This is a genomic window from Geodermatophilus sp. SYSU D00691, assembly GCF_054050275.1.
In genome coordinates this window covers 57,672-115,342 of sequence record NZ_JBJGYZ010000004.1, presented here as the reverse complement: position 1 = coordinate 115,342, position 57,671 = coordinate 57,672, and the positions used below count along the sequence as shown (strand labels likewise).

The 57,671-nt window shown below is 71.0% G+C and carries 45 protein-coding genes (2 of these 45 cut by a window edge); 25 read left to right on the top strand and 20 right to left on the bottom strand.

Annotated elements, in window-relative coordinates:
• The 3 genes in view from ACI797_RS04265 to ACI797_RS04255 are tightly spaced (at most 9 nt apart) and all read right to left on the bottom strand, a layout consistent with a single transcriptional unit that may run on beyond the window.
• Nucleotides 1–263, bottom strand: the beginning of a protein-coding gene (locus tag ACI797_RS04265) for an alpha/beta fold hydrolase (protein WP_456857262.1). The gene continues 592 nt to the left of window position 1, outside the view; 263 of the gene's 855 nt are visible here — the first part of the coding sequence; its start codon is at nt 261–263; the stop codon falls past the left edge of the window.
• A gap of 9 nt (nt 264–272) precedes the next feature.
• Nucleotides 273–1,154 (bottom strand): hypothetical protein, encoded by an 882-nt coding sequence (locus ACI797_RS04260; protein ID WP_456857261.1) that lies wholly within the window; start codon nt 1,152–1,154, stop codon nt 273–275.
• Entirely contained in the window at nt 1,151–2,149 is a 999-nt protein-coding gene (locus ACI797_RS04255; RefSeq protein ID WP_456857260.1) for an SPFH domain-containing protein, read from the bottom strand. The genes ACI797_RS04260 and ACI797_RS04255 overlap by 4 nt, the downstream gene beginning before the upstream one ends.
• Nucleotides 2,150–2,239: 90 nt before the next feature.
• On the opposite strand from ACI797_RS04255, the gene ACI797_RS04250 reads away from it, so the two are divergent.
• The gene (locus ACI797_RS04250; protein ID WP_456857259.1) at nt 2,240–2,926 is read left to right on the top strand and encodes an NUDIX hydrolase; all 687 of its coding nucleotides are present in this window, start codon (nt 2,240–2,242) and stop codon (nt 2,924–2,926) included.
• 62 nt (nt 2,927–2,988) lie between these two features.
• A complete protein-coding gene (locus tag ACI797_RS04245) occupies nt 2,989–4,689 on the top strand; it encodes a helicase (RefSeq protein WP_456857258.1) in 1,701 nt (566 codons plus the stop codon).
• Nucleotides 4,690–4,695: 6 nt separating this feature from the next.
• On the opposite strand, the gene ACI797_RS04240 is transcribed toward ACI797_RS04245, so the two are convergent.
• The 4 genes from ACI797_RS04240 to ACI797_RS04225 all read right to left on the bottom strand — a co-directional run bounded on the left by ACI797_RS04240 (nt 4,696) and on the right by ACI797_RS04225 (nt 9,608).
• Complete coding sequence (locus ACI797_RS04240; RefSeq protein ID WP_456539487.1) at nt 4,696–6,249, bottom strand: flotillin family protein; 1,554 nt, start codon at nt 6,247–6,249, stop codon at nt 4,696–4,698.
• Entirely contained in the window at nt 6,246–6,791 is a 546-nt protein-coding gene (locus ACI797_RS04235) for a hypothetical protein (protein WP_456857257.1), read from the bottom strand. The genes ACI797_RS04240 and ACI797_RS04235 overlap by 4 nt, the downstream gene beginning before the upstream one ends.
• A gap of 94 nt (nt 6,792–6,885) precedes the next feature.
• On the bottom strand, nt 6,886–8,946 hold the full coding sequence (locus ACI797_RS04230) for a LamG-like jellyroll fold domain-containing protein (protein WP_456857256.1): 2,061 nt from the start codon (nt 8,944–8,946) through the stop codon (nt 6,886–6,888).
• A complete protein-coding gene (locus ACI797_RS04225) occupies nt 8,943–9,608 on the bottom strand; it encodes a hypothetical protein (RefSeq protein ID WP_456857255.1) in 666 nt (221 codons plus the stop codon). Before ACI797_RS04225 ends, ACI797_RS04230 begins: the two co-directional genes overlap by 4 nt.
• Before the next feature lie 31 nt (nt 9,609–9,639).
• Here ACI797_RS04225 and ACI797_RS04220 point away from each other — a divergent pair, with 31 nt between their 5' ends.
• Together ACI797_RS04220 and ACI797_RS04215 are read left to right on the top strand one after the other, a co-directional pair.
• On the top strand, nt 9,640–10,992 hold the full coding sequence (locus ACI797_RS04220) for a DNA polymerase IV (protein WP_456857254.1): 1,353 nt from the start codon (nt 9,640–9,642) through the stop codon (nt 10,990–10,992).
• The gene (locus tag ACI797_RS04215; RefSeq protein WP_456857253.1) at nt 10,989–11,594 is read left to right on the top strand and encodes a class I SAM-dependent methyltransferase; all 606 of its coding nucleotides are present in this window, start codon (nt 10,989–10,991) and stop codon (nt 11,592–11,594) included. Before ACI797_RS04220 ends, ACI797_RS04215 begins: the two co-directional genes overlap by 4 nt.
• Nucleotides 11,595–11,661: 67 nt before the next feature.
• Here the strand turns inward: ACI797_RS04215 and ACI797_RS04210 are convergent, their stop codons facing one another.
• Nucleotides 11,662–11,808 (bottom strand): hypothetical protein, encoded by a 147-nt coding sequence (locus tag ACI797_RS04210; RefSeq protein ID WP_456857252.1) that lies wholly within the window; start codon nt 11,806–11,808, stop codon nt 11,662–11,664.
• Nucleotides 11,809–11,992: 184 nt separating this feature from the next.
• On the opposite strand from ACI797_RS04210, the gene ACI797_RS04205 reads away from it, so the two are divergent.
• The 9 genes from ACI797_RS04205 (at nt 11,993) to ACI797_RS04165 (ending at nt 27,677) form a co-directional block, all read left to right on the top strand.
• Nucleotides 11,993–12,439 carry a pyridoxamine 5'-phosphate oxidase family protein gene (locus ACI797_RS04205; protein ID WP_456857251.1) on the top strand — a complete coding sequence of 149 codons (447 nt, stop codon included), beginning with the start codon at nt 11,993–11,995 and terminating at the stop codon, nt 12,437–12,439.
• 390 nt (nt 12,440–12,829) lie between these two features.
• A complete protein-coding gene (locus tag ACI797_RS04200) occupies nt 12,830–14,326 on the top strand; it encodes a hypothetical protein (protein ID WP_456857250.1) in 1,497 nt (498 codons plus the stop codon).
• Nucleotides 14,323–15,126, top strand: a complete 804-nt coding sequence (locus ACI797_RS04195; RefSeq protein ID WP_456857249.1) for a hypothetical protein — start codon at nt 14,323–14,325, stop codon at nt 15,124–15,126. The genes ACI797_RS04200 and ACI797_RS04195 overlap by 4 nt, the downstream gene beginning before the upstream one ends.
• 13 nt (nt 15,127–15,139) lie before the next feature.
• A complete protein-coding gene (locus ACI797_RS04190; RefSeq protein ID WP_456857248.1) occupies nt 15,140–19,597 on the top strand; it encodes a hypothetical protein in 4,458 nt (1,485 codons plus the stop codon).
• Entirely contained in the window at nt 19,594–20,718 is a 1,125-nt protein-coding gene (locus tag ACI797_RS04185; protein ID WP_456857247.1) for a DUF2399 domain-containing protein, read from the top strand. Before ACI797_RS04190 ends, ACI797_RS04185 begins: the two co-directional genes overlap by 4 nt.
• Nucleotides 20,719–21,534: 816 nt before the next feature.
• Nucleotides 21,535–22,890 carry a 3'-5' exonuclease gene (locus ACI797_RS04180; protein WP_456857246.1) on the top strand — a complete coding sequence of 452 codons (1,356 nt, stop codon included), beginning with the start codon at nt 21,535–21,537 and terminating at the stop codon, nt 22,888–22,890.
• The gene (locus ACI797_RS04175; protein ID WP_456857245.1) at nt 22,887–23,591 is read left to right on the top strand and encodes a DarT ssDNA thymidine ADP-ribosyltransferase family protein; all 705 of its coding nucleotides are present in this window, start codon (nt 22,887–22,889) and stop codon (nt 23,589–23,591) included. The genes ACI797_RS04180 and ACI797_RS04175 overlap by 4 nt, the downstream gene beginning before the upstream one ends.
• Complete coding sequence (locus ACI797_RS04170; protein WP_456857244.1) at nt 23,588–25,396, top strand: ADP-ribosylglycohydrolase family protein; 1,809 nt, start codon at nt 23,588–23,590, stop codon at nt 25,394–25,396. The genes ACI797_RS04175 and ACI797_RS04170 overlap by 4 nt, the downstream gene beginning before the upstream one ends.
• Nucleotides 25,397–25,961: 565 nt before the next feature.
• A complete protein-coding gene (locus ACI797_RS04165) occupies nt 25,962–27,677 on the top strand; it encodes a hypothetical protein (RefSeq protein ID WP_456857243.1) in 1,716 nt (571 codons plus the stop codon).
• Nucleotides 27,678–27,714: 37 nt separating this feature from the next.
• On the opposite strand, the gene ACI797_RS04160 is transcribed toward ACI797_RS04165, so the two are convergent.
• Nucleotides 27,715–32,223: a DEAD/DEAH box helicase gene (locus ACI797_RS04160; protein ID WP_456857242.1), complete on the bottom strand. Its 4,509-nt coding sequence runs from the start codon at nt 32,221–32,223 to the stop codon at nt 27,715–27,717.
• A 1,458-nt stretch (nt 32,224–33,681) separates the two neighbouring features.
• Between ACI797_RS04160 and ACI797_RS04155 the strand changes: the two genes are divergently transcribed.
• The 6 genes from ACI797_RS04155 to ACI797_RS04130 are packed head-to-tail and all read left to right on the top strand — an operon-like array spanning nt 33,682 to nt 38,707.
• Entirely contained in the window at nt 33,682–34,116 is a 435-nt protein-coding gene (locus ACI797_RS04155) for a hypothetical protein (RefSeq protein ID WP_456857241.1), read from the top strand.
• A complete protein-coding gene (locus ACI797_RS04150) occupies nt 34,116–34,493 on the top strand; it encodes a hypothetical protein (protein WP_456857240.1) in 378 nt (125 codons plus the stop codon). Before ACI797_RS04155 ends, ACI797_RS04150 begins: the two co-directional genes overlap by 1 nt.
• Nucleotides 34,490–36,097, top strand: a complete 1,608-nt coding sequence (locus ACI797_RS04145; protein ID WP_456857239.1) for a transposase — start codon at nt 34,490–34,492, stop codon at nt 36,095–36,097. Before ACI797_RS04150 ends, ACI797_RS04145 begins: the two co-directional genes overlap by 4 nt.
• Nucleotides 36,098–36,135: 38 nt before the next feature.
• Complete coding sequence (locus ACI797_RS04140) at nt 36,136–36,786, top strand: AAA family ATPase (RefSeq protein ID WP_456857238.1); 651 nt, start codon at nt 36,136–36,138, stop codon at nt 36,784–36,786.
• Nucleotides 36,783–37,979 carry a hypothetical protein gene (locus ACI797_RS04135; RefSeq protein ID WP_456857237.1) on the top strand — a complete coding sequence of 399 codons (1,197 nt, stop codon included), beginning with the start codon at nt 36,783–36,785 and terminating at the stop codon, nt 37,977–37,979. Before ACI797_RS04140 ends, ACI797_RS04135 begins: the two co-directional genes overlap by 4 nt.
• On the top strand, nt 37,976–38,707 hold the full coding sequence (locus ACI797_RS04130) for a helix-turn-helix domain-containing protein (RefSeq protein WP_456857236.1): 732 nt from the start codon (nt 37,976–37,978) through the stop codon (nt 38,705–38,707). Before ACI797_RS04135 ends, ACI797_RS04130 begins: the two co-directional genes overlap by 4 nt.
• 75 nt (nt 38,708–38,782) lie before the next feature.
• Here ACI797_RS04130 and ACI797_RS04125 read toward each other — a convergent pair whose 3' ends face one another.
• Both ACI797_RS04125 and ACI797_RS04120 read right to left on the bottom strand, forming a co-directional pair.
• On the bottom strand, nt 38,783–40,372 hold the full coding sequence (locus tag ACI797_RS04125) for a deoxyguanosinetriphosphate triphosphohydrolase family protein (RefSeq protein ID WP_456857344.1): 1,590 nt from the start codon (nt 40,370–40,372) through the stop codon (nt 38,783–38,785).
• A gap of 1,120 nt (nt 40,373–41,492) precedes the next feature.
• The gene (locus ACI797_RS04120) at nt 41,493–44,141 is read right to left on the bottom strand and encodes a replicative DNA helicase (protein ID WP_456857235.1); all 2,649 of its coding nucleotides are present in this window, start codon (nt 44,139–44,141) and stop codon (nt 41,493–41,495) included.
• Between the two features lie 594 nt (nt 44,142–44,735).
• Between ACI797_RS04120 and ACI797_RS04115 the strand changes: the two genes are divergently transcribed.
• Nucleotides 44,736–45,137: a RidA family protein gene (locus tag ACI797_RS04115; RefSeq protein ID WP_456857234.1), complete on the top strand. Its 402-nt coding sequence runs from the start codon at nt 44,736–44,738 to the stop codon at nt 45,135–45,137.
• Nucleotides 45,138–45,212: 75 nt separating this feature from the next.
• Here the strand turns inward: ACI797_RS04115 and rplI are convergent, their stop codons facing one another.
• From rplI to ACI797_RS04090, 5 genes are all read right to left on the bottom strand, one after another.
• The gene (gene rplI / locus ACI797_RS04110) at nt 45,213–45,659 is read right to left on the bottom strand and encodes a 50S ribosomal protein L9 (RefSeq protein ID WP_456857233.1); all 447 of its coding nucleotides are present in this window, start codon (nt 45,657–45,659) and stop codon (nt 45,213–45,215) included.
• Between the two features lie 11 nt (nt 45,660–45,670).
• Nucleotides 45,671–45,907: a 30S ribosomal protein S18 gene (gene rpsR, locus ACI797_RS04105; RefSeq protein ID WP_179716001.1), complete on the bottom strand. Its 237-nt coding sequence runs from the start codon at nt 45,905–45,907 to the stop codon at nt 45,671–45,673.
• 38 nt (nt 45,908–45,945) lie between these two features.
• Complete coding sequence (locus tag ACI797_RS04100; protein ID WP_456857232.1) at nt 45,946–46,434, bottom strand: single-stranded DNA-binding protein; 489 nt, start codon at nt 46,432–46,434, stop codon at nt 45,946–45,948.
• A gap of 2 nt (nt 46,435–46,436) precedes the next feature.
• Nucleotides 46,437–46,724 (bottom strand): 30S ribosomal protein S6, encoded by a 288-nt coding sequence (rpsF, locus tag ACI797_RS04095; protein ID WP_456857231.1) that lies wholly within the window; start codon nt 46,722–46,724, stop codon nt 46,437–46,439.
• Nucleotides 46,725–46,944: 220 nt separating this feature from the next.
• On the bottom strand, nt 46,945–48,000 hold the full coding sequence (locus ACI797_RS04090) for a hypothetical protein (protein ID WP_456857230.1): 1,056 nt from the start codon (nt 47,998–48,000) through the stop codon (nt 46,945–46,947).
• A 142-nt stretch (nt 48,001–48,142) separates the two neighbouring features.
• On the opposite strand from ACI797_RS04090, the gene ACI797_RS04085 reads away from it, so the two are divergent.
• Nucleotides 48,143–48,955 carry a deoxyribonuclease IV gene (locus ACI797_RS04085; protein ID WP_456857229.1) on the top strand — a complete coding sequence of 271 codons (813 nt, stop codon included), beginning with the start codon at nt 48,143–48,145 and terminating at the stop codon, nt 48,953–48,955.
• Nucleotides 48,956–48,957: 2 nt separating this feature from the next.
• Here the strand turns inward: ACI797_RS04085 and ACI797_RS04080 are convergent, their stop codons facing one another.
• The 3 genes from ACI797_RS04080 to ACI797_RS04070 all read right to left on the bottom strand — a co-directional run bounded on the left by ACI797_RS04080 (nt 48,958) and on the right by ACI797_RS04070 (nt 53,581).
• On the bottom strand, nt 48,958–50,478 hold the full coding sequence (locus ACI797_RS04080) for a glycosyltransferase family 87 protein (protein ID WP_456857228.1): 1,521 nt from the start codon (nt 50,476–50,478) through the stop codon (nt 48,958–48,960).
• Nucleotides 50,479–50,500: 22 nt separating this feature from the next.
• A complete protein-coding gene (locus ACI797_RS04075) occupies nt 50,501–53,005 on the bottom strand; it encodes a transglycosylase domain-containing protein (protein WP_456857227.1) in 2,505 nt (834 codons plus the stop codon).
• A 165-nt stretch (nt 53,006–53,170) separates the two neighbouring features.
• Nucleotides 53,171–53,581: a DUF5318 domain-containing protein gene (locus ACI797_RS04070; protein ID WP_456857226.1), complete on the bottom strand. Its 411-nt coding sequence runs from the start codon at nt 53,579–53,581 to the stop codon at nt 53,171–53,173.
• A gap of 160 nt (nt 53,582–53,741) precedes the next feature.
• On the opposite strand from ACI797_RS04070, the gene ACI797_RS04065 reads away from it, so the two are divergent.
• From ACI797_RS04065 to ACI797_RS04055, 3 genes are all read left to right on the top strand, one after another.
• A complete protein-coding gene (locus ACI797_RS04065; protein WP_456857225.1) occupies nt 53,742–54,389 on the top strand; it encodes a PadR family transcriptional regulator in 648 nt (215 codons plus the stop codon).
• A 74-nt stretch (nt 54,390–54,463) separates the two neighbouring features.
• Nucleotides 54,464–55,543, top strand: coding sequence for an inositol-3-phosphate synthase (locus ACI797_RS04060; RefSeq protein ID WP_456857224.1), 1,080 nt, complete (start codon nt 54,464–54,466; stop codon nt 55,541–55,543).
• Nucleotides 55,544–55,743: 200 nt separating this feature from the next.
• Nucleotides 55,744–56,514: a hypothetical protein gene (locus ACI797_RS04055; RefSeq protein ID WP_456857223.1), complete on the top strand. Its 771-nt coding sequence runs from the start codon at nt 55,744–55,746 to the stop codon at nt 56,512–56,514.
• Between the two features lie 95 nt (nt 56,515–56,609).
• Here the strand turns inward: ACI797_RS04055 and ACI797_RS04050 are convergent, their stop codons facing one another.
• Nucleotides 56,610–57,164, bottom strand: coding sequence for a YqgE/AlgH family protein (locus ACI797_RS04050; protein ID WP_456857222.1), 555 nt, complete (start codon nt 57,162–57,164; stop codon nt 56,610–56,612).
• A 271-nt stretch (nt 57,165–57,435) separates the two neighbouring features.
• Here ACI797_RS04050 and ACI797_RS04045 point away from each other — a divergent pair, with 271 nt between their 5' ends.
• Nucleotides 57,436–57,671, top strand: the start of a protein-coding gene (locus tag ACI797_RS04045; protein WP_456857221.1) for an MFS transporter. 1,066 nt of this gene lie beyond the right edge of the window; only the first 236 of its 1,302 coding nucleotides appear in the window; its start codon is at nt 57,436–57,438; its stop codon lies beyond the right edge, outside the window.

The window sequence follows — 57,671 nt, the reverse complement described above, 5'->3', positions numbered from 1 at the left end:
AGCGTGACCGGCTCGCCGTGGGACTCCAGCTCGGCGGCGACCAGACCGGCCATGTCCACGTAGTCGACGGTGTCGGTCCACGGGGAGTGCCCGTGGTTGGGCAGGTCGAGCAGCGTGACGCGGTGCCGGTCGGCGAGCCCCTTCGCGATCGTCGTCCAGTTCCGGCCCTGGCCGAACAGCCCGTGCACGAAGACCACGCGCGGCCCGGCCTCGCCGACCGTGCGCGCGGCGAGCCGTTCGTCCTGGCCGGCGTCCTCGCTCATGTCCTGATCTCAGCAGACCAGCCGCAGGGTCCGGGGCGCCGCTCCCACCTCGACCCGTTGCCCCCAGGTCAGCGTCAGCCGGTCGCTCTCCAGCCCGTCCCCGAAGGCGACGAGCCCCTCGGACTCGACCTCCACCGTCAGTGCCCGGCCCGGGGGCAGCAGGCCCTCGGTGTGCGCGGTGCCGGTGACGGGGGAGGGCCACGCCTCCCGGACGAACCACGCCAACGCTCCGTCCTCCGGCGCCGGGAGCGGCAGCGCGCTGCGGCGCTCCAGCCAGGCGGACCGGCACCACCCCGTCGCCCCGGTGCCGGTGCCGACGAGCAGCCCGGACGACGCCTGGCGCTCCACGTCACCGTCGGGGGTGGTCAGCCGCCAGCGGGCGGTCTGGTGCGTCGGCGAGCCCAGGTAGACCTCGTTGAGCGCGGTCAGCTCCTGGCCGTCGTCCGTGCGGGCGGTGACCATGGTCAGCTCGCGGGTCCGCAGCCGGCCGGCGAGCAGCCGGCCCACGTCGGCGGGGCGGTGCCGCACCAGCACGCCGGGGTTGCGTCCCGGCTCGGGGTCCACCCCGACCACCGGCTGCCCGTCGAGGTACTTCGCCACGTTGGCCACCAGGCCGTCCTGCCCGACGACGAGGACGACGTCCTCGGGCGCGAACAGGAACCGGGGCAGGTCGGCCCGCTCCACCCGGCCCTGCCGCCAGTCCACCGGGACGCCGCGCAGCGCCTCGGCGATCGCGTCGCGGACCGCGGCGTCGCGCGTCTCCACCTCGGCGATGTCGCGGCCGCGGGTGCTCAGGGAGAAGGCGGCGGCGGCGCGGGTGCCGTGCCGGGCGACCAGCTCGGTCAGCTCGGTCGCCCGGTGGACGAGCACCACGCGGGGCGCGGGAGTCACCGCGTGCTCCCCAGCTTCGCCAGCACCGGTGCCAGCAGGTCGGGCGTCAGCACCACGCTGTCGATGTGCGGCAGGTTGCGGGCGAGCTCCTCCAGGGCCCGGCTGACCAGCACCTCCGGCCGGGCGTCGGCGTACGCCGCCAGCTCCGCCGCCCGCGCGTCGGCGGCCGCGGCGCCGACCAGCCGCTCGGTCTCGGCCCGCACCTCCGCCGCCTGCCGGTCCCGCCGGGCCTGCGAGTGCGCGGCGATCTCGGCCGCGGCCGCCGCCTCCTCGGCCTCCCGGCGCGCGTTGGCCCCGCGCCGGCCGATGAGCTCCTCGGTGCGCCGGGCCAGCTCGACCTGGTTGGCCAGCTCGTTCTCGCTGATCGCCCGCTCGCGCTCGACGGCCAGGGCCCGCCGCTCGTAGGTCGCCCGGTCGGCCTCCTGCTGCACCCGCTCCCGGGTCGGCGTCTGCAGCGCCCGCTCGACGTCCGACTCGGGCCGGACGGCCACCACCCGGACGCCGATCACGGCGAGGCCGGTCTCGGCCAGCCGGGCGTCGCCGGCGAGCCCGGCCTCGACGGCGGCGCGGACCGCGGGCACGCCCCCGACCAGCGCGTCGGTGAGCGCGGTGCGGGCGAGCAGGTCCAGGGCGTGCTGCTGCGCGGTCTCGGTGAGCAGCGCGGCGACCTGCTGCAGCGGCGTGCCCCGCCAGCTGCCGCGCTCGGGGTCGATGGAGAAGTCGACCCGCGCCGCGGCCAGCGCCGGGTCGGCCACCCGGAAGGTCAGCGTCGCCTGCACGGTGACGTCCTGGAAGTCCGCCGTCCGCGCGTGGAAGAGCATCGGCAGCTCGCGGTCGTCGACCGGCACCTCCGACAGGACCGCGGACAGCGGCCGGAACCAGAAGCCGGCGCCGGTGCCCGCGTGCCGCACGGCGCCGCGGCGCACGTGCTGCACGTAGGCGGTGGTCGAGCCACGGAGGTGGCGGATGAAGGGGTAGCGCGCGATGTCGGCCACGGGGTCCTCCTGCGTCCTCGTTGTTCTCGTCAGAATGACGCTAAGTCGTCGTCCCCGTTCTCGTCAAGGTGACGAGATAGGCTCACCCGCATGGCGTACGACCCGACGTCCTTCCCGGCCGTGGCGGTGACCGTCGACCTGGTCGTGCTGACCGTGCGCGGCGACGAGCTGTGCGTGCTGGTGGTCCGCCGAGCCGAGGAGCCCTTCGCCGGCCGGGAGGCGCTGCCCGGCGGCTTCGTCCGCCCCGACGAGGACCTCGCCGAGGCCGCCGCGCGCGAGCTGGCCGAGGAGACCGGCCTGCGCCCGGGGCACCTGGAGCAGCTCGGTTCCTACGGCACCCCGGGCCGGGACCCGCGGATGCGGGTGGTCACCGTCGCCCACCTCGCGCTCGTGCCCGACCAGCCCGTCCCGACGGCCGGCAGCGACGCCGCCGCCGCCCGCTGGGCACCGGTCCGCGGGCTGACCGGGCTCGCCTTCGACCACGACCGGGTGCTCGCCGACGGCGTCGAGCGCGCCCGGGCCAAGCTCGAGTACACGCCGCTGGCCGCGGCGTTCTGCCCGGAGGAGTTCACCGTCGCCGAGCTGCGCCGGGTGTACGAGGTGGTCTGGGGCCGGCCGCTGGACCCGCGCAACTTCCACCGCAAGGTCACCGGCGCCGCGGGCTTCCTCGAGCCGACCGGGACGACGACCACCCGGGACGGCGGCCGCCCCGCGCAGCTGTACCGGCGCGGCCCGGCCGCCCTGCTGCACCCGCCGCTGCTGCGCGCCGAGGGCTGAGCCGCGACACCCCGGTCCGCGAATGCCCGGGACCGTCGGTCCCGCCGCGCAGACTGCCTCCCATGCCCGGACGCCGCCGTCGCAGCAGCACGACGTCCCGCAAGCGCTCGTCGTCCCCCCGCGCCGCGGCGAAGCCGGCGCCCGACCGGCCCACCGCCGGCCCCGGGGAGCGGGTGTGGGTGCTCGCCGTGCCGTTCCGCGCGCCGGCGCCGGGCGCCACGTGGCACGCCGGGCTGCAGGCGCACGTCTGGGTGGGCGAGAGCCTGCCGCCCGAGCTGGCGCCCTACGACCCGGCGCCGTACACCTTCGAGCGCTTCCTCGAGGACGAGCTCAACGCCACCCGGCGACCGCTGCCGGAACCCCGGCCGCTGACCCCGCGGGACGAGCAGTGGGACGGCGCCGACGCCGTGGTCGCCCACGCCGAGGCGGGGGGCCGGGTGTTCCTGCTCGGCGACGACCCGGGCGTCGGTAAGACCGGCACGGCGATCCTGGCCGCCCGGGAGATCGCCGAGCGGCGCGGCGGCGACCGCGTGCTGGTCATCGCCGACCGGCCGGCCGCGATCACCGTCCCGCACTGGACGCGGTCGATCGCCGGGTTCGGCGACGGCGGCCTGCGCTGGTGCGTGACGACGTGGGACCGGCTGGCCAAGGTCGCCAAGCTGCGCTTCGACGTCGTCGTCGCCGACGAGGCGCACATGGTCCGGCACACGACCACCCAGCGCTGGAAGCACTGGAAGGCCGTCTCCGGCGCCGCGCGGGTCAAGGAAGCGCCGTTCGTCCTCGCCGCCACGGCCACGCCGGCGCACACGCCGCTGGAGCTGCCCTACCTGGCGCCGGAGTTCGCCCGCTCCCAGGGCGAGCCGCTCAAGGCCTGGTCGGACCTGCCGGCGCGGCTGGCGGCGCGGGGCTTCGCGGTCGAGAAGGGCCGCTACGGCTGGCAGTGGGCCGAGGACCCCGACGCGCGCCGGGCCGACCTGGCCCGCCTGCAGGGCTGGCTGGCCGACGCCGACCCGCCCGCCACGCTGCACCGCCCGGCGCCGTGGGGACCGGTCAGCGTGACCGGCACGCCGGTGGCCCTCACCCCGGCCGAGCGCGCCTCCTACGAGTCGGAGTGGCAGGAGTTCCGCGCCGAGATGCAGCTGGCCCGCAAGGCCCGGCAGACCGCCCGCGGCCGCGCGGCGCTGCTGCGCTTCCGGCAGAAGGCCGGCCTGATCCGCGTGCAGGCCACGGTCGACTGGGTCAAGGCGCAGGTGGAGGCCGAGCGGCAGGTCGCGGTGTCGGTGGAGTTCGTCGAGACGGCCGCCGACCCGATCCGCGAGGCGCTGCTCGACGCCGGCATCGGCGTGGCCTGCATCTACGGCCGCGACCGGTTCGACGTCGAGGGCGAGCGGCTGCGCTTCCAGAGCGGCAAGGCGCCGGTCTGCGTGTTCACCGTGACGGCGTCGATCAGCCTGCACGCCGGTGAGCTGCTGCCCGACGGCACGACCGCCTCGGAGGTGCCCCGCGTGGGGCTGTTCCACCAGCCCCGGTTCTCGGGCATCCAGGCCCGCCAGGTCACCGGCCGCACCCACCGCGACGGGAGGACCTCGCCGTGGCGGGTGGCCTACGCCGAGGACACCGTGGAGGAGCAGGTCGCCCGGGTCATGGTGGAGCGGCTGGTGGTCAGCGGGTCGACCGCCGGCGCCGACACCTCGTCGCTGCAGGAGATCGCCGAGCTGCTCGACGCCGACTGGCTGCCGTCCGCCGCCCTCACCGACGCCTGACGGCGCTCAGCGGGGGTCGGCGGTGCCGTTGGGGGACGTCCCGTCGCCGTCCACGGTGACCACCGGCACCCGGGTGACGCCGTCGGCCTCTTCAGGACCGGCGACCCGGCCCAGGCGGCGCAGCAGCCCGGCGACGTCGACGCCGGTGAGGTCGCCGGAGATCTGCAGCCCCTGGGCGACGTTGGCCGCGACCGAGCGGCCGAGCGACCCGGCGCCGTCGGCCGAGATGACGGTCATCTTGTCCACCGCCGACAGCGGTGCGGCGGCCGCGCCCACCACCTCGGGGAGGACCTTGACCAGCAGGTCGAGGATCGCCGCCTCGCCGTAGTGGGCGAAGGCGTCGGCGCGGGCGTCGAGCGCCTCGGCCTCGGCCCGGCCGCGGGCCAGGATCGCCGCCGCCTCCGCGGCACCCTCGCGCTCGAGGGCGTCGGCGATCGCCTGCCGGCGCAGCTTCTCGGCCTCACCGCGCTTGGCGCCCTCGATGGCCTCCGCCTCGGCCAGCGCGGAGCGGCGGGCCCGCTCGCCCTCACCGTGCAGCTTCGCCTGCTCGGCCGCGGCCTGCGCGGCCGCGATCGTCGCCTGGCGCTCGGCCTCGGCGCTGAGGATCGCCGAGTTCTTGCGGCCCTCGGCCTCCTGCTCGACGCGGTAGCGCTCGGCGTCGGCGGGGCGGCGCACCTGGGTGTCGAGCTGCCGCTCGGTGAGCGCCGCGGTCCGGACGGCGACCTTCTCCTGCTCGGTGAGGATCGCCTGGTCCTGTGCCGCCTGCGCCAGCGGGCCGGCGGCGGCCGCCTTGGCCTTGGCCGCGTCGATCTCGGCGTTGATCTCGGCCTGCTTGAGCGCCAGCTGCCGCTGGGAGACGGCGATCGCCTCGTCGGCGAGCAGCTGCTCCTGCTCGGCGGCCTGCCGGGCGCGGGCCTCGGCGATGCTGGCCTCCTTGAGCACCCGCGCGGCCTCGGGCCGGCCGAGGTCGGCGAGGTAGGAGCCCTCCGCCTGGATGTCCTGCAGCTGGAAGGTGTCGAGCACCAGGCCCTGCCCGGTCAGCGACGACTCGGCCTCCTCGGCGACGGCGGAGGCGAACGCGGCGCGGTCGCGGATGATCTCCTCGACGGTCAGCCGGCCGACGATGGAGCGCAGCGCGCCGGCGAGCACCTCCGAGGTGAACGAGTCGATCCCGGCCTGCTGGTTGAGGAAGCGCTGGGCGGCCGCGCGGATGGCGTGCTCGCTGCCGCCCACCTTGACGATCGCCACGCCCTCGAGGTCGCACTTCACGCCCTGCTTGGAGATGGCGCCGCGGATGCCCACCGGGATGCGCCGGCTGGACAGGTCCATCGTGTGCAGCTTCTGCACGATCGGCAGCACGAAGACGCTGGCGCCCATGACCACCTTCTGCCCCGACATGTCGCGGGAGATGGCGCCGTCGGCCCCGGTGACCTGCCGGCCCTGCCGGCCGGTGACCAGGAACGCCTGGTTGGGCCCGGCCACCTTGATGCGGGACAGCACGAGCAGCACCAGCAGCACGACGAGCAGGGCGATGCCGCCGATGGCGATGAGCAGGGTCATGGGAGGTCGCCTCCGGGCAGGGGGTCGGGCGCGGTCGAGACGACCTCGACGGCGGTCTCGCTGAGCGTGTCGGTGACGTAGACCGGCGTGCCCAGCGGCAGGGGGACGTCGGACCGGGCGGAGTACTTCAGCTGCTGGCCGGCCAGCGCGAGCCGGACCTCGCCGTAGCCGCCGGCGGGCACGGGGGAGACGACGACGCCCTGGGCGCCGAGCAGGTGCGCGCGGGTCAGCGTCTCGGTGGTCGGCATGTCGCGCAGCGCCCGGGACAGCCGGACGGCGCCCCACGCGAGGGGGACGGCGACCGCGAGGCCGACGACGACGGCCACCAGGACGGCGACGGCGCCGGTCAGCGGCAGGAGGGCGAGCGCGGCGGCGCCGCCGAACCCCACCCCGCCGAGCAGCGCGGCCATCGCCGGCACCGAGAACGGCCCGTCGACGTCGCCGGGGCCGAGCTCGCCCAGCTCACCGACGAACAGGGAGACGAGGAGGACCACCAGGCCGAGTCCGCCCGTGGCGAGGAAGGCGACCGTCGCCGCGTCCACGCACCCTCCTGTCCCCGTGCCTACCGGCGACAGACGCTCGCAGGTCGGCGCACGCGGGACAAGGAGTTCCGGATCGGTCGCCCGAACGGGTGGCTCAGCGACCGGCGGTGTACTGGCCGGCGACCTCGTCGGCGGTGAGCACGCGCTCGACGACCACGGCGTGCGCCACCGACCCGGCGAACCAGCTGCTGGTCGGGGCGCCGGGCCAGCTGCCCAGGTTGTCCCAGCCCACGCGCCAGTAGCCGGTGGTGTTCTCGGCGGCGTCCGTGTCGGTGTTGGTCCCGATCAGCACGCCGTCCACGTAGAACGTCAGCCCGGTGGCGGGGGAGAAGGTGCCCGTCGCGAGGTGCCACCGGCCGTCGTTGTAGGCGGTCGGTGACGTCACCGTGTAGTAGCCGCCGTCGTAGATGCCGAAGACCAGGCGGCCGTCGTCGGTCATGTAGACGTGCCGGTCGAACTGGCTGGACTGGGCCCCGTTGGCCCCGTTGCCGAAGCCGATGAGCTTGCCGCCGCGCGTCGTGGTCGTGGCGAACCAGATCTGCACGGTGAGGTGCTGGGGGGCGACGTACTGCCGCGTCGTCCAGAGGAACCCGGAGGAGCCGTCCAGCCGGACGGCGGAGCCGCTGCCGGGCCGGCAGTCCGGCCCGGTCACCCCGTAGGTGATACCACCGCCGGAGAAGGTGCCGTTGCCCGCCGCGCCCGCCGAGCCGGCGTTGGCCGCCGTCGGGCCGGCGGCCTCCTGCAGGCCGAGGTGCAGGGCGGCGCCCGCGCCGGTGCTGCCGGCCGCGGTGGCGCAGGTCCACGGACCCGCGCCGTACTGGTCGGTGACCTGGGCGGCGGAGAGCACGGAGGTCCAGACGGCGGCGTGCGCGAGCGAGCCGGCGAACCAGTCGCTGCTCGGGCGGGTGGGCCAGCCGTTCAGGTTGTCGTGGCCGATCCGCCAGTACCCGGTGGTGTTCTCGGCGACCGTGCCCGCGGCGTTGCGGGCCGCCTGCACGCCGTCGACGTAGAGGGTCATGCCGGCCGAGCCGGAGAACGTCGCCGTGGCCAGGTGCCAGCGGCCGTCGTTGTAGGCCGAGGTCGTGGTGGCGGTGGAGTAGCCGCCGCTGTAGACGCCGAAGACCAGGCGGCCGTCGTCGGTCATGTAGACGTGGCGGTCGTAGTTCGACGACACGGCGCCGCCGGTGCCGGTGCCGAAGCCGATGAGCTTGCCGCCGCGGGTGGTGGTCGTGCTGAACCAGATCTGGACCGAGAACGTCTGCGGGTTGGCGTAGCTGCGGCCGGTCCAGACCTGGCCGCTGCTGCCGTCGAGCGTCACCGCGCCGTTCTCGCCGACGCCGCAGCGCGGACCCGGGGCGCCGTAGGTGACGCCGCTCGACGAGTAGGTGCCGTTGCCGGAGCTGCCCGCGGACCCGGCGTTCGTCGCGGTGGTGCCACCGCTCTCCTGCAGCCCGAGGAACAGCGCGGCGCCGGCGGCCGTGGCGGTACCGGCGCAGGTGAAGGCGGATCCGGCGGCGAACGTGTTGGACGGGGTGCCCGTGGTGGCGCTGAAGACCGCGCGGGCGTCGGCCGCGCCGGGCAGCGTGACGAGGGCGGCCGTGGCCACCGCGAGGGCGACCGGACGGGCGGGCAGCCGGCGGCGCGGTCGGTCCTCCTCGGCGGGCGCCCGGTGCAGCAGGGCGAGCGCGAGCAGTGCGGCGAGGGCCGCGCCGGTGAGGACCAGCGGGGCGGTGCGGCCCTCGGCGGCCCAGAGCGCCGGCAGGCCGAGACCGGGCAGCCGCAGGGTGCCGACGCCGTGCACGGCCGCGGGGGCGACCAGCGAGGCGTCGGCGGTGGCACTGGCGTCGCCGCGCAGCCGCAGGCCGCCGTCCTCGACGGCGACGACCCGGTGCATGCGCAGCTCGCCCGGCACGTCGGGGTCGTCGGCCAGGACGACGTCCCCCGGCGCCAGGTCGGCGGTGTCGACGGGGCGCACGACGACGACGTCACCCGGGTCGAGCGTGGGGGCCATGGAGCCGGACAGGACGACGCTGGACCGCCAGCCGGCGACCAGGGGGAGGACGACGGAGACGGCGAGGAGCAGCGCGAGGACGCCGAGGGCGAGGCGGGCGGCGGCGCTGCTCAGCAGCGCCGGCCAGCCGGAGCGCCAGGTCATGTGTTCTGCGCCTCCCAGGTGAAGGCGATCGCCGCCGTGCCGCCCTGGGCGCTGGCCGGCGCGGAGGCCGACAGGCTGTAGGTGAACCGGTAGGTGGTGCGCTCGCCGGCCGGGTTGCCGGTCGCGGTCCAGGAGCCGACGCCGGCGGCGTAGGTGGTCGGGAAGGCGGCCAGGGTGCCGCGGTAGACCGTGGCGGCGGGGGCGAACCCGTTGCAGCCGGCCGCAGAGCCGCCGGTGCCGGCCTCGACGGCGACGGTCAGGTGGCTGCTGAGCGAGCGGGTCGTGGATCGGCCGGTGCCGTAGAGCCGGACGAGGGAGGGGGCGCTGCCGGTCGAGGTGACCGTGATGCAGCGCGACCGGGCGGCGCCGGGGCGCAGGTCGGCCGCGCTGAACAGCACGGCGCCGGCGTCGTCGTCGGAGAGCGCGACGGTGCCGGTGCTCCAGGCCAGGGTGCGGGCCGGCGTGCTGTCGGTGAAGGCGGCGTAGGCGGACTGCCAGACCAGCCCGGCGGCGACGGCCAGCGCGCCCAGGGCGGAGACCGCCACGGCGATCCGTCGCGCGCGCCGGGTGGGCGCGAGGGGCAGCAGCCGTGGCATGCCGGGGTGATCGACATCCGCCGTCCCGACCTTGAGCGCGGGGCAGTCGGGGGCTGCGGGGATCATCGGGGGGATCCGGGACGAGGGAGGTGCGGGCGTGCGGCGGGAGGCGAGCGTCCTGCACCTCGACCTGGACGCCTTCTACGCGGCGGTCGAGCAGCGGGACAAGCCGTCGCTGCGCGGCCGGCCGGTGGTCGTCGGCGGCACCGGTGGCCGGGGCGTGGTGGCCACGGCGTCGTACGAGGCGCGGGCGTACGGGGCGCGGTCGGCGATGTCGACGGCGGAGGCGCGGCGGCGCTGCCCGCCCGGGACGGCGTTCCTCGGCGGCCGGTTCGGCGCGTACCGGCGGACGTCCGAGGTGGTGATGGAGCTGCTGCGCGAGCTCTCGCCCCTGGTGGAGCCGGTGTCGCTGGACGAGGCGTACGTCGACCTCGCGGCCGGCCCGGGGCACGACCTGTCCGTGGACGGCGTGACGGCGCTGGCGCGGGGGCTCAAGGAGCGGATCGCGGCGGCGACCGGCGGCGTGACCGGGTCGGTGGGCGTGGGGACGTCGAAGCTGATGGCGAAGCTCGGCTCGGACCTGGACAAGCCCGACGGGCTGGTCGTCGTCGCGCCGGGCACGGAGCTGGAGGTGCTGCACCCGCTGCCGGTGACCCGGCTGGGCGGGGTGGGGCCGGCGACCGAGGAGCGGCTGCGCACGGTGGGCGTGCGGACCGTCGGCGACCTCGCCGCGAAGTCGCTGTCCGACCTCGTCGCGCTGGTGGGCAAGGCGCACGGCGCCGGCCTGCACGCGCTGGCGCGGGCGGAGGACGACCGCGCGGTGGTGGCCGACCGGGAGGCCAAGTCGGTGTCGCACGAGGAGACCTTCGAGCGGGACCTGACCGACCTGGCGGTGCTCGGGCGGGAGATCGACTCGCAGGCCGCGCGGGTGGGCGAGCGGCTGCGGACGTCGGCCCTGTCGGGGCGCACGGTGACGCTCAAGCTGCGCCGGTACGACTTCACGACGCTGACCCGGTCGCTGACGCTGCCGCAGCCCACCGACGACGCGCGCACCATCGCCTCGATCGCGCGGCGGCTGCTGACCGAGACGGGGACCGGCGGGGGGCTGCGGCTGCTGGGGGTCGGGGTCTCCGGGTTGTCGGTGTACGCGCAGGGCGATCTGTTCGCGCCGGAGGAGTCCGGCGACGTCGCCGCCGAGGAGCCGGCCGCGGTCGTGCAGGAGACGGAGGAGCCGGCGCCCGCGGACCGCCGCTGGTGGCCGGGGCAGGACGTGCGGCACGACGAGCTGGGACCGGGTTGGGTGTGGGGACGCGGCCTGGGCCGGGTGACGGTGCGGTTCGAGGGCCCGCGCACCGCGCCCGGGCCGGTGCGCACGCTGGCGGCCGACGACCCGGCGCTGCACCCGGGGGATCCGCCGGACTGGCGGGGCGTGGACGAGGAGGCATCGTGACGGAGATCAGCACGTGGGTGCTCATCACCCAGCAGGACCCGGGCCACTCGGCCGCGTACGTCCGGCGGTTCCGCGACATGGCCGCGGCCGGGGCGGACCTGGGTGGCGAGGCGCGGCTGGTGGACGCGCTGGTGCCGCGGGCTTCTCGGATCCTGGACGCCGGCTGCGGGCCCGGGCGGGTGGGGGCGGTGCTGCACGAGGCGGGGCACGAGGTGGTCGGGGTGGACGTCGACCCGGTGCTGATCGCCGCGGCGGAGGAGGACCACCCGGGGCCGACCTGGCTGGTGGGCGATCTCGCGGAGCTCGACCTGCCGGCGCGGGGCATCCCGGCGGAGTTCGACGCGATCGTCTGCGCGGGCAACGTGATGACGTTCCTGGCGCCGACGACGCGGCGGCAGGTGCTCGCGCGACTGCGGGCGCACGTAGCACCGTCGGGCCGGGCGGCGATCGGGTTCGGCGGGGGCCGCGGCTACGACTTCGAGGAGTTCCTCGCCGACGCGGCGGCCGCCGGCTGGGCGCAGGACCTGCTGCTGTCCACCTGGGACCTGCGGCCGTTCCCGGGCGGGTCGGGTTTCCTGGTCGCGCTGCTGGCGCCGGCCTGACGTTTCACGTGGCACACGGGCGGCGCGGGGTCCGAGCGGTCTGGGACCGGCTGCTGCGCCGTCCGGATCAGGGGCGGCGGCGCCGGGCCCGCCGACGGGCGATCGCGGCGGCCACGGAGTCGTGCCGCAGGTCGACCGGCTCGGGGGAACGCACCCACGCGTGCGTGCCGATGCGCTCGCGCCAGGCGGTCCGCTGTCCGTCGTCGTCGTGCATGGTCACCTCCTGGTCGCACCGGCTCGGGGGAGCCGCTCGGACTCGAGACTGCCGGGCCGATCTGTGCCTTCGCTGAACAGCGCGTGCACATCGGCCGTCGATCCCGTGGTCGCCACCGTCGCAGGAGGGTGTGACAGTTCCGGTCCGCCGACTTCTGTCGGTGTCCGACGGCACACTGCGCCGCATGGCGAGCTGGGCAGAGGTCGAGAAGGAGGCGGCGGAGCTGGCCGGGCGGGTGCGCGAGGCGTTCACGCGCGGCAAGCACGCGACGATGGCGACGCTGCGGGCCGACGGGTCACCGCGGATCAGCGGCACCGAGGTCGAGTTCGGCGCTGACGGGCACTTCCGGCTGGGCTCGATGCCGGGTGCGGTGAAGGCGAAGGACCTGCTGCGCGACCCGCGGCTGGCGGTGCACAGCCCGACGTCGGAGCCGGGTGAGGGCGGGGCCGACTGGCCGGGCGAGGCCAAGGTGGCCGGCGTCGCCGTCGCGGAGGCGGATCGCGACGGCGCGCACGTGTTCCACCTGGACCTGCACGAGGTGGTGTGGACCGGCCTCAACGAGACGCGGGACAAGCTGGTGATCCGCTCGTGGCACCCGGGCCGCGGCGTGGAGGAGCGGCAGCGCGCCTGAGCTGCGCTGACGGCTGACGCGGGAACGGGCCAGAACGCGAACGGCGCCGCTGTCCTGATGGGCAGGGGCGCCGATCGCTGCTCGGTGTCGGACGCCGTGAAACTGTCACCTCGTGCGACGTGGACCGTCTCCGGTGACACCTTGCTGTCGTTTATCCACAGGTGCTAACTGCAGCGCGAGAGACGTCCTAACAGCGCATCCATCTGCCCCTCCGCACGCCTCCCTCTCTGGAGTTCCGCACAGGCCCGCGGCAACCGGGCACCGTCGCGCCCGATAAGGCCGCGGTGATCGACCAAGCGCACTCCGTCGCGATGCGCAGGTCAAGTGCTCGATCGTCGGCGTGATCGGCACCACGAAAGTTGTCGGCGGCCCACCCTAGGCTCCCCGGGCGTGTCGCATCCCCTACCCGGCGCCGACCGCCCGCTGCTCGACGAAAGCCTTGCCCACCGGCTGAAGGCGCTGGCCTGCACCGCCCCGCTGCACGACCTCGACGCCCGCAAGGGCCGCCTGGAGTGGCCGGACGCCCAGTGGTACCAGATGTCCGAGATCGCCTTCCAGATCATCGACCAGGTCACCATCGCGATGGACTTCGACCGCGGCGCCGAGCCCCGTGACGTGATTCGCCGGACGCTGCCGTTCGTCGCGCTGCAGGTGCCCGAAAGCAGCCGGGAAGACCACGAGCGGGCCGTCCAGTGGGTGCTGGACAACCTGATCAACGTCGGCACCGCCGACCGCGGCTTCGTCGCCACCTACGGCTCGATCAGCCCGACCGGCGTCTACGAGCGGCGCGCCTGGCCGTTCAAACTGCTCGTCGAGGTCTACGACGCCAAGGGCGGCCTGTACCTGCGCTCGACCAACGAGGCGATCAACGTGCTCGTCGGCGCGCTCGACACCGACGTGGAGGACGCGCAGAAGGCCGCCGAACGGAAACTGGAGAACCTGATCGCCAAGGGGCGGCTGTCGGACGCGAAGACGATCGCGTTGCAGGCCCGGCTGCTGACCAGCCAGTACGCCGAGCAGTTGCGGGTCAAGTTGGAGGCCACCCGCCGTGACGTGCGCGCCGTGGACTGGGTCGCCGAGGTGCCCGACCTGATCAACAAGGCGCTGACCCACATCGAGGAGCGGGCCCGCACGGAGAACTCGATCCTGGCCAACCTGACCCGCTCCCGCGACGAGACCAACGACCCGGTCCGCAAGCGGCAGGCCGCCGACCTGGTCACCCTGGTCGCCGACTGCCTGCGCCGCCACGACCAGTTGCAGGCGCGGTTGCTGGCGGCCGGGAAGACGTTCCGGTTCGAGCAGGACCGCCAGGAGTTCTCCGGCCCGGCCCGCCGGGCCACCGTGGACCTCTACGGGCACCTGCTGCGGCCCACCCTCGACCTGCCGCTGGCGGACGCCACCGGCCCAACCGGCGTGTTCTTCCGCGACTCGGTCGGTCTGGCGGTGCCACGGCTGCCGCGGCTGCTCAACCTGGTGCACCTGCTGCTCACTCCGCCGGTCGAACGCGACGACCTCGGTGAGGACGTGCCCGATCTGGACCTGGCGCCAACCGAGGAACCGGCTGTGTTCTCCGAGGAGCAATGGGCCGCTTCCGAGCGGCTGCTCAACTTCGGCGACGGGCCGCCGCGGCGGCTGTCCGGGCTGCTGGCCGAGGCCCGAGCCGAGGACCCGGCGCTGGCGCACCTGATCGCGCTGCGCGTGCTCTACCTGGTGCAGCCGGAGATCACTCGGGCCAGCAAGCACGAGACCACCACGCTGATCGCCGTCGATGACGGCACCGCACTCGAAGACCCGGAATGGGGCGGAGCCGACCTGCTGGTCGGGACGGCCGCCATCGCCGCCCCCGTTACCCACGAGCAACCCACCGGCCAGGAGGACGTGGCATGAGCATGCTGACCGACGACGTCACCGACGCCGCCCGGCTGATCGCCCTGGGCATGCGTCCGAAGCAGATCCCCGCCCGCGACCTGGACTACGCCGACCTGGTCCGCCGGTACACCCAGGACGAGGAGTTCGCCGACCTGGTCACAGCGGTCGCCGACGGGCTCGGCCTGACCATCCTCGACGTCACCGTCGGCTCCGGGCTGGTTGCCGGGCCGTGCGAAGAGTCGGTGTTCGAGGTGCGGATGGACGACTACGCCAAGCGATCGGTGCTCTCCGATCGCCGCGCCGATCGAGTCATCCACGGGCTGGCGCACCTGGCCGCCGCCGCCCTCGCGTTTCCCCGGCCGGAAGACCTGGCCAACGACACCTACGTCGGCTACGTCAGCGTGGATGACGTGGACGCCGCCGTCCGGGAAACCTGCCGGGTGCTCGCCGAACGCGCCGCCGCCGCGGGGGAGAACGCCGACCCGCTGGAGTCCGCCCCGGACCTGGAGCGGGCCTGGCGCGCCTACGCACGCCGGGGCCAGGCAGGGGGCAGCAAGACGGGCGGCACCAAGGACGGCCGGGCCGCGTCGGACTCCAGCCGCGGCGCGGTCGCCAAGGCGCTGCGCTACCTCACCGACCAGGGCATGCTCACCGCCCGCAACGACGACCGCGGCGGCTCCTACCGCACCACCCCCCGCTACCAGATCCAGGTCCGCGAACTGGCCGCGAACACCGCCTACCGGCAACTGCTCGACCTGGGCGTGATCACCGTGCCCGACCCGTCCGGCACGCTCCACCCCGTCGCGCCGACCCTCTGATTGAGGAGCCTCCGTGTACGAACTCTCTCGGGTGCGGCTGCACTCGGTCGGCCCGAAGGGCGCCCGCTACCAGGACGTCGTGCTCAACATGCGTGACGTCGGCCCTCTGGTGCCCCGCCCCGCGCAGGACGCCCTATTCGACGCGGGCGAACCGCGCCGCCGCCCGTCCCCGGCCAGCGTGCTGTTCTCCGAGAACGGCAACGGCAAGTCAGTGCTGATCCGGCTGATCTTCTCGGTCATGCTGCCGGGGAAAAAGCAGGTCGTCGGCACCACCGACTCCCGGGCGCTGGAGAAGTTCGTGCTCGCCACCGACGTCGCCCACGTCGTGCTGGAATGGCAGCACACGGTCACGGGCCAGCAGGTCATCACCGGCAAGGTGTCCGCGTGGCGCGGGCACGTCGTCTCCACCGACCCGTCCCGGCTGCAGGAGATCTGGTACTCCTTCCGGCCCACCCCCAACTTCAACCTGGACAACCTGCCGCTGACCGAGTCCGGCCGCCTGGTCACCCTGGCCGGATTCCGCGACCGCATCCACGCCGCGGCCAAGGCCGAACCGCAGATGGAGTTGGCCTGGGAGACCGTGCAGACTTCCTGGACCGAGCACCTGGACTCCATCGGGCTAGATTCGGAACTGCTGGCCTACCAGCGGAAAATGAACCTCGGCGAGGGGCAGGCCGCCGCCGCGTTCACGTTCAAGAGCGACGAGGCGTTCATCGACCGGCTACTGCGCTCGGTCACCGACGAGGAGGACCCGCGGCTGCTCGCCGACAACCTCGACGAGTTCGCCGACCGGCTCGCCGAACGCGAGATCATGCTCGCCGAACGCGACTTCCTCGACGGCGCACTCGGCCTGCTCGGCCCACTGGCCGCGGCCGACCGGCAGGTCATCACCGCGGTCACCCAGAAGAACGAGGCCGACAACGCCGCCATCGCATTCGCCGCCTCCCTGCACGCCCGGCACACCCAGGACACCGCCCGGCTGACCGTTCTCACCGACCGGCTGACCACCGCGCAGGAAGCCTTCATCGACGCCGACCGCAAAGAGCGCCGGATGAACCGGATCGTGCTCGAACTGACCCGCCACGTCGCCCGGCTGACCTGGGAGGCAGCGAAGGCCGAACAGCAGGACCTGATCGGCAAGCGCGCCGCCGCACGCGCCCTCCTCGACGCCTGGCAGGCCACCGGGGTGGTGCTCGCCCACCGAGAGGCCCGGGCGAACGCCGACGCGCTGCGGGTGCTAGTGGGGGAGAAGGAACGCCAGGCCGCCGGACCGCTCGCCGCCCGCAACACCGCCGCCGCCCGGCTCGTGATGGGCCTGCTCACGCTCGCCGCCACCGCCACCACGGTCGCCGAAGAGGCCGATACGGCCGCCGCCGACCTCGCCGACCAGATCAAGAGCGTGGAGGCCGAGGAACGCACCCAGATCGGCCTTGCCGCCACCGAGACCGGCCGCGCGACCACGGCTGCCGACAACATCCGCGCCGCGGAAACGGCGATCACCGAGGCGGTGACTGCCGGGCTACTCACCGACGGGCAGGCCCCCGCCCACGCCGCCGACGCCGCCCACATCGCCGCGCAGGCCGCCGCCACCGCCCTCACCGACGCTGAAACGGAAACCACCCGGCTCGCCACGGAGGGCAAGCGGCAGGCCCAGACACTGCGCGCCGCCGAACGGACCGCCGACCGCGCCGGGCACGCCGCTGAGACCGCCGCCACCCGCCACGCGCAGGCCCGAGCCGAGACCGAAGCGCTCGCCGCCGAGGAACGGCTGGCCGCGCTGCTAGGCACCGAGCAGGTGCTCCCCGAAACCGACGCCGACCGGCTTCTCGCCGCGCTGCGCGCCGCGATCGAGACGGCCACCACCGAGCGCGACGAGTTGCGCCTGGCCGACCGCGCGGACGAGCGGGTGCTCACCGCGCTGGGCACCGGCGGGCTGCTGCCCGCACCCGAGGACGTGCTGACGGTGCAGCGGGCACTGGAGGCGGAAGGGATCGTCTCCTACACCGGCTGGGAATACCTGGCCACAATGCCCGAGGCCGAACGCGGAGACGTCATCGCCGCCTACCCGCACCTGATCGCCGGGATCGTGCTGAACAACCCGCAGCAGGCGGCCGAGGCCGACCGGGTGCTCACCGCCGCCCGGCTGCTGCCCCGCTCGATCGTCGCTGTCGGCGACACCCGCACCCTCACCGCGCCGCTGACCGGCTCGGCCGCCGGGCTCCGGTTCATCGTGCCGCCGAACCCGGCGCTCTACGACGAGGAGAAAGCCGCCACCGAACGCGACATCCTGCTCGCCGCCCGCGAGACCCGGCGCGCCCGCCTCACCGTCCTGACCGACCAGATCACCACCGACACCCGGCTGACCGGCCGCCTGGAAACCTGGCAGGCCACCTACCCGGCGGGCGCCCTGGCCCTGCTGGAGACTGCCCGGGACACCACCGCCGCAGCCCACGCCGAGGCGCTCGCCGCCGTCGCCGAGACCGAGGAACAGGCAAGCGCCGTCGCCGCGGCCGAGACCACGCTGGCCGCCGGGCTCCCCGGGCTGCGCACCGCCGCAACCGCCGCCCTCGAACTCGCCGCCGTGCTCGACCGGCTCACCGAACGGGCCGCGCAGATCCCGGCGTGGACCGAAACCGCCCGCACCGCCCGGGAAGCGGCCAGCGCCGCCACCGGCAAGGCCGACGCCGCCCGGCGCCGCGCCGAGGAACTGCGCCGCGAGCGGGAAGAGACGCTGCGCCGCCGCGACGACCAGAAACGCATCGTCGCCCAGGCCCACGAGGAGATCGGCAAGACTCCCGGCGGCGGCGATGTCGAACTGACCGGCGCGCCCCTGGTTGAGGACGTGCAGACCCTCCGGGACGCCTACACCGCCGCGAAGTCCGCCTACGACAAGGTCGAGGTCGGCGCCGACCTGCGCGCCGAACTGGCCAGAGCCGAGGATGCCGAGGCCATCACCCTCGCCCAGGTGCAGGCGCTGCCCTCCCCGCAGCGGAGGGCCGCGGAGCGGCTGCTGGCCAGTCCCGACGGCGCCGACCCCGCCGCCCGCGCCGCCGCCAGGGACCGCGCCGACCGCGAGCACGCCGCCCTGGGGCAGCGGGTGGAGACCGCCGCCGCAGAAGAAGGCCGGACCCGCGTCCTGTACGAGCAGATGCCGCCGCAGGAGGTCGCGCTGGACCCGTACGGCGCGCCCCGCGACATCGCGCACGGCGACGAACTCGTCACCTCAGCCACCGGGGACTGGCGGGCCGCTCAGACCCTGCTGCAGGAAGCCGAGGCCGCCCGCACCAAGATCCAGCGCGACGTCGATGCCACCCGGCAGGCCGTCGACGAGATCGCCACCCTCACCGAGGACTTCACCGGCATCCTGCCCGAGGACCTCGACCCCGACCTCTACCCGCTCTTCGACGGCCCCATCGAGGCCGCCCGCGCCCGCCGCAAGACGGTCCGCGACAACCTCACCGCCGCCACCGAGGCCATGGCCGCGGCCGACGCCACCGCCCGCCGCACCTCCAGCGAACTGACCGCCTATGCCGCCGCGCGCCGCTTCGACACCGTCGACAGCCCCGTCCGGGACGCCATCCGCTCCGCCGACTTCAACACCCTGCCCGGCTACGCCGCCCGCTGGGCCGAGAGCATCCGGCCCCGGCTGCGCAGCATCAACGACGACCTCGCCAACATCAACCGGCATCGCAACCAGATCGTCACCCGGCTGCGCGGGCTGGTCGAGGTCGCCCTGAAAACCCTGCACACCGCCGAGAAGGTCAGCACCCTGCCGGAGAGTCTCGACGGCTGGGGCGGGCAGAAGTTCCTCCGGATCCGGTTCACCGAAGCCGACTCCGCCACCCTCGACGCCCGCCTCGGCGAGGTGATCGACGACGCCTCCGGCGCCGGAACCGGCAAGCGGGACGGCATGACCCTGCTGATGAAGGGCGTGAAGGCGGCCATGCCGCGCGGGGTGACCGTCGAGTTGCTCAAACCCGACACCACGCTGCGCACCGAGCGGGTCCGCGTCAACGAGGTGCCGGTGGTGTTCTCCGGCGGCCAACTGCTCACCGCGTCGATCATGCTGTACTGCACGCTCGCGGCGCTGCGCGCGAACAACCGCGGCGAGACCCGCCGTCCGCACGCCGGGGTGCTCTTCCTTGACAACCCGCTCGGCACCGCCAACGCCGGATACCTGCTCGACTTGCAACTCGGCGTCGCCGACGCGCTCGGCGTCCAGTTGGTCTACACCTCCGGGGTGTTCGACGTGAACGCGCTGTCGGTCTTCCCGCTCATCGTCCGGCTCCGCAACGACAAGGACCTGCGCACGGGCATGAAGTACCTGACCGTGGAGGAGGAGATCCGCCGCGTGCTGGACGCCACCCTCGAACCGGCCGACGGCACCGGACGGCTCACCGCCGCCCGGCTGTTCCGCAAGGCCCCCGCGGAAGCCTCGGCCGATCCCGCCGCCGAACCGGCCGCCTCATGACCAGCACCCCCGACCTTGACCCGGACCTCGAGTCAGACTTCGGCCCGGATGCGGACGACGACCAGCCCGGCGGCGGGGGAGACGCGTCCGGCCCTGGCCTGAATGCCCGGGCCGCAGGCCTGGCCGCCTCCCTCGCCGACTGGCCACGCCGCAAGGCCGCCCTGACAGACCTGTGGCGACTCTTCGACGCCGCCGACCCGGCCAGCCTCGGCAGCCGCGACCGCCGGGCACTGCTCGCCGACACCCTCAACGAACTAGACGCCGCGGGCCTGATCAGCCTGCCCGGCGCCACCTCCTGGGACCGGACCACCCGCCCGCCGCTGCCACGCTTCGTCTGGCTCCCGGCCGCTGCCACCGCTCCGGCCCCGGCCCGGACCGTGGTCTGGCATCCCGCGCTGGCCTGGGCCGCCCACCCCGGCCTCACCCCGACCCAGCGCGGCTACCTCAAACAGATCAACACCTGGCTGCATGGCCACCGCGACGATCTCGTCGTCCCTCTGCGCGAACGATCCCTGGACATCTTCGGCAAGGAGAAAATCCTCGACCGGCTCGTGCGCACCAACCTGTTCGCGCCCGACCGGCTCACCCTCGCCCTGCTCCGCGCCCGGCGGGTCGCGCCCCGGCTCACCGTGGAAACCATCGGCGACGGCGACACGCTGCTCGTCGTGGAGAACAGCGACACCTTCGACTCACTCGTTCACGCCCTCGCCCCCCATCCCGACCGGATCGGGCTGGTCGGCTGGGGCGCGGGAGCCGGATTCCAGGCCTCGGTGCTCTCCATTCCCCGGCTCGGCCGTCCCATCCGCGAGGTCCGCTACTTCGGTGACCTCGACGGCAAGGGCCTGGAGATCCCCACCTACGCCGCCGACCTTGCCGCCACCGAAGACCTGCCGCCGATCCGCCCCGCCACCGGGCTCTACACCGCGCTGATCGCGAACGCCCGCCCTCAGCCCGGCCAGCCGGCCATCGCCGCCGACACCGCTACTCGGCTCGCCGCCTGGCTGCCCGGACCGCTCCAGCCCGCGGCGATCGCTCACCTGACCAGCGGCCACCGCCTCGCCCAGGAGGCGATCGGGTTGGCATACCTCATCCGACGCGACGACTGGCGTTTAGGTCTCTGAGCGGGCAATCCCGTATTGGGCCGACCCGGTTGGCGGCCGAGGCGCGTGCATCGCTCCCCCAGCTGTGACGGCGAAGCGGGCCCACGGGAGTAGACGCTCAGGGATTCCGCGTCTGGGAGTGGCCACGCGGCTTGTCGCTTGCGTCAACGACAGGGGTGTCTTCGAACAGCGCGAAGAGGGCCTTCGCGTAGTCCTGGATTTCCTGCAGGGAAGCGAAAGGTACGTGCTCCTCCGCCTCGGGTTGGTTCGCCAGGCGTCGGGTTTTTGACATGGGGGTCTCCGCTCGTTCAGAGGAATCGCGAGGTCACGACGATGACCCCAGCAGGCAACCGCCGTGGTTATCGTCTGGACTGGGTACTGACTTCGCTCGAACCAGCCCGCTCAGTTCCCACGCGCGGTCGCTCCGGCTGGGAAGTGGGGATTCGGCAGGTTCGCCAGCGTAGTTTTGGGCCTTCAGGTCACGAGCCCAGCAGCAGACTCCGCGAGCATCAGGGCTCAGCGCCCTTCGCAACCCGGACGGCCGGTGGGGCGGACGGGCCACGCTGGGCGGTCTCCTGCGTGCTCTCGCCGAAGTCCGGGCCCCCCTCCCCCCTCGCATGCGGAGCCGGTGATCACTTGACGCCAGGTATGCGTGTAGCGTGCGTCACAGCCTCCGGGTTCGCCCTCGTCGAGGGCAGCCAACCTCCTGCCCGGCGGCCCTCAACAAGGAGGTTGGACGATGAACTCGTCCAGGCTGCGGGCTCCGTGTGTGCGCCCTTCCGCCCTCGGGCTGGTTCGGGGGTGACGCCGCTGAGGCCGCGAGGCCGCCAGGGGTACGTGGTCAATCTGCCGCCGCAGGGGCATCAGGTTGTCTTGGGGACCGCCGGGACCGGCAAGAGCACCATGGCGATGCTTCGCGCCGACCACCTCGCTGCGCCGACCACACGGAACTCCGGCCGAGTCCTGCTGGTCACGTACAACCGGGCGCTGATCGCCTACCTCCGGCACCTGCTCCCGTCGGCGTCGGCGAACATCACGATCGAGACCTACGGCAGGTTCGCGCGGGGATACCTGAACAGTCGCGGCCAGATGCCGCGCTGGGGAGGCATTGCCACGCCGAGCCAGCGCCGCATGTTCATCCATCAAGCCCTCGCCGAGGTGGGGCCTCGGCATCCGAGGTCTGGTGTCCTCCAGCGGGAGATGGCCTTCTTCCTCGACGAGTTGGGGTGGATCGCCTCGATGGGCATCAGAACGCTGACGGAGTATCAGGCGGCCCGCCGGTACGGCCGCGAAACGGGACTCAACGAGCGCCAGCGAGAACGGGTGTGGGAGGTCTACGTCGCCTACCGCAACTACAGGCAAGCCGGAGGACCGCTGTACGACTGGTTCGACCTCGCGACGAGTGTGAGGGAGGCGCTGGCCACCGACTCCGGACCGCGGCTGTACAGACACATCATCATCGATGAAGGGCAGGACCTGTCCCCGGAAGCGGTGCGCTCCCTCGTGGAGGCAGCCGATCCGGAGGGCTCGGTCACCTTCTTCGGCGACTATCACCAGGCGATCTACGGCCAGGGGCTGTCGTGGCGCGCCTGCGGACTGAACATCCGCCAGGTGGAACGGTTCCAGGACAACCTCCGCAACACCGCCGAGATCGCCGCGTTGGCCATCGCGATGGCCAAGTCGGACGCGATGGTGGGCGAAGTCGAGGATCTCGTCGAGCCTCTGCAGCCGAACGCCGCTGGCGCCAAGCCCACCTTGGCGGCGTGCCGCGGTCGAGCACACGAGATCGAGGTGGTCCAGGCGCAAGCGAGGAACTTCGCCGGGGGCGGCTCCGTCGCAGTGCTCGCGCGCACATGGCAAGACGCGCAGCGGGCAACCCGCGGGCTCCCGACCCGGAAACTGAATCCTGATCTGGCCGAATGGGACGGCGCCCCCGGCATCTACATCGGCGCCTACCACTCCGGCAAGGGGCTGGAGTTTGACGCCGTGATCATGCCGTTCCTTGGCGCCGACACTGTTCCCCACCCCGACGTCGTCGACGCGTTCGGGGAGGACGAAGCCGCTTCCCGGGAAGCGAAGTTGCTCTACGTGGGCATCACCCGCGCAAAGTCCGACCTGCTGATGACCTACAGCGGCAAGTTGACCCCGTTGCTGCCGCAGGACCCCCACCTGTACGTCGAGGTGATCCCTTGAGTGAGCCGACGGTCGCTGAAGTGCTGGCCGGACTGGCTGTGACTCGGCTCGCTCACTTCACTCCCGCGCGGAACGTTCCGGGCATCCTCAAGGACGGCATGATCCGCAGCAGCAAGGACCTCGCTGATGCGGCTCCCGAGTCGTTCTCCCCGACCGACAGGCAGCGATTCGATGCGCATCCCGACCATGTCTGCTGCTCGTTCGAGTACCCGAACGTCTACTACCTGCGGCAAGCCCGGGCGAAGCCCGAGTACACCAACTACCCGGACTGGGCCTGCCTGCTGATCAACCGTCGCGTGGTCGAGCGCGATGGCACGCTCTTCTGCGGATGCAACGCCGCGAAGGGCTGGGGTGGGTACCTCCGACCCGGGGGCACGGCCTTGGCGGACCTATGGGCGGACCCGTCGATACCAGTGGGGTACCACCGCGGACCGAATCACCATCCGGCCGTTCCGACCGACATGCAGGCCGAGGTGCTGGTGCCCGGGCCGATCCTTTTGTCAGATGTGCACGCGATAGTGGTGAAGGACGCCGCCACCGCAGCGGAGTTGTTCGCGACCTATCAGAGGTGGGACTTGACGCCCGAGCGACTGGAGTGGCGGATCGCTCCATCCTTCTTCGCCGTGAACGCGCTGGTGACACGGGTCCGCAACGGCGGCACCATCGAGGAGATCGGTTGGGAACCGGAGGGAGCGACGTGACGGCACCCTTCAAAGCCGACCCTGCACGAGTCCGCGGCCTATTGGTGGGCGCCGCCGTCGGTGACGCCCTCGGCTGGCCGCAGGAGGATCGAAACAACATCATCGGGGGCGCGCGAGCCCGCAAGGTCGACCCCCAATCCCGCTTCAGGGCTTGGCGACGCAACGCTGGAACGCAGTACGCCCGCTATGAGGACCCGGTTCGTGAGGGCGAATACAGCGACGACACGCAACTGCTACTCGCCGTTGCACGTGCATGCATGCGTGGCGACGACTGGCTGCGCTGGATGACCGAGATCGAACTGCCCACGTGGCTGCTCTATCAGCGCGGCGGCGGTCGAGCGCTCCTGACTGCCAGCCGCGCCTGGGCGGACGGTCATCCCCCGTGGGCCAAAGACTCCGATCGTGTGACCGCGTACTTCAATGCCGGAGCCAACGGCGTCGCGATGCGCATTGCCCCCCACGCAGTCGCCACGGCGGAGGACCCAGACCCACGGCGCCTCCTAGATCGGATCGTCGCCGATGGACTGGGCACGCATGGTCATCCACGCGCCCTCGTCGGCGCTTGTATCCATGGGCTGGCGATTCGTCACGCCCTCGCTCGCCGGGGAACCCTCGGATACGGCGACCTGATTCATTCACTTCTGGACGACGCGTCCTGGCGAGACGACACCCTCCTGGATCGCGCCGCTCCCACCGACTGGCATGACGGCTTCCGTAGTGCGCTGAAGGAGGACCCATCGGCGGTCTGGAAGACGACCGCCGACGAGGTCACGGACCTACTACTCCTAGCCCTAGAAGCACTGCAGGCCGGGGCTATGGCCAACGACGACCAGGTCCTCGAACGCATGGGGTGCTTCGACAGGAAGCGCAACGGCGCTGGCACGGTGAGCGCCGCTGCCGCGCTGTATCTAACGGCCCGGTCGGCGGCCCGTCCGATGAGCGGTCTCCTTCGTGCAGCATTCGTCCAGCGCGCCGACACGGACACCCTCGCCTCGATGACTGCGTCACTGCTCGGAGCCGTGCACGAAGTGGACTGGCTGGGACCCCTGGCCACCGCAGTCCAGGACTCTCCTTACATCTCCGAAGTCGCTCATAGCCTCACCCAGCGAGCCAACACCCTCACCGACGTTGTTGACGAAGCGGTCGATCAGGAAGGCGTCCGGAAGGCGCTGACTCGGCTCCGCGCTGATCTTGGGAAACAGGAAGCATCGATGCTCCTTCTTCCCGACGGCCGTCCCGTGGAGGTCGTGGAACGCCATTCCTTGGCAACCAAGGCCAACGCGATGGTCGAACGCGTGGTGGGACGGACTGTGGATGGTCAAACCCTTGCCTTCGACAAGCTCAGTCGAGGCCGCAAGGCGGACGCCACGCGTTCCGGACCGGTCGACGCACCCCGGGATGTGCAAGTTCCGGCGGCACTTCAGCCGCCGCCCGTCGCGACAGACTCGTCCACCACAGCAGCCCGGATCATGTCCGTCAGGCTCAAGGTCCGTGACCTCGGCCGCGCATCCGGGTTCTACGCAGACACGTTTGGCCTGACCAGCGAACCTGGGTCCGACAAGACCGTCCTTGCTGGCTCTCTCATCCTGCAGCGGGCCCGACCCGATGAGTCCGTGGGCGCGACGAACCGCGTAATGGTGACGATTGGCGTCCGGCACCTAGGTGATGTCGTGAAGAGACTGGACGAGGCGGGCTACTTCTACGAACCGGTGGGCCAGCCTGACCAGAAGCAAATATGGCTGCGCGATCTTGACGGCAATCCCCTACACGTCTGTGAACTCTCCGCGGGCGGTGGAATGGCTTAGCCCTCCGCTGACTCACCCGCTGCATGCGCAATCCACGGGACATGCCGTTCTACCGTCGGAGGGCCTGATCTCCGCCCGGCTCTCAGACCTGGCTCCGCGCGGACTACCTCTGTCACCCCTGGCACCTAACGTCCAGCCATGGCTCGAACCCACCTCGCACGGTCGTTGATCAGGCCCGTGGCCTCTCACCGTGGCCGCCGTCCAGCGGGCGCTGAGAACATATGGCAGCCTCAGCGGCTTCAGGCGTGGCCGAGCGTGGCTCGTCTCATTCGTCAGTAGCCTCAGGGGATGCGGGCGAGGGAGGGTCTGGTGGCCCGCAGGTGGTCGGATGCCTGACTGCTCCACGTACCTGGAGTCGGCCTTTCCCTTCGTAAAGGTGTCCCGCCTGGTGGAAGCCGATCGGCGCGCGCCCGACCCTGCCTACCAGGCGCATCGCTGGTGGGCTCGGCGCCCACCTGCCCTCGTCCGTGCGGCACTACTCGCAGCGACTCGGCCAGCGGACACGACGGCGCGTGCCTTCTGGAAGGCGTACGCCAGTCCTGAACCGCACCTCTCGGGGCTGACCGTGTCCGACCCGTTTCTGGGTGGTGGGACCACCCTCGTCGAAGCCGCACGCCTCGGAGCCCGTGCGGTCGGGACCGACGTGGACCCCCTCGCCGTCGCGCTCAGCCACCATCAACTGGCCCCACCGGACAGCAGCAAGGTACTGGAGGCCGGGCTCCGACTATTTGCTTGCCTCCGAGCCGACTTAGGTCACCTGTGGCCGGAGTTCGATCCAGCCGCCTGGCGGCCTCTGCACTACTTCTTCGCCCCGGTCGTGACCTGCCCGGCCTGCCTAAGCGAGGGGCTCCTGTACCGGTCACTGGTCCTTGCGCGCAGCATCGGGCTCGCAGGTTCTGTGGTCCGAGACGCCGCGATCGTGGCGTTCTGTCCGGACTGCCGACGCCCGCAGAACCTGGACAAGGGCAGCGAGACGCTGAGTTGCTGCGGCCGTACCCGGAGCCTCACCGAGGCAACCTTCACCCGCGGTCGTTACACCTGCCCGGCCTGCGGGGCCCGGAACCAGCATGAGTACCTGCAGACGGCACGTGCACCACAGGCACTTCTCGCCGTTGAAGAAATCCCCGTCGATGGCACCCGTAACGGTCGCGCGCACCGCCGGATCCGCGCCGCAGAAGTAGCCGAACAGACGGTGGAGGCCGCCGCGCTGACCTGGATCGCCCAGTCCAGCGTCACTACACCCGCGGACGTTCCGCTCACCACGGCGTCGAAAGATCAACGACCCATTAGTTTCGGCGTCGACACTGTCGGCAGGCTTCACACACCCCGGCAACTCGCATACCTCGCCTGGGCTCAACACCTCATCGGCCAGATGACCGAACCGGACGAGGTGAAGACGGCACTGCGGCTGGCCGTCTCTAGCACCATTACTTCGAACAACCGGCTATGTGGCTACGCAACTGACTACGGACGCCTGGCCCCGCTGTTCAGTGTTCGAGCGTTCGCCCTCCCGGCGCTCACCGTCGAGTTGAACCCCCTGAACCCGGATGGCGGACGTGGAACGTTCCTCGCCGCACTCAGCCGGGTCACTAGGTCCTGCGATCAGACCGTCAAGCGCAGCGTGTTCGACGTCCACGGGCAAGTCCAGGCTGTCTCGATGACGCTCTCCCGCGGTCACGCCACCCACGACGTTCGATGCGCGGATGCGACCGCCGAGGACGCGACCCTGACGCCCGAGGCCGGAGACCTCGCCGATGTTTGTCTCACCGATCCTCCATACTTCGACTTCATCGCCTACGACGCCCTCAGCCAGGTGTATCGCGCCTGGCAGCCCGCTCCGGCCCTAGCCGGAACTCCACTTCACCCGGAGGGCGACGATGCGGTGGGCTCGTTTGGGACTCGGCTCGGCGCCGCACTGACCAACGCGACGGCGGCGTCCAAGCCCAGTGCCCTCATCGCATTCACCTACAAGGGCGACGAAGATGCCTGGAGCGCCGTGGGTCTGGCACTGGATGAGGCGAAACTGCGCGTGACAGCGCTGTGGCCGGTGCTCGCCGATCCCCACATGGGACACCACGCGTCCGACGGCAACTGCGAATACGACATGCTGGTCGTCACTCGCCCGATCAGCGTCACCCGGGGATGTCCCGCGGCCGTCACGAGCCCGCAGCGGTGGATCAAGGCGTTGCGAACGGTCCGCAAGGTCTCATCCGCCGACCAGAACAACATGCAAGAGGCGCTCGCGATGGCGGCAGGCCGGTGGGGAACCGTCCTTCCTTAATAGGGCCTGAGACGGTGCCCCCGACGACGCACCGAATCTACGACCAGCGCAGGCTGGCAGGCTGGATCTTGACTGTGCCGTTGTCGTCCCAGGCGAGGCGGACAGGGCTGCGGTGCCGACAGCGGGTGTCGGCGAACGCCTTCAGCAGCCTGCTTGCCCGGAGCACTTCGATGTCGGTCGGTAGATGCTGCAGCAGTTCCTCGCTGACGAGAACGATGATTTTGGCCCGGGCCCGGGAGGCCATCACGTTGAATCTGTTGAGGGACTGAAGGAACTCGTCCTCGTCGGCGATCGTGTCGGGGTCTCCGACCGCGTAGGAAGCGACCATGATGTCGCGCTGCTGACCCTGGAACCGTTCGACTGTGTCCACCGCGGCCCGGACGAGACTTGGCTGGACACCAGGCAGCACCCGGCTGATGAGGCTGCTGATCATGCTCTGCTGGGCTCGGTGCGGCGTGACAACGCCTAGTCCCGTGGCGAAGAGCCCTTCGATGGCATACGGCGTAGTGGAGGGCGGAACGGGATGACCGGCGGGGACGGATTCTCCGTTCAACTGGTCAGCAAGGCGGTCGTGGAGGAGCCACGCCAGACCGGCGACGACTTGCGCCTCGAAGCGATTGGACTGGCTGGATAGGCCGTCTCGGTAGACGAGGCAGGTAACCGGGCGGGCCGGGTCGAGCAGCAGCGGCAGGTCCGGTGACCAGACAAGTTCAGAAGGCCACCCGGCAGGTGGCTCCTCGTCGCTGGGCATCGCGCCCAGAAGATTGAGCCGCAGGCGCGGGTTGTGAGCGACGAGGCCGGGCGGGTAGTCGGCGTCGCGAGCCAAGGCAACGATCTCGTCGTTCGAGCGGTAGTTCACGGTGAGGTTCTGCGACGACACCCCGTGGTGCTTGGCGATGAAGTCGTAAATGCTCCCGACCAGGTGCTCGGTGCCGTCCGGCGGCTCCACCTGGTGGATCGGCGGCAGTTGTAGTGGATCGCCCGCGACGACGACGGACCCTCCGGGCGCCAAGGTGGCCAGGGGCAGGACGGCGTTGGCGACGTCTACCTGACTGGCCTCATCGATAACGATCAGGTCGAACAGGGGCGCGGTCGGTCCCGCACCGGTCGCCTCGGCCAGGCGGTGAATCTGCTGCGCGCTTGCTCCCACCACGGTGATCTCAGTCCGGTTGGCAGTGAGCCGGTCCTGCAGCGACTGCTGGGTCGCGTCGGGGTTTCGTGTGACTCGACAGTCGATGACTGGCGCCACCGCCTCTTCGCGGTTGCCGGAGCGGCATCGCCAGACCTGTGCGGGCAGGCCCATGCTTTGCACGATCTGGGCAACGTCGGTGAGAACGTTGTCGATCGCGTTGTACGTGGAGGAGGCGACAAGGACGCGCAGTGGCTTCCGGTCGGCAGCGGCGTCGTAGACAGCGCCAGTGACGATGTTCGTGACGGTGCGACTCTTACCTGTCCCGGGCGGGCCCCAGAGAAGCGCCAGCCGGTGGGTCAGAGCGTGGTCGAACGCGGACCACTGACTCGGGTTGAGATCCCGTCGGGCGGCGACCAGTGCGGCCTTCGCCGCGGTGATGTTGCGCAGAACTGGGGTAGCCGCCATCGCTTGCGCGTCCCAAAAGACGTCTTCCACGGGTACCGACGCGGCGGCCTGGGGAGTGGGAGCGGTTCCAAGGGCGCGGGCGGCAATGGGCGAGGCCACTGCCTTGGGGGTTCGGCCGATGGCGCGCAGGGTGGCCTGGAGTTTGTCGGAGAAGAAGTCCTTAGTGGTCTTCTCCATGCTGACGTGGCGATCCAAGGACAGGAGACCGGTGGCGAGCAGCGCCTGCCGGGCGAGGGCCTTGTATGTACCCATCTCGACGACGGCAAGGTTCAGATCGCGGTCGAAGCGGACCAGGGTGGCGCTGAGGACGTCGGTCATGGCCGCGAACTGGTCCTGCCCGAAGTTGGCAAGGATGTTCGGGGCGATTGGGCCCGCCATCTTTCGGACGAAGCGTCCAACCGTCCAGTCCAGGATCTCGACCATGTTCTCCGGGACCAGGGCGCAGAGGAAGTCGCCTTCCTTGAAGTTCGCCTGGGCGCTGTTGGGACGAACTTCGTACACCTCGTGATCGAGGGTGCCGGTCATGTTCAGGGCCTGGAAGGCATCGGCTCGTTCGCGACCGGTGAGTCGGCGAGGAAAGCGCGCTGCAACGAACCGGGCCTCACGCTCGTGCGGCGGCATGGCGCGGCGGCGCGCGGCTTCTTGAGCATCCACGGCGTGGTTCAACTTGGTGAAGGCGAGCAAGAGCAGTTCGTCGGCGGTCAGCCGGGCAACGTTCTGGGGCGGGGCAAGCACGGGGTGTCGGGGCGCACGCCGACGCAGCAGGTCCTGCTCACGCAGGTCCTGCCGGAGCCGCTTGGTTACCTCCTCGAGCGCCTGCAGCCGTGTGCCGACTGCTCGCTGGAGGTTCGTGATCGTGTTCGCGAAGTGAGGACCCCGTCTCCAGACGTCGTGAGCCCGCTCGCTGGGAATCTGGTCGGAGAGCGGGTCTTCCCAGTAGGTCGGCATTCGGAACTGGTCGTAGGGGGGCTGGATACCCCTCGTGTGGTAGAGCCGGGCGGTGCTGAGCAGTGAGTAGTGGTGGCTGATCGGCAGGGCGAGCAGTGACCGGACGGCGTCGCCGACGATGGTGATGACTGGGTCGGCCATCAGTCGCGCGGACTGGAGGATCTGCTCGGGAGGGAACAGCCAGGCGAGGGTCCTCAGGCCGTTGGGTGCGGCGAGGATCGCTTGGAGGTGCCGTCCGACGATTCGGCAGAGGTGCCGATACGTCAGGTCGTCCCAGATGTAGAACTGGATAGTGGATAGGTCGCCTTGCGCGGCGCCTCGACTGGCGTCCTCGGAGCGGACGTACTGGATGATGCTGTCGATCTGGGCGAGGAACTGAAGGAGAACCTCTTCCTCGCGCTTCAGCGTCTTGCTGTCGACGACGAACGCCTTGGGGCTGTTCCACGCCCGGAAGTTCGGTTGCGCGGGTCGGGGCTGACCGAAGGGGGTCGGCTCGCTCCAGAACCCGCTCAGTCCCAGAGCGAGGGTGATGGCGCTAGAGGCGTCGAAGTCGGCGGTGATGTACACGCTGAGGTCTGACCAGACGGGGAGCACAGCGCTGGTGCCCGCCCGGGGGGCGATGCCGGTGACGTCGCCGGAAGTGAGGGACTCGGCCCGACTGGCGATGACGGTCCGCTGGCCACGTAGCGAATGATGCAGGTCGAACGCCGGATCAGTTGGCGGGAGCGCGGCGACCGCGCTCACGGTGCCGCTGCCCGCTCCCTTCAGTAGCGCGCTGGCACCGCGGCCGACGAAGGCGATCTGCGAAAGGTGACCGGTGGCGGCGGCGGTGGGAAGGCAGTGCAGAGGGTCCACACCGCTTCTCGACCCCCAGGCCTGACCGAGGAAATCGCAGCCGCGGCAACGCGAAGTGACGTGAAAGGGAAGTTCTTGCCACGGCTGGCTGAGCACCTCGGGCAGCGTGACGTTGAAGAAATGCTGGAGGGTGCTGACGAACACCGGCAGCGGTGCGGTCTCAAGATCCGCCTGAATACCAGCGAAGGCGTCGGAGGGGGTCAGAGCCTGCCCGCTCTCCCGCGCAGCCGCCTGCGCAGTCACGAGCGCGCTGGCCTCGTGAGTCCCCGGCCAGATCGCAGGATCGGGGCAGACCACGAAGTCGCCGTCCAGGCCGTGGTCGACCAGCCACCCAGCGAGAGCCACGCTGTAGTACACGACCTCGGCGAAGTACCCCGGGCCCGGCTGAGATGTCAGCTTGATGTCGATAACGCGGAGTTGGCGTCGGCCGTCCCCCTCGGGAAGATCCATGACGGCCCCGTCGGGATGGACCACTTGGGCCGACGAGCCCGGTGAGCGGACCTCGATGAGATCCGGGCGCAGATTGTCGAAAGTGAGGCCGTACGTGGCTACCAGCGGCGTCACGTTGAAGCCGTCCTGGAACGCGGCGCCCACTTCGAACGTGTGCTCCGCCAGGAACGTCTGGGGGACGGCGCCGGTCAGGCTGTTCATCAGGGGAGTGCTTGAGAACTCGATCCCCGATGTCCTTGTAGAGCGCTTGCGCGTGCCGACCAGGACGTGCGAACCCAGCACCGCATCCAGTTCCGCGAGTCGGCTCGCAGCCCACTCGTCCCCAGCCTGAGCGATCGCGCTAAGGCCCGGGAGTGGCGGTTGCTTGGGCGGCATGCCGAGCGCCTGTCGCTCCGGGTTGTCCTTCGTGTCCGGCGCCAACAGGATGCGCAACTGCTTCTGGCACTCAGTACCCAGAAACCGCGTCAGCGTGTGCTTCCCCAGAACCGGCACGACGAGCCTTTCCTTGGAACGTCCAGGACACCTGCGCGCCGCCGTGGTCACCGAATCGGAACTGAGGCGGACGGCAGGCACAGTAGGCGGAGGTACCGACAGAACTCGTCCATCGCGGATCGTGCCGTCCAGTTCCACACCGATCGCCTGGCCGAGATCAACCGCCGCGGGGACTTGCCAAGGCCATGAGGAGGCAGGCAGCATGCCCCGGATGTCGAACGAACGTTCGAGCGACCGTCGGACGCGTCGCTCCAGACGCGTCCGGATCCCTGACGATCCTATGGACCGCGCGTACTTCTACATGGGCTGGGATGGGCGCAACGGTCACCTCCCGTGCGGCGAACGGCACTGCCCTGCGTGTCGGGCGACCCTCGCGGCTATCGACGCCGACTTCGAGCGATTTCCTGTACGGACGGCGTCTCACCCCGCCGAGGCGGCAGCCCGGGCGCTCATCAGGGACTTCTACATCGATCCTGCTCGATCGGGCTTCGACGCCTCGCGGCTTTGCTAGACGTGCGGATCGGATCTCCGGCTTTCCCTAGTCCTCGGAAGGTTTCGGAGACGAGTAAAGCCGGTAGATCGCCGACCGGTCCGTGCGCGGCCAGAACGGGCCGCGGAGGATCTCGTTGGCATCCGCGACGGCGCGGAGAAGGTCTCGCAATCCTGCTTGGTACTGACTAGCCCTGTCCGCCGTGAACGGCTCCGTAGCCACCTCGCTCCAACTGGCGTGAGCCGAGAGAAGTCCCGAGAGGGTCTGTCGTAGATCGCCGAGCAGGTCAGCATCGATGTACAGCCCAGATCGGCCATGGACATAGCCGGGCCCCTGCCAGTGCTCCCCCTCGCGCAACTCGTTCCGCCGGACGCGTGCTGATCGACGAACGTCGTTGCGCTTCTGCCACGCCTTCCGGATCGCTGCCTGGCGACAGTCCTCGCAATAGGGGCTGCGCCCGTGGTCTTCAGGGAGCAGAGCCAGGCAAGCAGCGCAGCGCTTGTTGCCTTCGACGTCGATCGCTGGCGCGCCGCGAGAACCGTTTCGGACAGGTCGTACACCCTCTACCCGAATCTCAGTGCCATCCGGGGCGACGTGTCTGATCGGGGGTGTCACAGGTAGAACATGTCGTGTCTGCGCAACTTCGTGGTGCCTGACACGCCGCTAAGCACGCAGATCGGGTTCGACCTTCGTTCCCGGCCGCAGACTCCGTCAACGTCTGCGAGCGGTCATAGGTAGTGCCTTAGGTCAGAACCGGTGCGCGCCGGAGTGATGGCCTATCCGTGACTCGCAACCCCAACCCCGGCCGCCGCGATGGTGCCGACGGCCGCCGTTCACTCGATGGTGGCTACACCAGCCACGGACGGGTGACCAATAACAGGCCGCGCCTGGGCGCTACTGATGATCCGACTTATGACTCGGATCGACGTGTGGAGCAAGGCTCGCGTTCGGCAACACCAGCGGAGGCCTCCTCTGGGCAGTCGGTGTCTCGTAAGGCGCCGAGTGCGTCGGCTTCGTCTCGCGGCGGTCTCGCGGTGATCGGCCCCGAGCGTTTCCTTCGTTCGCCCCTGGGTGGCGCGGAAGCCTCAGACGTCGGTCTCTTGACGCACGTCTTGGTCTCGACCCATGCGCCGCTGTTGGACACGGGATTGCCAAACGACGTCCTCGCTCGGATGACCGAGGTCGCCCGCGGCCTCGTCAAGGCGAACCCCAACCGTCGTCGGGTGGTGGCCGCCGAGGCCGTGAGCCTCGCCTATCGGTATCTCACGCAACTGGCGCCGCAGACACCGTGGCGCCTGCACGGCGTCGAGTTCGAGACCGGCCAGGGGCCGGTAGATGTCGCGTGGATCCACGAGACTGATGGGCGGGTCCTCTTCGATGAGTTGAAGACGACCCGGATTGCGACTCGAAAAGTCCCGACATCCTGGGGCTCGCAGATCCGCCGGTACACGACAGCCGGGGTCGGGCGCTATGGCGCTGCGTTCGCCGGTGTACGGCTCTTGCCGATCAACGCGCCGCATCTGGCCCGGCTGAGCCAATCGAGCGCCTTCTGGGTCGCCATCGCGCCAACGCCCGGCGACCCCTTCCGGCTTCGGAGTAAAGCCTGATGGCCACGGCCCAGGGGCCCGTGAGCCCGGAGTTGGAGCAGATGACCTTTCAGGCGCTGCTTCGCATCCGTGAGGCCGACGGCTGCGTCAGCAACGAGGACGTCCACCGGGCCGCGACGACGCTGATGTGTTCGGAGCGTCGGATCCGCCGGATCCTCGCGCGGAACTACGTCAACCGCCCCGACCCATGGCAGCCAGACCCGGAACTGGCTCGATGGCTCAAGGGCCAGACCGGGTCAATCCCGCAGATCCACGCTGACCTGCGCCGAGTCGGCAGATACCCCCTCGTGAGCCTGCGCACCCTGCAGCGCTACCTCGCGGCGCAGTACCGGCAGGCGCCGTCTCGCGCGAACCGAGTGGAGGCAGACTTCCGATGACGACGGCCGTGGTCACCGTGTCACCCGAGCGCGAGGCAAGCGTCCTCGCCACTCTCCTGCGCATTCGAGACGCTCACGGTCAGGTCAGCAATCGCGATGTCCGGATCGCTGCTGATGCGCTTCAGTGCTCCACCCGTCGCATCCGGCGGATGCTGGAACGGGGGTACGTCTGCAAGCCGCGTGAGCGCTGGAAGCCCGAGGCCGATCCAACGATCCGGCTCATCCGCTGGCAGGGCTCCGTCTCTCAGGTCTACGACGACCTCTGCGAGAAGGGCAAGGAGCCCGGCGTCAGCAAGCGCACCATGCAGCGCTACTTCGCGACCGACTACGACCAGCGGCTACTGGCCGGGGCCCGGGGCGGTTACCAGGCGCTGAAGGCGGCATCGCCGCTCTTTGAGCGCGAGGTTGCCCACCGCAACGACGAATGGGCCACAGACCACACGCAGTTGCCCAACTGGGTCCTGCTGCCCGACGGCACCTACGCCAAGCCCTGGATGACCACCATCCTCGACTCGGCCACGCGCATGGTGCTGGCGTTCACAATCTCGGCGTACACGCCGACGACTGAGGAGTCCGTCGAGACCGTCGCGGTCGCGATGGAGGGCTACACCACTGAGGATGGCGAGTTCATTGGCGGTCAGCCTCTGACCCTGCACTCGGACCGGGGGAGTGACCTGGCGACGCACGCGATGACGATCGGGTTGATCGAGCACGGCACCGGTCGGTCCTTCAGCGAGGCGTACACGCCCGAACAGAATGGACGCATCGAGCGCTGGCACCGGACGGTCAAGCGCGAGGTCTGCGCCGGACTCCCCGGCTTCGACCGCAGCGACTACCGGCCGAACGATCCCCGCCGCGAGCCCACCCCAGTGGATCCGGCGAGCATGCTCCCCATCGAGGCGCTCCGACTTGAGATCGCCAAGGCCCTGCGCCGGTACAACTTCGAACGGCCGCACGGATCACTCAACGGCCTGACTCCCTACGAAGCCTGGTGCGCCGATCCGGCGGAGATCCGTCCCGCCGACACCCAAGCCATCCGGGCATCGATGACCCAAGAACTCACGCGCAAGGTCATCCGGAGCCGCGTCCGGTGGGACGGTCGCCACTACATGATGCCCGCAACCGTCGTGCCTGAAGAAAGCCAGGCGCCGGAGGCCCGGAAAGGCATGCGGTGGAGGCAACTGGTCGAAGGCAAGGACGTCCGGCTCCGCTACTTTCCGTCGCGCGTGGAGTTCGTCGAGGTCTACACCCTCACCGGCGACTACGTGGGACGCGCCCACTGGACCAAGTTCCTCGACGCATCTGAAGCCGCCCAGGCAGCCGCTGACCGCCGGGCGCTGACGCGCACCTTGACCACCAGTCTCGAAGAGATCGCCAAGGCCGATGCCGAGGCCAAGCAAGGACTTCGTGCCGACGCCACCGCCGGACGACCCACCGAGGACGACATTGCCTACGGGCCTCGTCCCTCGGCGGGGAAGCGCTCGACCAAGCGGAGCGCCAGCGCCGACCAGCAGAAGACCGCCGAGCGCGACCGCGCCCGAGCCGACCACGAGGCCATGCACGCGACCGTGCTGGCCCGCACCGGGACTGACGACCCCCGCTGATCACGACCAGCCAGGCATCACGCACGAGGAGAACCAGCATGTCCACCATCGAGACCAACAGGGCGGGAGCCCTGCCACCCCTGCCCGACATCGTCGGCCAAACCCTCACCCTGCAACAGGCGGTCACCGCCTTCCGGATCATGGACGACCTGGGAGACATCTCCTGCTTCGACGGTCCCGCCGGAACAGGCAAGACCACGGCCTGCTCGTATGCCGCCGCCCAGTCCAGCCGGTCCTGGCGATACTGCGTCCTCCCCCTCAGCGCTCGCCCAAAGGAACTCATCGCAACCGTGTACGAGGCCGTCCTCCAGCGGCCCGCGCGTGGCACCGAACGGGTCATGAGCAGCGAACTGACTGACCGGCTCAGCGAGCAGGACATCGGACTGATCGCCGACGAGGTACACCACGTCGGACTCCCCGGTGCCCAGCAACTCCGATACCTATGGGACGCCGCGGCCCGCCACGGGACTCCGTTCCCATTGCTGCTGATCGGCTGCAATGTTCGCCAGGAACTCAACAAGGCCGAGGAGGTTCGCGGACGCGTCGCCCGGCAGAGCATCCGCGCGTGGCACCAGATCGCCAAGCACATCCGGTACCTGCCGAGCACCGATCCGTCCGTCAAGAAGGCGGCCGGGCTCACCCGAGACGATGCCCGCATCCTCCGCGCCTTCCTCGGAGATGCCGCATGACGATCTCAATCACCGAGGCACCTCCGGGCACCATCCCGCACGTCGCCCTGGCCAACCGTTTCAGCCTCGACCGCCGGTCTCTGTTGCTTCACCTGGCACCCACCAACACCGCCCCAGGTTCGATCGCCCTAACGCTTCTGCAGTCCATGGGCAAGCAGGTCCGGATTACGGGGGGCAACACCGTCCGAACCGACGAGCACCGCACCTACGCCCCGTTGTGGGCGCGGGCGCACGGAATCACCCAGGTGGCACTGCTCGACGCGCAGCAGGCTCGTCCGGCGACCATCACCGCCGTGCTCGATCTGCTGCCACCGGGCACCGACGTGGTCCTCGTCTGCGAATACGGCCACGAGAAAGCGACTCGTACCCGGCTCCGGCGCGCAGACCTTGCCGTTCAGACGCTGGACTGGGAGACCTGGCACGCCGGGCTACCGGACGGGTCTGACGAGTATGTCGGCAGCGCGCCTAACACACCTGGCTACGAACTCGACCACCTGCCCCTGGTCGACTTTCTGACCTTCCGCTACACGAGCCGCGACCTGAACACTCCGGACCGGTTCGCAGCAATCGATGCCGACTACGTCCGCGTCTACTACCAAGCCCTGACCGTTGCGCCCGATGAGGCGTCGGTGATCAACCACCTGGATCGCTCCACCGTTCAGGCGACGAGCACAGCCCCGATGTTGGTTGCGATTCGGGCATCGCAGAGCGCCTTCTTCGCCCGGGGCTACTTCCTGCAAGCCCACTCCGACCGACTGCTCGGCGTGCTTTCGTGCAACCGAGCACCCCACGCCACCGACGCGGACTGGCGTGCGCTGCGCGCCTACATCCGCCCTGAACGGTCCGCCACCGCGGCGCTATACCTGCTCGGGATTCCGGCCAAAGTCCTCGCATCGACGCCGGTGCAGGCAGTTGCAGACAGCCTCACGTCGGGCGAGATCGCAGGCCGTCGGATCCCCGCGTTGGCCCGGCCGCTGCTGGCCGTCCAACTCGCGCGGCGCATCTCTGAGGGAGCCCAGGGAGCCGATTCGTACCTCAACCTGCGCGGGCAACGGCGGCATCTCGAAATCCTGATCGACGCACGTCGCCATCTCGGTCTTCCCATCGACGGCCGCAATCTCCGTAACGACCACACGAATAACTCCACCCGAGTCCTGCACCGCCTCGGCCTGGAAGTTCGGAGCCTCACGTGAGCCAGTCCCCGTCCCTGTTTGACCTGCCCACCATCCGAGCCGCCCTCCAGCAGAGCGGTCTCGCGCCGAGTGACATCGCGTTTCGCGTTGACATCGCGGTTCGCTCGCTGCAACGCATCCTCGACGGAGACCCCGACCCCGGCGAGATCCGTCTCGCGACCCTGGCGCGCCTGGCGAACACTCTGGGGCTGCCCCTTCGGTCGCTGATCGCGCCACCGCAAGACTCTGCGCGCACGACGCGGGCTCCCCACGATGCTGAGGTGACAGACCCGGCACCCGATGATGCCTCCACTGTCATCGCCCTGCTCTACGACCGCAGCACGGCCGCAATCAACAGTGAGGTCGCCGTCGCCCTCGGCTGGTCGCTCGATCGACTGAAGGAAGCCCTTCGTGAGGCGGACCAGCGCCTACGGCCCGCAGGGCTACGCATCGTTCGGGAACACGGAGAAAGCAGCATCCATCCGGTCGCCGACCATCTTCGGGCCCGTGCGGCGCTGGATCGCGTCCAGGCACACGTCCGCGGACTCAAGGTTGTCGAGTACCGCGCCGCCTACGAAGTCCACAGCGGGCAGAAGGTCACCGCACCCAACGAAGCGCGGCGGCGCTTCGTACTTGGCCGACTGGCCAACGTCGGAGTCATAGATTTGACGGGCAAGAAGGTCAACCTTTCGGCTGCCGCGAAGTTCGCGCATCCGTTAGACCGACTGCCAGGATCGGTGCCCTCGTAACGGGCCAGCCAGAGTCCACAGGTCGCGGCAAGTCGGAGGGTGACAGTCACGCCACGGATTGCCTTCTGACAGCGGCTACGCGTTGAAGCCCTCGTCGAGCATGGAGTTTATGTTGGCACCCGACATCCTGGCGTGGAGAGCAACGGCCTGCGACTCCGTGAGGCTTGAGATGAAGTCGGTACACGCGCGGGCCGCCCGCTCCTTATCGGTAGCGTAGCCACCATTCTCCGGGGACTGCCACGACGCCATATCGAGGCAATCGATGAGCCTTGGCGGCAGCCCATTGATCGAGTAAGAGCGCCGCTCCCGCCCCACATGAGGCGACTCCGGGCCTTGGTAGCAGCCATCAACCCAGGAGGTAAGCCATACGAACAGTTCTCGAATAAGACGCGCTTGCCCGAACTGCGCGGAGGCCAATGCGGGCTTGTCGATCACGAAGTACCACGTGAGTTTCTTCAAGACTTCCACTGAGAGCAGGGCGACTCGATCAATATCGACAAGCCCGACATCCGGTAGCAGGGAGATCGCGTCGGTGCCGGTCAGGTAATCGATGTTGTTTGTCGCCCAGGCTCGGAAGCCGTTGCGATCCACTCGCCGCCCAGTCGCCGACGGAGGAAGAGCACCGAGGACATCCAGGAAGTCCTGGTGCATGGCGCTCTCAGGATCCTCTTCGGCCGCATACTTGTGGACCAGCATCCTCGTCTTGAGCAGCCGCTCCTTGCAATAGTCCCACAGATCCAAGACAAGTGGTGAACTCGGTCCACTGTTACTCGTCAGGTCTTCCAGCGGGATCAACCCCGCACGAGAGAAGTCTTCGAGGTCGTGGACGGCGTACGTGACATCGTCCGCCCAGTCCATCGCCTGGGCCTCGATGGACCTAAACTCCTTCCCGCCATCGGGCCTGTCGCGCCCCGTCCGGGCGTCCGCGCCATTGATGTATCCCATAGCCCATTTGAGGACGCTGTATTCGGAATCGTAGGCGCCCCACTTCTGCTTTAGCGGGTCGACACCTTCGGGTCGATACCCATAGGTCCATGGGTATTTCGATACCGCGGAAAGGAGGGCTCGGGTGAGGTCTAGTCCAACGATGGGCTCTTGCTCACTAGTGAGCAGGGGGCCAACTGCGAGTCTTGTGGCGATGCGAAATGTCTGAGCGTTGCCTTCGAAGCCATCGCGAAGATGGTAACCGTCACCGACAGGAGGGAAAGTGATACGGAGAGATTCCTTCTGCGGCTGATTTGGCGTCGCGCTTAAGGCGGCATTCAGAGTCGCTTCGGCTATGTGGCCAAAGGGTGGGTGACCCGCATCGTGAAGCATGCCCGCGGCTTCCACGACCCATGGATTGACGGGTTCGTCGTCTGCGTGGTCCTCTGTCGCTGCCCCACCGTACTTAAAGCAGGCTGCCCGAACCGACCCATCCTCTGCGGCGAGGCCATTCAGCGTGTCGGCAATCTTCCGCCCGACTTGGCCAACCTTCAGACTGTGAGTTAGTCGATTATGGAGCAGCGCAGTCTCGCCCGTGCTCGCGACCTGAGTGACGCCGCCTAGACGGCGGAAGGAACTTGCGTACAGGATGCGATCTCGGTCGCGTAGAGCCTCGTTTTCCTGCCGCGGACCCGCTAACCGAGTCCAGCGTGAGACTTCTCTGTGCCCCCGTGATGAAATCTCTGCCCCACAATACCTAGGCTGCGACCAGACCCGCTGTAGTTTGCTTCAACTTCCCAGCCTCGGACATGCGGGTAACCTGTATGTCGAGGTCGTCAGAGGTCAACTCGGGATTCTTTTGCAGAAGTTCCGCATAGTCCCACCGTGTCAGACGACCGTGTGACTGGATGTGTTCCGCAATAGCCCGATTAGCGATCTCCAGCGTGGCCGCGAACCGGTCCTCGGCAAGGTCTCCCTGCCGCATTGCAGCCGTCCCCGTTTCGGCAACCTGGGTCACTGATCCCCCTCGGTGGTGGTGGTTCGTTAGTATTCTCGGCGGCCGTCGGGCTCGGTTGACGCGGCGGGGTGATTCCGACCCACGTCCGGCGTGTCGGAACACTGCGTCAACGCCGCCAGCGGAAAAAGTGACTCTGAGTGATCAGCGGGCATGCATGAGCCCGCTCTGCGCCATGAGGGCCGGATACTGCAGGGCCCCAAGAATGCGGATCTTGCTCCCGCCAGGAACTCGGGACGCATTTGCCCACTGTAGCGGAGAAAACCGCTGTGACGGAACTGCAGCGCGCCGCGCTTTTTGCCAGGGAGGCTTGGGCTTTCGTTGACGCATCCGAGAATGCACGCCTACCCGTCTTCACCTGTGGTCGGAGACGGCTTCTCTCGGCAGGGGCTCCGGGCCCCCATGGAACGTCCGCTCGCATGCCTTCTCCAACGTCACGCGCCCGTGTGCCTGAAGTGGACGGTGGCCAGCGCGTCTACACCCCGGCTCACCCTTAGGCACCTGCGGAAGGCCGAGGGAGGAGCGCGGATGAACAGCGGGACGTCGCGTGGCGTGGCCGCGTCCGGCGCTTGCTCGGGTCTCCGTCCACGCTGCGAAGCAGTTCAACGACGCGACTAAGACGCTCGCGACTGGGGGAGGCGTCCGTGAAGGCCCAGGGAGGCGCTACATCAGCAGGTGTGGTCGCGACAGCACAATGGCGCGAGTGTGCCGGTGACGGCTCGTGACACTTTTCCACAGCCACGGATGACGCCCAAACGTCGCAACTGATGACGTTCCAGCGTCGTCTCCCGGTGACAACTCATGTCGCGGGCCGCCTCAAGGTCGTCGTTCGACACTCGGCAGTCGTCAGTTGGCCATGTCAACGAACCGGCTGTAATGGCCCTGGAAAGCCACGGTGACATTCGCCGTCGGACCATTCCGGTGCTTCACGAGCATGATGTCCGCCTCACCGGCCCGAGGGGATTCCTTCTCGTACATGTCCTCGCGGTGGATCATCATGACCATATCGGCGTCCTGCTCGATGCTGTTGTGGACAGCCATTCCGTCGGCGATGAAGTTGTGGCCGCCGAGCACCGTCGCGTCGAAGACCTCTTCCTCCGCGCCCTGCTCGATCGACACGATCTCGTCCCAGAGCACGTCGTTGACGGCCTGCATCTCGAGGTCGGCGTCGTCGAGGATCTCCGCGATCCGGCCCAGGCGCTCCCGGCTGGGCGCGTGCTTCCACATCGCGCTGCCGCAGAACGCCGAGCCCATCGCCGCGGCGAACGCGCGGTGGGTCATGCCCTTCTCCGCCAGGACGTCCCGGACCTTGTCCCACACCTGCACCGGGATGGTGTCGACGTTGGGGTTGCCGGACTGCGCCCGCACGATCTCGAGCAGGCGTGCGGCCGCCTCTCCACGGGCACCGTGCACACCGATCTCATTGAGGAACCGGCGCTGGTCGTCGCAGCCGCTGATGTCCAGCGTCCAGCCGTCCCGGTAACCGCTCTTCCCCACCCGTCGGATCCGGCAGGAGATACCGAAACGGAGCAGCAATCGGGAGATGTCGTCGACCAGCGCTCCGCTCGTGGAGGCGTAGTAGACGCGTCCGCCACGGCCGTTCTTGTTCACCGTGACGGAACCGTCGGTGGCCCACAGGTGCCGCAGGAACAGCGAGATCTGCTTCTTCGGCAGGCAGAAGACCGGCTCCGGCACGAATTTCTCGTGGCTGCGCAGCCCGAACAGGCCGAGCTCGTCCAACCAGGCGGCGATCGGGTTCCGCTTGCCGTGCGTCAGCGGGAAGGGCGCCCGCAGCCGCAGCGTGGTGCAGCGAGCCGCTTCGTAGTCGTCCCGCACCGCGACGACGCCGAAGTGCAGGGCGGCCGTGGTGACGGCACGCAGGTTGGCCTCGTCGATGGAGGCGTAGCGCAGCGGCTGGCGCTTGACGAAGCTGCCGTCGCCGATCAGGTGCCCCAGCAGGACGGCCTTCTCGTCCTCCCAGACGGTCATCCGGTCGGGGGCCGGGACGTGGCGGGGCACCGCGATCCGGTCACCCGGCGCCAGCTCACCCAGCGGCCGGAAGCCGTCGTAGGTCAGGAACGGGTGGTTCGCGGTCGCTCGCACGGTCTTGCCGGACGCGGTGGTCAGCTGGAAGACCTGCTTCCGCCCCGTCGGGAAGACGTGGGTCAGGTGCCGGCGGACGTACCGCAGGTTGTCGTCGAGCGACCAGACCGGGACGTCCTTCTGGCCAGACTCGAACAGCTCACCCATCGTCACCTCGGCGCCGGTGTCGGCGCGCAGGATCCGGGTGTCCGCGGTCAGGCAGCCCGACTCACGGAGGTCGGAGAGCATCGGCTTCTTGTCCTGCCGCTGCTCGGACCCACGGTTCAGCTGGCTCATCGCGATGACCGGCACCTCGAGCTCCTTGGCCAGGAGCTTCAGCGCACGGGAGAACTCGGAGACCTCCTGCTGCCGGCTCTCGACCTTCTTGCCCGAGGTCATGAGCTGGAGGTAGTCGATGACGACGAGCTTGAGGTCGTTGCGCTGCTTGAGCCGCCGCGCCTTGGCACGGATCTCCATCATCGTCATGTTCGGCGAGTCGTCGATGTAGAGCGGCGCGTCGGCGACCTCACCCATGCGGCGGGCGAGCTTGGACCAGTCCTCGTCGGAGAGCGTGCCGGCGCGCATGTGGTGCAGCGGCACCTTCGCCTCGGCCGACAGCAGACGCATGGTGATCTCGTGCTTGCTCATCTCGAGCGAGAAGATGCAGGTCGCTTGATGGTTCTTGATCGCGGCGGAACGTGCGATGTCCAATCCCAGGGTGCTCTTGCCCACGCCAGGCCGGGCCGCTATGACGACCATCTGACCGGCCTGCAGGCCGTTGGTCAGCTCGTCGAGGTCGCGGATGCCGGTGGGCACGCCCCGGCTGACGCCGCCGCGCGAGGCGATCGCGTCGAGCTCGTCCATGGTCGGCTGTAGGATGTCCTCGAGGCGCGAGTAGTCCTCGCTCATCCGCTTCTCGGTGACCTCGTAGATCTCCTGCTGCGCGCGGTCGACGATGTCGTCGACGTCGCCGCGCCCGCCGGCCGCGCCGTAGCCCAGCTGCACGACCCGGGTGCCGGCCTCGACCAGCCGGCGCAGCGTGGCCTGCTCGGCGACGATCTGCGCGTAGTAGCCGGCGTTGGCCGCGGTCGGCGTCGACTGGATGAGCGTGTGCAGGTAGACCGCGCCGCCCATCTTGGACAGCTGGTCGGTGCGGTTCAGCTCGGCGCTGACGGTGATGGCGTCGGCCGGCTCACCGCGGCCGTACAGGTCGAGGATCGTGTCGTAGATGACCTGGTGGGCGGGGCGGTAGAAGTCGTTGCCGTTGAGGACCTCGACGACGTCGGCGATCGCGTCCTTGCTCAGCAGCATGCCGCCGAGCACCGACTGCTCGGCCGCGACGTCCTGCGGCGGCTGGCGGTCGTACTCGGGTGCCGAAGGCACCGGCCGGCTGAACTCGTCGGCGACTGCCACGCCGAACCCCTCCATCCACTCTCTGCGCACCCGCGAGCAGACCCCCGGCCCCTGGCCGGGGGTCTGGTGGGGGAAGCACCAGGACGCGACACGCACGACTCGAACACTTGTTCGGGTCGGTTCTACCGCCGGGGGCCGACAACTCCGGGCTCCGGCGGCGAGCGAGGAAGACGTTAGGAAGCGCGGACGGACCAGTCCAACACCCGTGGGGACGTCGTTCTGCACAACTTGTGGACAAGTCGGTGGATGGACGCATGTCGACATGTGGAGAGCGGTCGGGACAGCCGCCGTACACCCGCCGTCTTCCGGCCCGCCACCTGCGCGAAGGCTGCCCACCGCCTGTGGACGGGAGAAAGACGGGAACTTCCCGCGCGTCGTCCCCCGGCGTGTCGCCGACGCCGTCCGTCGGGGCCCAGCCGCCCCAGTGTCCACAGGGCGCGTCGGTCACCCTCGAGGCGCTGAGGGATGCGGAGAGTCGGCGTCCACGCCGTGTCGTGCTGCTGCCCGGCGTCGACGACCTCCGGGGGACCGCCGCCGGTCCAGCATTGTCGTCCACGCCGGCCGGGAGCCGGCATCGAGCGGAAGGAGCCCGCGATGGCGCTGACCCGAACCCCCGTCAACCCCTGGGCCTGGTCGCGGGCCTACGGCTTCAACCAGGCAGAGGTCGTGGAGGGCGCGAGCCGGGTGCTGGTGCTCTCCGGGCAGGCCGCGACGGCGGAGGACGGCTCGCCGCAGCACGTGGGCGACCTCGCTGCCCAGGTCGATCTGGCCCTGGACAACGTCGAGGCCGTGTTGCGGGACGCCGGCATGACGCTGGGCAACGTGGTCCGCATCCAGGTCTTCACGACCGACGTCGACGCGATGCTGGGGGCGTGGGAGGGCCTCGCGAAGCGGTTCGCGGCGGCCGGCGGGACGTTCACCAGCACGCTGATCGGGGTCACCCGCCTCGCGTTCCCCGAGCTGGTGGTGGAGATCGAGGCCACGGCCGTCGCCTAGCGGCGCGCGGAGGCCGGAAACGCCGCGAGGGGCGCCGGACCAGCAGGTCCGGCGCCCCTCGCGGGCCGTTTCCGGCTATGCGGGGACGACGTCGATCTTCAGCTGCGTCGTGACCTCGGGGTGCACCCGCACCGTGACGGTGTGCTCGCCGGTGGTCTTGATGCTGCTGGGCAGCTCGATCCGGCGACGGTCGAGCTCCGGGCCGCCGGCGGCGGTGACCGCGGCGGCGACGTCGGCGGTGGTGACGCGGCCGAACAGCCGGCCCTCGGCGCCGGCGCGGGCCGGCACGCGGACGGTGAGCCCGCTGAGGCGCCCGGCCACGGCCTGCGCGTCCTCGTGCGAGCGCACCTCGCGGGTGGCACGCGCCCGGCGCAGCGACTCCACCTGCTTCTCGGCCCCACGGGTGGCCTGGATGGCCAGCCCGCGCGGCAGGAGGTAGTTGCGGCCGTAGCCGCCCTTGACCTCGACGGTGTCACCGGAGCTGCCGAGCCCGGTGACCTCCTGCGTGAGGATCAGCTTCATCGTGCTCATGGTCAGCGCGCCGTCGAGGTGTAGGGCAGCAGGGCCATCTCACGGCTGTTCTTCACGGCCGTGGCGACGTCCCGCTGGTGCTGGCTGCAGTTGCCGCTGACGCGGCGGGCACGGATCTTGCCGCGGTCGGAGATGAACTTCCGCAGCAGCGCCGTGTCCTTGTAGTCGATGTAGGTCGCCTTGTCCTTGCAGAACTGGCAGACCTTCTTCTTGGGCTTGCGAACGGGTGGCTTGGGCACCGGGGTTCTCCAGGAAAGAGGTGTGTGAGGGGAAAGGCTCAGAAGGGCGGCTCGTCGGACGGACCGGCGGGCGTCGACCAGGGGTCGCTGGCACCGCCGCCACCGCCGAAGCCGCCGCCACCGCCACCGCCGCCGCCACCGAAGCCGCCGCCACCCTCACCGCGCGAGGCGCGGGTGACCTTGGCCGTGGCGTACCGGAGCGAGGGGCCGATCTCGTCGACCTCCAGCTCGATGACGGTGCGCTTCTCGCCTTCCTTGGTCTCGAACGAGCGCTGCTTGAGCCGGCCGGTCACGATGACCCGGGAGCCGCGGGTCAGGGACTCGGCGACGTTCTCCGCCGCCTGCCGCCAGACGTTGCAGCGGAGGAACAGCGCCTCGCCGTCCTTCCACTCCTGCGACTGGCGGTCGAAGGTCCGCGGCGTGGAGGCCACGGTGAAGTTGGCGACGGCAGCGCCGGAGGGCGTGAAGCGCAGCTCCGGATCGGCGGTCAGGTTGCCGATCACGGTGATGACGGTCTCGCCGGCCATGGTCAGTGGACCTCGGGCCGCATCAGCTTCGTGCGCAGGACCGACTCGTTGAGGTTGAGCTGCCGGTCGAGCTCGGCCACGTCGGCCGGCTCGGCCTGGATGTCGATGACGGCGTAGATGCCCTCGACCTGCTTCTTGATCTCGTAGGCCATGCGGCGACGGCCCCAGATCTCGGTCTTCACGGTGCCGCCGGCCTTGGTCACGACCGTCAGGAACCGGTCGAGGGAGGGCGCGATCGTGCGCTCCTCCAGGTCGGGGTCGAGGATGACCATCAGTTCGTAGTGACGCACGGAGAACCCCACCTCCTCTGGTCTGGACGGCTGCAGTCGGTCTGCAGCAGGAGGGTCGTACACGCGTCGCGCGCCCCGGCACCGGCCGGAACGCGCCTCGACAAGGCTACCAGCGCCCCGGAGCGGCCCGGTCCGCCGTCCACAGGCGCCCGCGTTCCACGGGGAACGCGGCGCGGCCGCCGCCCCGCAGCGGGACGGCGGCCGCGTGGCAGCGGAGCGTTCAGCGGCGGCGGTGCGCGCCCTTGACGGCGCGGGCGGCCTGCTGGGTGCGGACCAGGGCGGCGGTGACGGCGGCCAGCGCGACCACCGCCGCCAGCGCGGGCACCGGCAGGTTCGCCGCCGAGCCGGAGCCGGGCGCCGCGACCTGGCTGTCGGCCTCCTCCAAGCCGTCGCCGTCCAGCCCCGCGAGCTGGCCGAAGACCGGCACCGAGGCGCCGTCGTAGGTGCCGGCGATCCCGCTGGCACCCGAGCCGCCGGTGGCGCCGCCCGACGAGCCCCCGCCCCGCGCGGTGAAGCGCGACGGGTCGAAGGCGGCCGCGGCGGCGCTGTCGACCGGCGCCATCTGCGGCGCGCCCGCACCGGTGTCGTAGGTGTACTGGGTGCCCGGCACGCTCTGCGCCGTCCCCCCTGTGGTGGTCGTCGTCGTGGTGGTCGTGGTGGTGGGGACCGGCGCGCCCGGCAGCGGGGTCGGGGCGCCACCCGGCGGGGGCAGCGTGCTCGGGACCCCCGGCACCGCGACGGCGACCTCCGGCGGATCGGGCAGGTTGGTGCTCGGCAGGTCGGGCAGCGGCACCAGCGTCTGGACGACGTACGGGATCGGCGCGGGCAGCGGGGGCAGGACGGCGGCGACGGCGTCGACCACCTGGTTGACCAGGTTCGCGGCGAGGCTGCCCTGGGGGACGATCCGGTAGGTGTAGGTGACCGTGCCGGCGGTGGTGGACGGGAACGTCCACGACGTCTGCTGCCCGTACTGCAGCGTGCGCTTCTCGCCGAAGAAGGTCACGGCGACGTCGGTGTGCACGGTGGCCGTCGCCCCGCCGACCAGCGGGAGGGTGACGCCGGTGTCGTAGCTGGCGACCTGGTTGACGAAGGTGACGGTGCCGCCCGCGTCGACGCTGGCGACGGGGGGCGTCAGCGTCCTGATCTGGATCGTCGCGCTGGGGGCCGCGCTGGCCCCCGGGGCCAGCACGACGGCGGCGACCACCGCTGCCAGCCAGGCGAGCACCAGGGCGCCGAGGCCCCGCCCTGCGCTGCGCCGCATCCGACCGGTTGCCATCAGCTCCGCACCTCCGCGTCCACGTCGCGCCCCCGCCGGCGCCTGCTACCAGCGGGTAACCCCCGTCACGCTGGCAGAACGATGATGTGTGAGCGGGGTTACGGCTAAACCTGGAGTTGCAGCCGAACTAGGGTCGATCCTCGTGGCGAGACACCCGATCGGCGTACACGTCGGCCCCGGGCTGACCGGGGACAACGAGCTGCTGGACGGCGGTCCGCTCGCGCGGGCGGCCGAGATGGACGCCGACGGGGTGCAGGTCTTCCTCGCCGATCCGCAGGACTGGAAGGCGCCCAAGCCGCGTCCGGACGCCGAGGCGCTGCGCGACAGCGACGTCCTGGTCGTCGTGCACGCGCCGTACGTGATGAACGTGGCGTCGACCAACAACCGGATCAGGATCCCGAGCCGCAAGCTGCTGGGCCAGCACGCGACCGCGGCGGCCGCGGTGGGCGCGCACGGCCTCGTGGTCCACGGCGGCCACGTGCTCGCCAAGGACGACCCGGCCGTCGGCGTCGACAACTGGCGCAAGACCTTCGCCCGCCAGGCCGAGGGCGGCGGGTTCCCCCTGCCGCTGCTCATCGAGAACACCGCCGGCGGCGAGAACGCGATGGCCCGCGAGCTCGACGCCATCGGCCGGCTGTGGGAGGCGGTGGGCGAATTCGGCGCGGGCTTCGTGCTCGACACGTGCCACGCCTGGGCGGCCGGCTGGGACCTCGCCACGGCGGTCGAGGACGTGACGGCCCGCACCGGCCGGCTCGACCTCGTGCACCTGAACAACAGCCGCGACCCGGCGGGCTCCGGCCGCGACCGGCACGCGCCGCTGACCGAGGGGGAGATCCCGGTCGAGCTGCTGGTCGAGGTCGCCCGGGCGGCCGGCTGCCCCGTCGTCCTGGAGACCCCCGGCGACGCCGCCGCCCACGCGGAGGAGATCGCGCTGCTGCGCGACGCGCTCGGCTGAGCTCAGGAGGGCACCGTCCCCGGGCGCGCTGCGCGCCGCAGGGTCACCTCGTCCTCGGCCCGGTCCAGCACCCCGCCGGCCGGGTCGTCGGTGCCCGGCCACGACCAGCGGACGACGTCCTCGTCGGGCCGCAGCACCTCGCGCACGACCAGACCCATGAGGAAGAGGACGGCGACGTCGCGGAGCCCGACCGCGAGGTAGAACCACTCGACCTCGACGCCCTTGTTGTCGGTGCCGAGGTACCAGAGCATCCGGGGCACCCACAGCAGCGCCTCGGCGGCCTGCCACAGCAGCAGCGAGCGCCACTTCGGGCGGGCCAGGACCGCCAGCGGCAGCAGCCACAGCGAGTACTGCGGGCTCCACACCTTGTTGAGCAGCAGGAAGCCGGCGACCAGCAGGAACGCCAGCTGGGCCACGCGCGGCCGCACCGGCGCGGCGAGGGTCAGCCACGCGACGCCGACCAGGAGCAGCAGCAGGGCGACGGCGACGACGGCGTTGAGCACCGTCGGGGCCTGCCCCTCGGCCGGCGTACCGCCCAGGATCGCGTGGTCGGTGGTGGCCATCAGCAGGTTCCAGACGGTGTCCGGGTCGGCCGGGCGGCTGCCGTTGAGGGCGAAGAAGCGGCCCCAGTTGGCCGGCGCCAGCACCGCGATCGGCCCGTTGACCACGAGCCAGGCCGCGCCCGCCGCCACCACCGTGCGCAGCCAGGCACGCAGCCGACCGGCCCGCAGGCACAGCAGGAAGAGCACCGCGAGCAGGAGCACCGGGTACAGCTTCGCCGCGACGCCCAGGCCGATGAGCACGCCGGCCAGCACCGGCCGGGAGCGCGCCCACGCCCACAGGCCCAGCGTCGACAGGGCGACGGCGAACAGGTCCCAGTTGGTGAAGGCGTGCACGACCAGCAGCGGGGAGAGGCCGACCATCGCGGCGTCCCAGGGCCGCCGGCCCGACAGCCCGAGCACCGCCCGGGTGAGCAGCAGCGCGCAGAGCGAGAGCAGCAGGCAGGTGACGACGTAGTAGCTCTGCACCGGCGGCACCTGCGGCAGCAGGCCGAAGGAACCGGCCAGCCCGTCGTAGCCGCGCGCCAGCGCCGCGGCCAGCGCCATGAAGCCGCCGGTCAGCACCGGGTACTCGATCGCGGAGTCGAGGTAGGGCACCGCGCCGGTGTCCAGGTCGCGCAGCGCGAACAGCGGGACGGTGTCGGAGTAGCAGAGGTGCGTGTACTGCACCCAGCCCGCCCAGTTGCCGCTCGCGCAGGGCGCCTGCTTCAGCCAGGCCAGCGCCAGGCCCGCCGTCGTGAACAGCAGGCACACGCGCAGCGGCGTCCAGAACAGCGCCCGTCCGGTCACCGCGTGCCGGCCCCACGGGCCGCCGACCGCCTCGCTCGCCTGGGCGGCCACCGGGTCGGACCACGTGGGCACCACGCGGTCGGGCCCGGACGGCGGCCCCGCAGACGCCACGGACCCCCCGGCTGCGGTGGCCGAGGGGTCCGTGGCGGTGTCCTGCGGGTGGGGCTGCGTCACCGCCCCAGTCTGCCGCGCCGGGTCACTGGTCGGTCGCGCCGTCCTCGTCGCCCGGGGCCGGTGCGCCGCCCTGTCCCGGCCCGGGCACCGGATTCGGAAGCGGGTTCGGGTTCTCCTCGTCGACCGGTTCCTCCTCGTCCTCCTCGGGTGGCGGCGGGCTGGACGTCGTCGTGGAAGTGCTCGGCGTGGACGGCGGGGGCGCGGAGGACGTCGACGCCTCCGGCGCCGACGACGCCGTCGTCGGCGCGCTGGTCTCCGGGGCCGGCACGCCCTCGCCGGTGTCGCCGTCGATCAGCGCCTCTCTGGGCAGCGGCTCCTCCGGGCTGCCCTCCAGCGCGGTGTTCATGAACTCCTGCCAGATCTCGCCCGGCAGGCCCGCGCCGTAGATGATCCGGCCGCGCGCGTCGACGATCGGCTGCAGCGAGTCGCTGCCCATCCACACCGCCGTCGACAGCGACGGGGTGTAGCCGACCATCCAGGCGTCGGAGTTGTTCTCGGCGTCCAGGCCCTGCGTACCCGTCTTCGACGCCACCGGCCGGCCGCCGGCGAGCGGGCGGTCGGAGTAGTCCGCGACCCCCTCGATGGCGAAGGTGACGTCGTTGGCGACATCGGCCGGAACGGCCTGGTCGCCGGCGTCACCGGTGTTCTCCATCAGCAGCGCGCCCTCGTTGTCCGTCACCCGGGCGACGAAGAAGGGCGCGTGCCGGACGCCGCCGTTGGCCAGCGTGGCGAAGCCGACCGCCTGGTCGATCGGGCGCATCTCGTACTCGCCGATCCCGATCGAGGAACCGGTGTTCCCGGTCTCGGGCGCCGAGAGGGTGCGCTTGCCGTCGAGCAGGCCGCCGTTGTCCGGCCAGGTCTCCGGCATGCCCGTGGCGCGCAGGGCCAGCTCGCGGACGGTGTCCGGGCCGACCTCGTAGGCCAGGCCGTAGAACGTGGTGTTCAGCGACCGGGTGATGGCCTCCTTGAGCGTGCACGCACCGCAGGAGGCGCCGCCGGAGTTGCGCACCGGGGCCTCGCGGTCGGGGAACGTCTGCGGGGAGCTGCCGTCGCGCCGGGCGTTGACGCCGATCCCCCGCTCGAGGGCGGCGGCGAGCACGTAGGGCTTCATCGACGACCCCGGCTGGCGCCGGGCCTGCGCGTAGTCGATCGCGCCCTCGCCCGCGCCGATCGGGCCGCCGTAGTAGGCGCGGACCGCACCGCTGCGCGGGTCGACAGAGACGAGGGCCTGCCGGAGGTTGTCCGGCTCGCCCTCCATGACCTCCTGGACGGCGGTGAGCGCGGCGCTCTGCATGCGCGGGTCGATCGTCGTGGTGATCCGCAGGCCGCCGGCCCGGATCTGGTCCTCGGGGTAGCCCCGGGCCTCGAGCTCGGCGATGACCTGCGAGACGATCAGGCCCTCCGGACCCGTGGGGATGCCCAGGGTCGCGGTGGCCCGGGGCAGCACCGGCGGGTAGGCCGACGCGCTGCGCTCGGCCTCGGAGAGCCAGCCCTCCTCGACCATCGCGTCGAGCACGTTCGCCCAGCGCTCCTGGGCGCCCTGCGGGTCGTTCTCCGGGTCGAGGCGGGACGGGCTGCGGATCAGCACGGCCAGGACGGCGCCCTGCTGCGCGGTCAGCTGCGCGGCGGGGACGCCGAAGTAGGTGTTGGCCGCCGCCTCGATGCCGTACGCGCCGCGGCCGAAGTAGATGGTGTTGAGGTAGTTCTCCAGGATCTCGTTCTTCGAGTAGTTGTTGTCCAGCTTGATCGCCAGGAAGAGCTCCTGGAACTTGCGGCTGAACGTCTGCTCCTGGGTCAGGAAGGCGTTCTTGACGTACTGCTGGGTGATCGTCGAGCCACCCTGCGTCGAGCCGCCCGTCAGGTTGTTCCACGCGGCCCGGACGATGCCGGTGAACGAGATGCCGGGGTCGGAGTAGAAGCTGCGGTTCTCCGCGGCCAGCACCGCGTTGCGGGCCGCCTCGGAGACCTGCTCGAGCCGGACGTTGGTGCGGTTCTCGTCGCCGAGCCGCGCCATCTCGGTCTGGCCGTCACCGTAGTAGATGACCGTCGTCTGCGCGTTCTGCACCGAGTTCGGGTCGGGGACGTCGGTGCTGGCGTAGACGACGCCGACGAAGACGCCGAGCAGCACGAACAGGCCCAGCAGCGTGCCCAGCGCGATCTTCAGGCGGCGACGCCGCCGCTGCTTCTTCGTGCGCGGCGGCTTGCCCTTGCGGCCACCCGGCCGCCCGCCGCCGGACCCACCGCCGGTGGGGCGGCCGCCGGGCGGTCGGGAACCCGGCGGGCGCCCACCACCACCGCTGCCGGCGGCGGCCCGCCGGTCGGACGACGTGCGCCCGGCCGTGGTCCGGCCGCGACCGCTCGCGGCGGCGCTCCGGCCGGCGGCACCGCCGGCCGCGGCACGGGGCCGGCCGGCCCCGGCGGCGCGGCCCTCTCCGCCGCCCCCCGTGCTGCGGGTACGGGCCGGTGGCGGCCGACGCACCGAGCCGGCGCGCGGCGCGACCGGCGAGGTCTCGTCGTGGGAAGGCACGAAGGGGCCCCTCTCGGACTCTCGGACAGGGGACCGTGGTGGTCCCCGGGCAAGCGTGACGTCTTCAGCTGTGGTTCCCGTGGACAACGCGCGACGAACGCGCACGTCACGCGACGCGTGTGACGGAAGGGTCCGCCGTGACCCGTCCCATTCCCCGCAGGCGACCTACTCGGTGGCCGCCCGGCGCTTGCGGCGCGGCTGACGCCCGGGTTCGGGCTCGGCCCCGAGGACGTACGACCCCACCAGATGGTTCCAGCCGCACCCGCGGCACACCTCGACGGTGTAGACCGAGAACTCCTCCTGCATGGCGTCCATGCGGGCGAGCTCCACCTCGGTCTTGGCCTGGCCGGCCGTCGGGCCGAGGTGCTCGCCGTACACGTAGTTCACCAGGGTGAGCCGCTCCTTGCGGCACACCGGGCAGGGGACGTCGGTCTTCTCGCCGTGGTACTTCGCCGCGCGGGAGAGGTAAGGGCTGGCGTCGCAGACCTCGAACAACCCGGTGCGCCCGGAGTACACGTCGGCGAGGACGGCTCGCCGCTGCAGCGAGTAGTCCACGACGGATCGACGTCCGGGCACGGGGGCCAGCGTACGCAGACGCGGCTACCCGCGGCGGATCACCGCGCACCGGGCGGACGGCCGCCGTGGCCCTCCGTTCACCCCGCGTTGGTCGTTCGATGTATCGTCTCGATACATCGACCGCTGCGAGCGGATGCCGGTCCGACGACAGGAGGCGGGCGTGCTCGAGTTCGCCATCCTGGGCCTGCTGCAGCAGGCGTCGATGCACGGGTACGAGCTCCGCAAGGAGCTGGCCTCGCTGCTCGGCGGGCTGCGGACGATCTCCTTCGGCTCCCTGTACCCCGCGCTCAAGCGGCTCCACGCTGCGGGGTACATCACGACGGCCGAGCCCGACCCCAAGGCGCTGCTGCCCGCCGACGCCCCGCCGCTGACCGGGCGCCGGGGGAAGGTCGTCTACACCATCACCGCCGAGGGCAAGGAGCGCTTCCACGAGCTGGTCAGCCAGACCGGCCCGGAGGCGTACGACGACGGCGGGCTCTTCGGCGTCCGCCTCGCCTTCTTCCGGCACACCGCCGCCGACGCCCGGCTCCGGATCCTCGAGGGGCGCCGGCGCACGGTCGAGCGGCAGCGCGAGGGCCTGCGCTCCTCGCTCGCCCGCACCCGCGAGCGCCTCGACCGCTACACCCTCGAGCTGCAGCGGCACGGGCTGGACTCGGTGGACCGGGAGGTCCGCTGGCTGTCCGAGCTCATCGACTCCGAGCGACGCGCCAGCGAACGGCCCGCCTCCGGGCAGGCCGGCGCCGAGCGAGATCCGTCCCCCGACCCGTCCGTGCACCCCCCCGCGGACCCGCAGTCCCCGACCACCTGAACCCCCAGACCACCGCCGTCAGGACCACCCCGGTCCGTGTCCGGACCCCGCGGTCCGAGAAGTGAGGAGCACCCATGGGAAGCGTCAAGGTCGCCATCGTCGGCGTGGGCAACTGCGCCGCGTCGCTCGTGCAGGGCGTCCACTACTACCGGGACGCCGACGAGACGTCGTCCGTGCCCGGCCTGATGCACGTGCGCTTCGGCGACTACCACGTCTCCGACGTGGAGTTCGTCGCCGCGTTCGACGTCGACGCCAAGAAGGTCGGCCAGGACCTGTCCGCGGCGATCGTGGCCAGCGAGAACAACACGATCAAGATCTGCGACGTCCCGCCGCTAGGCGTTCCGGTGCAGCGCGGCACCACCCTCGACGGCCTCGGCAAGTACTACCGGGAGACCATCGAGGAGTCCGACGAGGAGCCGGTGGACGTCGTCGCCGCGCTGCGCGAGTCGGGCGCCGACGTGCTCGTCTGCTACCTGCCCGTGGGGTCGCAGCAGGCGGCCGAGTTCTACGCCCAGGCCGCCCTCGACGCCGAGGTCGCCTTCGTGAACGCGCTGCCGGTGTTCATCGCCGGCACCCCGGAGTGGGCGGACAAGTTCACCGCCGCCGGCGTGCCGATCGTCGGTGACGACATCAAGAGCCAGGTGGGCGCCACCATCACCCACCGCGTGCTGGCCAAGCTCTTCGAGGACCGCGGGGTCCAGCTCGACCGCACGATGCAGCTCAACGTCGGCGGCAACATGGACTTCAAGAACATGCTCGAGCGCGAGCGCCTGGAGTCCAAGAAGATCTCCAAGACCCAGTCGGTCACCAGCCAGGTGCACCGGGACATGGGGCAGGGCAACGTGCACATCGGCCCGTCGGACCACGTGCCGTGGCTGTCGGACCGCAAGTGGGCCTACGTCCGCCTCGAGGGCCGCGCGTTCGGCGACGTCCCGCTGAACCTGGAGTACAAGCTCGAGGTCTGGGACTCCCCGAACTCGGCCGGGATCATCATCGACGCGATCCGCGCGGCGAAGATCGCCAAGGACCGCGGCATCGGTGGCCCGATCCTCTCGGCGTCGTCCTACTTCATGAAGAGCCCGCCGGTGCAGCACTCCGACAGCGAGGCCCGCGACCTGGTGGAGCAGTTCATCCGCGGCGAGATCGAGCGCTGAGGCCTTCCTGCAGGGTCCCGCCACGAGCCTGCGAGTGGTGGGGGGCAGGAAGGTCCTTCCACGCCTCGCCCCCAGCCCTCGCACGCTCGGGCCGGGTCCCTGCGAGGAGGCCGTTCCATCGCGTCACCGGCCCGTCCCGTCCGCGGGGCGGGCCGGTGGCGTTCCCGGGGGTGCACAGCCGGGCTGCCTACCCTGGCGGCATGCCGTCCCGCTCTCGCTCGATCCTGCTCGCCCTGGGACTGGTGCTGGCCCTGCTGACCGGCTGCACCGGCGGCGCGGACGACGAGCGGCTCCCCGGTGACGAGATCACCCGGGAGGAGGCCGACGTCCTCGCCGAGCTCTTGCACCAGAACTTCGAGCACGGCGGGGCGGACTTCGTCGAGACGGCGCCGTACGGCGAGGGGGCGGTGCTGACCCTCACCGGCGAGGTCGACTTCACCCGCTCGATCGGTCGCGCCCAGGCGGTGACGACGTACGAGGACGGCCGGCCGGAGGAGATGCGCACGCTCTTCTTCACCACCGAGGACATCTGGTTCGGCGACGTGCCCGGCCTCTCGGAGGCCCTGGCCGCCCGCGGACTGCCCGACGCGGCGTACGTGCGGCGGCCGATGAGCGCCGCGGCGGGCGGGTCGGCCTCGCTGATCGACGTCCTGGCCCAGCTGGTGCTGAACCTGTCGGCGCGGGCCGCCGACGACCCGGGGGCCTTCATGACCGGGGACTACACGTGGCAGGGGCAGCGCTCGATCGACGGGCAGCTGGTGGCCGAGTACGGGCTGTCCGGCGGCAAGACGGTGGCGATCTCGCACTCCGACGACCTGCTGGTCCAGTACGTGACGCCGCTGCCGGACCAGGACTTCGACGTGACGATCACGCTGTCCGACCACGGGGAGCGGGAGATCGCCCTACCGGCGGCGGAGGAGACCCTCGACGCGGCCACCCAGCCCGAGCTCGCGGCGGAACTGGGCGTCTGAGGACAGCAGGAAGGGGCGGCCTCTTCCCCAGACCGCCCCTTCCCGAGCTCTTCCTACCAGATGCCGTCGGCGCGCGCAGCCCCCGCGCGCGCCGGTCAGTTGGCCGACGGGTCGGCGGGCGCGGTGGACAGCACCGCGAGCCGGCCGGTCTGGCGGCCCATGACGGCGCGCCACAGCTGCGGTCCGGCCATCCGGCTGAGCACGTCGGAGGGCCGGCCGGCCACGCAGGCCCACGCACCCTCGGCGATCTCCCCGGCGAGCTGGCCCGGGGACCAGCCGGCGTAGCCGGCGAACACGCGCAGGCCGGTCAGCCGGCCCTCGAGCGCGTCCGGGTCGCGGTCGAGGTCGACGAGGTAGACGTCGCCGGCCACCCGGCGCAGGCCGTTGTCCTCGGTCACGTCGACGGCCGGCGAGGTGGCCAGGCACAGCGCGGTGTCGGTCTCGCACGGACCGCCGACGTGGAAGACGCCCGGCTCCACCGCGAGGTCGCACCAGCCGGGCAGGACGTCGCGGATCTCGACCTGGCTCGGCCGCCCGAGGACGACGCCGAGGGTGCCGGTCTCGGTGTGGTCGAGGACGTAGACGACGGTGCCGGCGAAGGTGGGGTCCGACAGGGCCGGCATCGCCACCAGCAGCGTCCCGGGACGCACGTCCTCGACCCGGCCGACGGACAGCGGGGGGACGGCGTCCGCAGGACGGCGACCGGTCGCGGGCCTGGCGGGAGGACCGGACTCGGGGTCGGGCGACGAGGGCACCGGAGTCATCGCGGTCCAGTGTGCCCCAGGTCCGCGGCCGGGGGAGGTCGAGCGCGCGCCGTCAAGGGCAGGAGGGCTGTTCGGACCCGGGAAAAGTCACCCGACGGGGCGGCACACGGCTCGGCGGTGACCCGGAGGGCGGTGTACGGCCCCGTACTGTGACCGGGTGCACCAGCAGGAGGCGACGACCGTGCGCCACCTGCTCCGCCGGGGGGACTTCCGGCGGCTGCTCGGCACCCGCCTGCTGTCGCAGTTCGGCGACGGCGTCTTCCAGGCGGCGCTGGCCGGCACGGTGCTGTTCAACCCGCAGCGGGCCGCGGACCCGCTCGACGTCGCGGCGGGGTTCGCCGTCCTGCTCCTGCCCTACTCGCTGGTGGGACCGTTCGCCGGGGTGTGGCTGGA

What these genes read in the sequence shown, in the direction of transcription:
- ACI797_RS04250 (WP_456857259.1), top strand. Translation starts at nt 2,240, where the DNA reads ATGGCGTACGACCCGACGTCCTTCCCGGCCGTGGCGGTGACCGTCGAC.
- ACI797_RS04245 (WP_456857258.1), top strand. Translation starts at nt 2,989, where the DNA reads ATGCCCGGACGCCGCCGTCGCAGCAGCACGACGTCCCGCAAGCGCTCG.
- ACI797_RS04240 (WP_456539487.1), bottom strand. Translation starts at nt 6,249, where the DNA reads ATGACCCTGCTCATCGCCATCGGCGGCATCGCCCTGCTCGTCGTGCTG.
- ACI797_RS04230 (WP_456857256.1), bottom strand. Translation starts at nt 8,946, where the DNA reads ATGACCTGGCGCTCCGGCTGGCCGGCGCTGCTGAGCAGCGCCGCCGCC.
- ACI797_RS04225 (WP_456857255.1), bottom strand. Translation starts at nt 9,608, where the DNA reads ATGATCCCCGCAGCCCCCGACTGCCCCGCGCTCAAGGTCGGGACGGCG.
- ACI797_RS04210 (WP_456857252.1), bottom strand. Translation starts at nt 11,808, where the DNA reads ATGCACGACGACGACGGACAGCGGACCGCCTGGCGCGAGCGCATCGGC.
- ACI797_RS04205 (WP_456857251.1), top strand. Translation starts at nt 11,993, where the DNA reads ATGGCGAGCTGGGCAGAGGTCGAGAAGGAGGCGGCGGAGCTGGCCGGG.
- ACI797_RS04195 (WP_456857249.1), top strand. Translation starts at nt 14,323, where the DNA reads ATGAGCATGCTGACCGACGACGTCACCGACGCCGCCCGGCTGATCGCC.
- ACI797_RS04185 (WP_456857247.1), top strand. Translation starts at nt 19,594, where the DNA reads ATGACCAGCACCCCCGACCTTGACCCGGACCTCGAGTCAGACTTCGGC.
- ACI797_RS04160 (WP_456857242.1), bottom strand. Translation starts at nt 32,223, where the DNA reads ATGCTGCCTGCCTCCTCATGGCCTTGGCAAGTCCCCGCGGCGGTTGAT.
- ACI797_RS04155 (WP_456857241.1), top strand. Translation starts at nt 33,682, where the DNA reads ATGACCGAGGTCGCCCGCGGCCTCGTCAAGGCGAACCCCAACCGTCGT.
- ACI797_RS04150 (WP_456857240.1), top strand. Translation starts at nt 34,116, where the DNA reads ATGGCCACGGCCCAGGGGCCCGTGAGCCCGGAGTTGGAGCAGATGACC.
- ACI797_RS04145 (WP_456857239.1), top strand. Translation starts at nt 34,490, where the DNA reads ATGACGACGGCCGTGGTCACCGTGTCACCCGAGCGCGAGGCAAGCGTC.
- ACI797_RS04140 (WP_456857238.1), top strand. Translation starts at nt 36,136, where the DNA reads ATGTCCACCATCGAGACCAACAGGGCGGGAGCCCTGCCACCCCTGCCC.
- ACI797_RS04135 (WP_456857237.1), top strand. Translation starts at nt 36,783, where the DNA reads ATGACGATCTCAATCACCGAGGCACCTCCGGGCACCATCCCGCACGTC.
- ACI797_RS04115 (WP_456857234.1), top strand. Translation starts at nt 44,736, where the DNA reads ATGGCGCTGACCCGAACCCCCGTCAACCCCTGGGCCTGGTCGCGGGCC.
- rplI (WP_456857233.1), bottom strand. Translation starts at nt 45,659, where the DNA reads ATGAAGCTGATCCTCACGCAGGAGGTCACCGGGCTCGGCAGCTCCGGT.
- ACI797_RS04100 (WP_456857232.1), bottom strand. Translation starts at nt 46,434, where the DNA reads ATGGCCGGCGAGACCGTCATCACCGTGATCGGCAACCTGACCGCCGAT.
- ACI797_RS04090 (WP_456857230.1), bottom strand. Translation starts at nt 48,000, where the DNA reads ATGGCAACCGGTCGGATGCGGCGCAGCGCAGGGCGGGGCCTCGGCGCC.
- ACI797_RS04060 (WP_456857224.1), top strand. Translation starts at nt 54,464, where the DNA reads ATGGGAAGCGTCAAGGTCGCCATCGTCGGCGTGGGCAACTGCGCCGCG.
- ACI797_RS04055 (WP_456857223.1), top strand. Translation starts at nt 55,744, where the DNA reads ATGCCGTCCCGCTCTCGCTCGATCCTGCTCGCCCTGGGACTGGTGCTG.